This is a genomic window from Thioalkalivibrio sp. ALE20, from assembly GCF_000381405.1.
Lineage (GTDB): Bacteria > Pseudomonadota > Gammaproteobacteria > Ectothiorhodospirales > Ectothiorhodospiraceae > Thioalkalivibrio.
Window position 1 is genome coordinate 55,636 of record NZ_KB906472.1, and the last position, 55,890, is coordinate 111,525.

The following is a 55,890-nucleotide window of genomic DNA, read 5'->3' on the forward strand; positions in this document are numbered from 1 at the left end:
GCGGGTGACCAGATCGTCGATCAGCACCCCGATGTAGGCCTCGGAACGCTGCGGGACCCACGGGTCGTGCCCGGCGACGTGACGGGCGGCGTTGAGACCGGCCACCAGCCCCTGGGCAGCCGCTTCCTCGTAGCCGGTCGTACCGTTGATCTGGCCGGCGAGGAACAGGTTGTCGACTTCGCGGGTCGCCAGCGCCGGGGTCAGACCGCGCGGGTCGAAGAAATCGTATTCGATCGCATACCCCGGACGGGTGATGTGTGCGTGCGCGAAACCGGGGATGCTGCGCACCACGTCGACCTGTACCTCCCAGGGGAGGCTGGTGGAGATGCCGTTGGGATACAGCTCGTGGGTATCCAGGCCTTCGGGTTCCACAAAGATCTGGTGACTGTCCTTGTCCGCGAAGCGCACGACCTTGTCCTCGATCGACGGACAGTAGCGCGGGCCGGTGCTGTCGATGGCCCCGGAATACATCGGCGAGCGCTCGAGGTTGTCGCGGATGATCGCGTGGGTATGCTCGGTGGTCCGGGCGATGTGACAGGCACGCTGCGGCGGATGCTCGTCGCGCGAACCGATGAACGAGAAGACCGGTCGCGGATCGTCGCCGGGCTGACGTTCCAGCACGGAAAAGTCGACGCTGCGGCCGTCGATGCGTGGCGGGGTACCGGTCTTCAGCCGGCCGACATCGAACGCCATCTCGCGCAGGCGCGCCGCCAGGCGTTCGCTCGGCGGGTCGCCGGCGCGGCCACCGGCCTGGTTCTGCTCGCCGGTATGCATCCGGCCGTTGAGGAAGGTGCCCACGGTCAGCACCACCGAGCGGGCCTCGAAGCGGATCCCGCCGTCGGTCACGACCGCCGCAGCGCGGTCACCGTCGAGCACGACATCGGCCACGCCCTGCTGAAAGACCCGCAGGTTGGGGCACTGGTCGACGGCGCGGCGCACGGCCAGGCGATAGAGCTGGCGATCCGACTGCGCGCGGGTCGCGCGCACCGCCGGCCCCTTGCGCCGGTTCAGCACGCGGAAATGGATACCCGCGGCATCCGCGGCCCGCGCCATGACCCCGCCCAGCGCGTCGATCTCCCGGACCAGATGCCCCTTGCCAATGCCGCCGATCGCCGGGTTGCAGCTCATCTGCCCGACGGTCTCGAGGTTGTGGGTCAACAGCAGGGTTTGCGCACCGGTACGCGCGGCCGCCAGGGCTGCCTCGGTACCGGCATGCCCGCCGCCCACTACGATGACATCGAAGGATTCCGCCATGCTCCAGAACTTCCCGGCCCGGGGGTCGGGCCACTGCGTTGCAAGCGATCAGTGTAGCAGGAGCGCGCGCATCGATCAGGTCGGCACGGGGGCGCTGCGCACACAGTCGCGGCCGGCGGTCTTGGCGGCGTACAGTGCGTCATCGGCACGCTGCACCAGCGCGTCCAGCGATTCGCCGCCGTGGCGACACGCCACGCCTACCGAGGCGGTGACGGTCAGCGAATCCGCCGGAAACAGATCGACCGGTTCCGCCCCCAGACGCTCACGGATCCGTTCCGCCAGCGCTCGCGCGTGCTCGAGGTCGCCATGCGGGAGGACCGCGAGGAATTCCTCACCGCCCCAGCGGCCGGGGGTGCCACCATCGCGCAACTCGTCCTGCAGCAGGGCAGCGAAATGTTCCAGCACCCGGTCACCGGCACGATGGCCATGGGTGTCGTTGATCCGCTTGAACCAGTCGAGATCGAACAGCAGCACACACAGGCCGGCATCCGCCCCGCCGCCGACTTCCAGCTGACGCCGGACCCGGCGCGCAAGGGCCCCGCGGTTGAACAGGCCGGTCAACGGATCACGAGTGGCCTGACGGTAGAGCCGCAGCAGCATGTGCAGCTGACTGAGAGCGGCCCATACGGCTACCCCGGCCACCAGCACCAGCAGCCAGAGATTACCCAGGGTGTCCCAGCGACCCAGATTCCCCATGGCCGCCTCGATGGCCATGTAGACGGCGAGGATGGCGACCGAACCGAACGCACCTTCGCGCAGGGTCAGCGGGAAGATGGCCAGGGCCGCGACCGTGAGTGCGGGAAAGAAAGCGTAACCCGAGGCGAGCGCCGACCCGAGGTCGGAATTGATGATGAACCGCGCCATGGCATAGAGCGTCATCGGAATCGCCAGCAGCAGGGCGAGGCGCCACAGCGTCCCTCGGTAGCCGGTATCCTGGCGGCAACTCCACCACAGCACCAGTCCGGCGCCGGCACCGGTGAGCCGCAGGATCATCGTGAGCAGGGCGTCCGGGGTATCCAGCAGGAAGAATTCAAGCGGCAGCCACAGGGGCAGACCGATGGCCAGCAACAGCGCGAGCGGCCGGATCCGTCGGCGGATGTAGTCCGCCCGGGTTTCGCGGAAGTCGGGCGCGTGACCGCCGCCGTGGACCAGATCGGGAAGATTCATCCGGATCAGGCGTTCACGCAGGGAGGCAGGGGAGGATTCCTCGGTCGGGACTTCCGGTTCGGTCGCCATGCCGCATTCCTTCGCTCGGGATTCGGCAAGCCTGCGGCGGGATCACGGCGAATGCAAAAGTCGCAGGACGGCACTCGGATTATTTGCCGATACAGAATCCGGCGAAGATCTCGCCCAGCAGGGCCTCGTGGTCCTGGCGCCCGAGCAGGGCGTCCAGGGCCTGTTCGGCGCTGCGCAGTTCTTCCGCGGCGAGATCGCCGGGCAGTGCCGGGTCGATGCGTTCCAAGGCGCCGGCCGCCGCCGCCAGGCCGTCCAGGTGACGCGCACGCACGCTGAATCCGCCATCCGTCTCGGGGGCCAGGCCCAGGCGCGCGGCAATCGCGTCGCGCAGCGCATCCAGTCCCTCGCCGGTGCGCGCGGAGATCGCGAGTGCGTCGGCGGAAACACAACCCTCCCGATCATCGGCAAGATCGGTCTTGTTCCACACGACCAGGCGGGGCAGATCGGCCGGCAGCTCCTGCGGTATCCGGGCGTCGGGATCGGTCAGGTCACGCAGCTCGAGGACCAGATCCGCCGTCCGTCCGGCCTCGCGGGCCCGTTCCATGCCGATCTGCTCCACCGGATCCTCGCTCCCGTGCAGGCCGGCGGTATCCACCACCTCGACCGGAATGCCGTGGATCGCGACCGGTGCCCGCAGCACGTCGCGCGTGGTCCCGGGCCGATCGGTGACAATCGCGACCTCATCCTCTGCAAGGCGGTTCATCAGACTGGACTTGCCGGCGTTGGGCGGCCCGAGCAGCGCCAGTCGCAGACCGCGGTCCAGGTAGCGGCCGGGCCGCAGGCGTTCGATCAGCTCGCGGATCTGCGCGGCGAGTTCGGCCGCCGCCGGCGCCAGCATCCCGGCCACATCCGACTCGAGATCGGTCTCGCCAAAGTCCAGTTCCGCCTCCATGTGGACCCGCAGGTCGCGGATGCGGCGCGAGACCGGCTGCAGCTCGGCGGCCAGGGCGCCGTCCAGACTGGAACGTGCGCGCCGCGCCGCGCGCTCGGTCTGGGCGTGGATGAGATCGGCGACGGCCTCCGCCTGGGCCAGATCCATGCGGCCATTGAGGAATGCGCGTTCGGTGTATTCGCCGGGGCGCGCACGACGCGCGCCCAGGGCCACGCAGGCCGCGACCAGCCGCTCCAGGAGTACGGGGCTCCCGTGGCCCTGGAATTCGACCACGTCCTCGCCGGTGTAGGAACGCGGGCCCGGGAAGAACAGCACCAGACCGTCGTCGATCAGCGCGCCATCGGCGGGGTCCTGCAGCCGCACGTAATGGGCGTGCCGCGGCCGTGGATCAAGCCCGGCGATCCGCCGCGCCATTACCGCGGACTCGGGACCGGAAAGGCGCACCACCCCGATGCCGCCGGACCCCGGAGGGGTCGCGACCGCGACGATGGTGTCACCGTCCACGTAGGGTCACTCCTTCTGCTTGTCGGGGTCCGCGCCGGTCTCGATCTTGCGCGTGATGTACCACTGCTGCGCGATGGAGAACAGGTTGTTGGTGAACCAGTACAGCACCAGGCCCGCCGGGAAGAAGGCGAAGAACACGGTGAACACGAACGGCAGCGCCATGAAGACCTTCTGCTGTACCGGATCCATCGGCGGCGGGTTCAGCTTGTACTGCACGAACATGGACACGCCCATCAGGATCGGCAGGATGAAGAACGGATCGCGCGACGACAGATCCTGGATCCACAGCCACCACGGGGCCTGGCGCAGTTCGACACTCTCCAGCAGCACCCAGTACAGGGCGATGAACACCGGGATCTGGACGAGTATCGGCAAACAGCCGCCCAGCGGGTTGATCTTCTCCTTCTTGTACAGGTCCATCAGCGCCTGGTTCATGCGCTGCTTGTCGTCCTTGTAGCGTTCCTTCAGCTCCTGCAGCTTGGGCGCGACCTTGCGCATGCGCGCCATGGAGCGGTAGCTGGTCGCCGAGAGCTTGAAGAACGCCAGCTTGATCAGGATCGTCAGGATCACGATCGACCAGCCCCAGTTGCCCACCACTGCGTGGATCTTGTCCAGCAGCCAGAACAGCGGACTGGAGAGGAAGGTGAACACCCCGTAATCGACCGTCAGTTGCAGGCCGTCCGCGATCTCGGCCAGTTCGGCCTGGGTCTTGGGCCCCACCCACAGCCGGGTGTGGAAATCCCCGGTCTCACCGGGACCAACGCGCAGTGGCTCGGCCGAATGCAGGCCGATCAGGTATTCCTCGCCCACCTCGCCGGGCACGGAGCGGGCGTACAGGGCGTTGAGTTCCTCGGCGCCCGGGATCCACGCCGACACGAAATAGTGCTCGATCATCGAGACCCAGCCACCCTCGATACGATCCTCGACCGGATCGTCTGCCAGCGACTCGAAACGCTCGCGCTCGTAGCTGCCGTCGTACCAGGCCGCCCCGGTGAAGGTGTACAGCCACCAGGATTCACGGTCGGGGGTCTCGCCATGACGCAGCTGGCGATACTGGCGCCCGATCCAGGGATCGGCACTGTGATTGTGAACCTCGTATTCCACCTCGATCAGGTGGGTGCCGCGGTTGAAGACGTAGGTCTTCACGACTTCGATCTCGCCGTCTTCCGAGGTCCAGCGCAGCGGCACGCGCAGCTGATCCTGGCCTTCGCCCAGCTCGAAACGATCCTGATCGACCTCGAAGTCGGCGTGATGCGAGGGCGCGCGTCCTTCGGGGGCGACACCCTCGACGCGGTCGTGGGTCAGGCCGCTCTGTGCGACATAACCGCGAATGCGGTGATCCATCAGGCGCACCGGCACCAGGGGGTCGTCGCGCAGATCCTGCGGGAACTGCAGCAGATCGGCCCGCAGGATCGTGCCACCGCGGGTATCGATCAGCAGGTCATGCTTGTCGGTCACCACCTGGATCTGACGCCGCTCCGGGGCCGCGATGGGTTCCGGGGCATCCGTGGCCGGGTCGGCCTCGGGCTCGGCCGCCGCCTCCGGGGTATCCGGAACATCCTCCGGCCGCGCATCCGGATCTTCTTCCAGCTCGCGTTCGGCCGCGGTCTCGGTGGCCGGTCGAGTGCCGTAGTCATCGTTCCAGGCCATCCACATCAGGAACAGGATGAAGGCCAGGGTCAGCCACAGCAGGGGACGGATGTTATCCATGGGCGCGATTACTTCCGGGAAGGAGATTGGGAGTCGGGATCCCGCGGCGGGACCGGATCATAGCCGCCCGGTGACCAGGGATGACAGCGCAGGATGCGGCGCAGGCCCAGCCAGAATCCGCGCAGCACGCCGTGGGTCTCCACGGCTTCCACCGTGTAGGCGGAACACGTCGGGAAATGGCGGCAATGCGGCCCCATGAACGGCGAGATGCCGTACTGGTAGGCCCGCACGGGCAACAGGGCGATCTTGCGCAGCAGACGGCTCATCGGATGCGGTCCAGCAAATGGTCGATCTCGCGCCGCAGGGCTTCGGCTTCCACGTCACCCGCCCCGCCGCGCGCAAGGATGATGATATCCACCGGCGGCAGGTCGGTACGTCGCTGGCGAAAGGCCTCGCGGGCGATTCGCTTGATCCGGTTGCGCCGTACCGCGCGTCGGACATGGCGCTTGCCGATCGCCAGGCCCAGCCGCGCGGGGCCGTCCTCGCTCCGCGGGCGGTAAAGCAGGGTCAGGTGGCGCCCGCGCACCCGCCGTGCGTCCTGAAAGACGTAGCGGTAGTCACCGCCGGTCAGCAGGCGCGCGGCGCGCGGAAAGCCGGCCGGCGAGGACTGCGCGGGCACTCGGGCCGAGGCCGGGCGTTACGGCGTCAGGCGCTTGCGGCCCTTGGCCCGGCGGGCATTGATGACCTTGCGACCGCCACGGGTGGCCATGCGGGCACGGAATCCGTGGGTTCGCGCGCGGACGAGACGGCTGGGCTGGAAGGTGCGCTTCATGATGATTCCGGAATGACTGGATGAAAGGCCGGTGAACCTACCCCGTGTAGCGCCACAAGTCAATCGTCCCCGGGGGATGCGGCTGGCGTGACCGGGCGCGGCGGGCGTAGACTGCACGCCTGTTTCGTATCCCTCATCGGAGAATATCGCGTGGCTTCCGACAGCCTTTGGAGGGCCTGCCTGGACCGCCTGCAGGACAAGGTCTCCGAACAGCAGCTCAATACCTGGCTGCGCCCCCTGCATGCGGATGAAAGTGGCGACACCCTGCGCCTTCTGGCCCCGAACCAGTTCGTGTTCGAGCATGTGCGCGACCATCTCCTCGGGACGATCGAAGAGGCGGTGGTGGAGATCGCCCCCGCCGGTTCCGGGGGTGACACGCCGGCCGTCCGTCTCGGGATCGGCGGCGAGGAACCGACGCCGGCAGCGGCAGGCGACGGGGCGGGCGCCAGCGGGACGCGGCCGGCCGAAGGGACCGGCACGCCGCCTCGCGCATCCGGACCGGTCAGCAACCTGAATCCGGCGTTCACCTTCGAGACCTTCGTCGAGGGGAAGTCCAACCAGCTGGCCAAGGCCGCCAGTCTGCAGGTCGCGGAAAATCCCGGGGTCGGCTACAACCCGCTGTTCATTTACGGGGGTGTCGGCCTGGGCAAGACCCATCTGATGCATGCGATCGGCAACAGCATCCTGGCGCGCCAGCCGGAGGGACGGATCATCTATCTGCATTCCGAGCGCTTCGTTGCAGACATGATCAAGGCGCTGCAGCACAACGCGATCGATGACTTCAAGCAGCACTACCGCAGTGCCGATGCGCTGCTGATCGACGATATCCAGTTCTTTGCCGGCAAGGAACGCTCGCAGGAGGAGTTCTTCCATACCTTCAACGCGCTCCTGGAAGGCCAGCAGCAGATCATCCTGACCTCCGACCGTTACCCCAAGGAAGTCGAGGGGCTGGAGGAGCGCCTGAAGTCCCGGTTCGGCTGGGGACTGACCATCGCGATCGAACCGCCGGAACTGGAAACCCGTGTCGCCATCCTGCAGCGCAAGGCGGAACAGGCAGGGATCGAACTGCCCAGCGAGGTGGCCTTCTTCATGGGCAAGCGGATCCGTTCGAACATCCGCGAACTGGAAGGTTCGCTGCGCCGGGTCCTGGCGAACGCCCACTTTACCGGCAAGCCGATTACGGTGGACTTCGCCAAGGAGGCACTGCGCGACCTGCTGGCGGTGCAGAACAAGCTGATTACGCTGGAAAACATCCAGAAGACCGTAGCCGATTACTACCGCATCAAGGTCGCGGATCTGCTGTCGACGCGGCGCAGCCGCTCCATCGCGCGGCCGCGTCAGGTCGCGATGGCTCTGGCCAAGGAACTGACCCAGCACAGCCTGCCGGAGATCGGTCAGGCCTTTGGCGGGCGCGATCACACCACGGTCATGCACGCCTGCCGCAAGATCGCGGAACTGCGCGAATCGGACGCGAGCCTGGACGAGGACTATTCCAATCTTCTGCGGACACTGAGCAGCTGACAGCCGGGTCGATGAACGAGCGCCGCGGGCTGTGGACAAGACGGTGGACAAGCTGTCCGGGTGACGGTGCATAAACCGTGGGCGAATGCGCAGGCGGAATCTGTCCACAGGTCGCGCACAGTTACCCCCAAGGGCTCACGGGACGGATAATTAGTAATAAGTAATTGTTTTACAAAGGGAAATATTCTTTTTCCCACAGGCTGACGCGTCAGTTATTACTACAAGTATTCATTTAGAAAGCTCTTACAACAGGACACGCCATGGAACTCTCATTCAACCGGGAAGCGATGACCGAGGCCCTGCAGCGGATCGTGGGTGCGGCCGAGAAACGGCTGACCATGCCGATCCTCGGGAATGTCCGCGTGCGGCCGGACGAGTCCGGGGGCATGCGGCTGGAGACCACGGACCTGGAACTGGCCTGGAGTGCCCATGCATCCGGGAACATCCCGGCGGAATGCGACACCACGGTCTCGGTGCGCAAGCTGCTGGATGTGGTGAAGGCCGCACCCGGCGAGAGCGAGATCCGGGCGAGCCTGGATGCCGAACGCATGAGTGTCGGTTTTGGCGGTTCTCGGTTTTCGCTCGCCACCCTGCCCGGGGCGGATTTCCCCGACTGGGAAGCCGGCGGAATCCTGGCCGCGGTGGATGTACCACAGAACCGCCTGCGGCGGTTGCTGGAGGCGACCATGTTCTCCATGGCGCAGCAGGATGTGCGTTACTACCTCCAGGGGCTGCTGCTCGTGGCCACCGGACACACCCTGCGGGCGGTTGCCACCGATGGCCATCGCCTCGCCCTGGCGGAGATCGAACTCGACCAGCCGGTGGAGAATCGCATCGAGCGGATCGTGCCGCGCAAGGCGGTGGCCGAGCTGAAGCGCAACCTCAACGACGAAGACCAGGCGGTGCGCATCGGGTTCGCCGAGGACCAGATCGTGTTCGAGCTGGGAACGGCGGTGTTGCGTTCCAAGGTGATCGAGGGGCGCTTCCCGGACTACGAACGGGTCATCCCTGCGGATCTCCCGGCGACCCTGGTGGTTGAACGGGAAGTGCTCAAAAGGGCGCTGGCGCGGGTCTCCATCGTCGCGAGTGACAAGTACCGGGGGGTGCGGATGGTCCTGGGACCGGCGGGCTGCCAGGTGATGACCCATAACGCCGATCGCGAGGAAGCACAGGAGTCGGTGGAAGCATCCTACGACGGGCCGGAAATGGAGATCGGCTTCAACCTCGGGTACCTGCAGGACGTGCTCAACGTGATCGAAACGGATTCAGTGCGGATCGGCCTTCGGGACGGGAACTCCTCGATCCTGATCCAGGCGGAACCGCCCGGCGGCGCGCGCTACGTGGTCATGCCCATGCGTCTGTAGCTGCGGACCCGGAGTGCTGGAAGAACTGCGTATCCAGGGCGTACGCAACCTGGAGGCAACCCGGCTGCAGCTGAGTGGCGGATTCAACGTGTTCACCGGGGCCAACGGAGCCGGCAAGACATCGGTGCTGGAGGCCTGTCACCTGTTGTCGGTCGGTCGTTCGTTTCGTACGCAGCAACTGCGCCGGGTGGTCCGCGAGGGGGAACACTACCTCGGCGTGGGAGGCACGGTGCGGGATCCGGTGAGCGGGACGCGCCACCGGCTCGGTGTGGAATGGCAGGGAAGCCGACGCTCGCGTCTGGACGGGGAGTGGCTGCGGGGGCATGCGCGCGTGGCGGAATGGCTGCCCTCGCGGGTGCTGCACGCGGGCAGCTTCGACCTGGTGCGCGAAGGACCGGAAGAACGGCGACGCCTGCTGGACTGGGGGTGTTTTCACGGAATTGCCGGGTATCGCGAGGCATGGCAGCGCTGGCGGCGGGCCCACGAGCAACGCAACGCGGCGTTGCGTCAGGGACAGGGTCGCGCGGCGCGCGAATTCGAGGGGCCGCTGGTGGCGGCGGGTGAACGCGTGACCCGGGCGCGCGAAGATTATGTCGGGGAGTGGCGGGCACGGACGCTGGAAGCCGCGGGGAAGCTGGGATTCGAGGGGGACCTGGAAGGACTGGATCTGCGGCTGCGGCCGGGATGGGAACAGCGACGTTCGCTGGCGGAAGCGGTCGACCGCAGTCGGAGCACGGATGCGGAACGGGGGTTTGCACAGGTCGGGCCGCAGAGGGCCGACCTGGTGCTCAAACTGGCCGGAAGGGACGCGACGGAGGGATCGCGCGGGGAACAGAAACGGCTGGTGACGGCACTGGTGGTGGGCCAGGGTCTGATGCTGGAGGCGCGTACGGGGCGCTCGCCGCTGCTGTTGCTGGACGACGTTCTGTCGGAACTGGATCGAGGGGTGACGGCCGGGCTGCTCGGCGGGCTGGATATGCTGGGCTGGCAGGTCCTGCTGACCGCAGTGGATCACGGCGCGGTCGGGGACCGGGTTCGGGAGCCCCGGATGTTTCACGTGGAACACGGGCGGGTGGCTGCTCCGCCCGAGTGATGTTCCACGTGGAACATTCCTCCTCCTCCTCCTTTTCAGCCGCCGACGCGCCGACCGCCAGAATCGGCCGGCTTTGCGGTACAATGACGGGATTGTCACCTGCCGGAAGCGCATCCATGGCCGACCACGAAATCCCCGCCGATCCCGCCGCCTATGATTCCAGCCAGATCCGTGTCCTCAAGGGCCTGGACGCGGTGCGCAAGCGTCCAGGGATGTACATCGGCGATACCGATGACGGCACCGGTCTGCACCACATGGTGTTCGAGGTGGTGGACAACTCCATCGACGAGGCCCTGGCCGGACACTGTGACAGCATCGAGGTCGTGATCCACGAGGACAACGCCGTCAGCGTTGCCGACAACGGCCGCGGCATCCCCACGGATGTCCACGAGGAAGAAGGCAAGTCGGCGGCCGAAGTCATCCTTACCGTCCTCCACGCCGGCGGCAAGTTCGACAACAATTCCTACAAGGTCTCGGGTGGCCTCCACGGGGTCGGCGTGTCGGTGGTCAACGCCCTGTCGGAAGAACTTCGCCTGGAGATCCATCGCGACGGCCAGCGGCACGAACAGATCTACCACCTCGGCGTACCGGAGACCGATCTGACCGTGGCGGGGGCGACCGAACGGCACGGCACCCGCATCTGGTTCCGACCCAGCAGCGAGATCTTCTCCGACATCGAGTTCCATTACGAGATCCTCGCCAAACGCCTGCGCGAGCTTTCGTTCCTCAACTCGGGGGTGCGCATCACGCTCCGAGACCTGCGTGACAACCGCGAAGAGACCTTCGTGTTCGAAGGCGGTATCCGTGCCTTCGTCGAACACCTGAACCAGAAAAAGACCGCCCTGCATCCCACGGTCATCTACGCCGACCAGATGCGGGATGATTACGCAGTAGAGATCGCCCTGCAGTGGAATGATTCGTATCAGGAGAATATCTTCTGCTACACCAACAACATTCCGCAGCGCGACGGTGGCAGCCACATGGCCGGTTTTCGCGCCGCGCTCACCCGCACGATCAACCAGTATCTCGAGCGTGAGGGTCTGACCAAAAAGGCGAAGGTCGCCACGGCCGGCGATGACATGCGGGAGGGTCTGACCGCGGTCCTGTCGGTGAAGGTTCCCGACCCCAAATTCTCGTCGCAGACCAAGGACAAGCTGGTCTCCTCCGAGGTGAAGCCGATCGTCGATTCGGTGCTCTCCGATGCGCTGGGCGCCTTCCTGCTGGAAAATCCGCCCGAGGCCAAGGCGATCACCGACAAGGTGCTGGATGCCGCCCGCGCCCGCGAGGCCGCGCGCAAGGCACGTGAAGTCACCCGTCGCAAGGGTGCCCTGGACGTTGCCGGCCTGCCCGGCAAGCTCGCCGACTGCCAGGAAAAGGACCCGTCCCGCTCGGAACTCTACCTGGTGGAGGGGGACTCGGCCGGCGGATCGGCCAAGCAGGGCCGCGACCGCCATTTCCAGGCGATCCTTCCGCTCAAGGGCAAGATCCTCAACGTGGAGCGCGCGCGTTTCGACCGCATGCTCGGTTCCGCCGAGGTGGGTACGCTGATCACCGCCCTGGGCTGCGGCATCGGCAAGGACGAATACGACCCCGACAAGCTGCGCTATCACCGCATCATCATCATGACCGACGCGGATGTCGACGGCTCACATATCCGCACCCTGCTGCTGACCTTCTTCTTCCGTCAGATGCCGGAGCTGATCGAGCGCGGCCACGTCTACATCGCCCAGCCGCCGCTGTACAAGATCAAGCGCGGCAAGCGCGAGCAGTACATCCGCGACGAACAGGAGATGCAGCAGATCATCCACTCCCTGGCCCTGGACGGGGCAGCGCTGCATCCCGCCGCCGAGGCCCCCGCGATCACCGGCGAGGCGTTCGAGGACCTGATCCGCGCCTACCAGGCGGCCGCCGCGGCGGTCGGGCGTCTGGGACGTCTGTATGATCCTCGCGTCCTGTGGGGCATGCTCGAAGCGCCACCCATGCCGCGCCCGCGTTCGGTGACCGAACCTGCGGTTCAGCAGTGGTTCCAGGCGATTCTCGACGGACTGTCGAGTGACAAGGCGGGTGCCACGCGCTACGAACTGGAGGCCGATCGCGACCCCGACGGTCATGACCGGCTCGCACTCCATCGTCTCGAGCACGGCGCGCGGCTGTCGCAGCACCTCACCGACGACACCCTGGCCTCGCGCGATTTCCAGGCCATCCTCGATCTCTCCGAACGCCTGCAGAGCCTGCTGGACGAAGGGGCCTACATCCAGCGCGGCGAGCGACGCCACGAAATCGTCCGTTTCTCCGAAGCCATGGAATGGCTGCTGGCCGAAGGCCGGCGTGGGCTGTCCGTCCAGCGGTACAAGGGCCTCGGGGAAATGAACGCCGAGCAGCTGTGGGAGACGACCATGGACCCCGAATCCCGGCGCCTCCTGCAGGTCCGCGTGGAGGATGCGATTCGCGCGGACGAGATCTTCACCACCCTGATGGGCGACCAGGTCGAGCCGCGCCGCGACTTCATCGAGACCCGCGCGCTGAGCGCCGAAAACGTCGACATCTGAGCCGCGCGCGTCGCCCGTGCTCGCCCTGCTGCTGACCCTTGTCGGTACGATCGGCCTCGTCTGGCTGGGGCGGACGGCGGCCCGTCTCGCCCACTGTCACCGTCAGGTAACCCGCGCCTGGGAGCAGTTCGATGTCCTGGTGTGCCAGCGTAATGCGCTTTTACCGCAGGCTCTGACCGAACTCGCGGTCCCGCCGGCCCGGCGCGCCGGCCTGGACACCGTCCTGGCGGCACAGGAATCCGCCCGCCGCCACGGCGATCCTCCGCAACTTGCGACGGCCGAGCGAGACCTGCGGAAGAACTGGGACCTGCTCGTCGAGGAATTCGGCGAATCCAACCGCGATCACTCCGGCGTCCGGCGTATCGAGGCCCTGGATGCAGCGATCACGGATGCCATTCGCCGCTACAATGCGGCCCTTGGCGCCTATCGCTCGCTGTGCCGAACCCCTCCGGGCGTACTGGTCGCGCGCCTGACCGCCCGTGGTTCCTACGCCCCCCTGGAGCCCTCCCACCAGCGCGAGCGTGCACATTGATCAGTGTTTCCCTGACAGTGGCATAATCCCGTTCCCAAACATCGACCCCGGGAGCCGTCGTGTCCAATCCGTTGCTGAACGTGGATTCCCTGCCCGCGTTCCGGTCCATCGAGCCGGATCATGTGATCCCGGCCATTGATCAGTTGCTCGCCGACAATCGCCGCGAGATCGATGAACTCGTCGCCCGCGCCGGTGATCGCCCCACCTGGGACAACCTGGTCGCTCCTCTCCAGGACCTGGAAAACCGCCTGGAGACCGCGTGGTCACCGGTCAGCCATCTGAATTCGGTGATGAATTCGCCGGCCCTGCGCGAGGCCTACAATGCCTGCCTGCCCAGGTTGTCGGATTACGGTTCCTGGCTGTCGCAGCACCAGGGCCTGTACCAGGCCTTCCGCGCGCTGGCCGATGGAGATGAATACCCGCGCCTTTCGCCGCAGCGGCGCAAGGTCATCGACGATGCCCTGCGTGACTTTCATCTGAGCGGTGTCGATCTGCCCGCGGAGGCGCGCGACCGTCTGCGAGCAATCGACGGGCGGCTCTCCGAGCTGACCGCCAGCTTCGAAGAGAATGTGCTGGACGCCACTCAGGCCTGGGCCCATCCGCTACACGAGGAGGGCGAACTCGCCGGCCTGTCCGATTCCGACCGCGCCCTGCTGGCCCGGAACGCCCGTGACCACGAACTGGACGCACCCTGGGCCGCCACCCTCGACTTCCCCAGCGTGCACGCCGTCCTCACTCACGCCGACGATCGCGCGCTGCGCGAACGCGTGTATCACGCCTTCGTCACCCGAGCCTCGGAGACCGGCCCGCACGACGTTGCCTACGACAACTCCGCCAACATGGTCGAAATCCTGCAGCTGCGCCAGGAAAAGGCCGAACTCACCGGTTTTCCCCGTTACGCCCATCGTTCGCTGGCGACCAAGATGGCCGAGACCCCGGAGCAGGTGGAGCAGTTTCTCGCCGATCTCGCCCGCCGCGCCCGTCCGCAGGCCGAACGCGACCGTGCCGAGCTGGAGCGCTTTGCCCGCGAGGAACTCGGCCTCGAGCAACTCGAGTCCTGGGATGTGGCCTGGGCCGCGGAGAAGATGCGCGAGCGCCGGCTCGGACTGTCGCAGGAGATGCTGAAACCGTATTTCCCCGCCACCCGGGCCGTGGACGGTCTGTTCCGTCTGGTCGAACGCCTGTTCGGGGTCCGCTTCGAGGCCGATCCGGAGATCGAGACCTGGCACGACGACGTGACCTTCTACCGCATCTTCGGCCCCGAGGGCGATGAGCGGGCCGGCTTCTACCTGGACCTCTACGCTCGCCGCAACAAGCGCGGAGGCGCCTGGTTGGATGTCTGCCGCCAGCGCTATGCGCGGGCCGACGGGTTGCAACTGCCCGTGGCCTACATGACCTGCAATTCCACGCCGCCGGTGGATGACCAGCCCGCGCTGTTCACCCACGACGAGGTGATCACGCTTTTCCACGAATTCGGCCACGGTCTGCACCACATGCTGACCCGGGTCGACGAGCCCGAGATCGCCGGCATCAACGGGGTGGAATGGGATGCGGTCGAGCTGCCCAGCCAGTTCATGGAAAACTGGTGCTGGGAGCGAGAACCGCTGGACCTCTTCGCCCGGCATCACGAGACCGGCGAGCCGATGCCCGAGGACCTGTACGAACGCCTGCAGGGGACGCGTCATTTTCATGCTGCCCTGCAGCTGTTGCGCCAGGTGGAGTTCTCCCTGTTCGACATGCGCCTGCACGACCGTCCGGCCCCGACGGACCCCGCCGAGATCCAGGATCTGCTGGATGCGGTGCGCCAGGAGGTCGCGGTCTTCACTCCGCCGTCCTATAACCGTTTTCAGCACGGTTTCGCGCATATCTTCGCGGGGGGCTACGCCGCGGGTTACTACTCCTACAAGTGGGCCGAGGTGCTCTCGGCGGACGCCTTCGCCCGGTTCGAGGAGGAGGGCCTGTTCTCGCGCGAAGCCGGCGCCGATTACCTGCACGAGATCCTCGAGGCCGGGGCCTCCCGTCCTGCCGCGGATTCCTTCCGCGCGTTCCGCGGCCGCGACCCGCAGATCGATGCGCTGCTGCGCCACAGTGGACTGGAGGAGAAGGCCGCGTGAAGATCGCCAGCTGGAACGTCAATTCCCTGAAGGTGCGTCTGCCCCAGGTCCTGTCATGGCTGGGGACGTCGCACACCGACATCCTCGCCCTGCAGGAGACCAAACTGACCGACGAAGCCTTCCCCGTGGCCGCCATCCACGAGGCCGGCTATCAGGTGGTCCATTCCGGCCAGAAGACCTATAACGGCGTCGCCATCCTGTCGCGCACCGAGGCCACCGACGTGGTGACCGATCCGCCCGGGCTCGAGGACGCCCAGCGCCGCATCCTCGCCGCGACCATCGCCGGCGTGCGCGTGGTGAACCTGTACGTGGTCAATGGCGAGGCCGTGGATTCGGAAAAATACGCCTACAAGCTCGACTGGCTGTCGCGGGTCCGCAGCTGGCTGGAAGAAGAGGCCCGGCACCACGACCGGCTCGTGGTGCTCGGCGATTTCAATATCGCGCCGGACGACCGCGACGTCCACGACCCGGAGGTCTGGGAGGGCAAGGTCCTGTGTTCGGCACCCGAACGCGAAGCGTTGCAGTCCCTGCAGGCCCTGGGGCTGGAGGATACGTTCCGCGCGTTTGATCAGCCCGAAGGTGAATTCTCCTGGTTCGACTACCGTGCCGCGTCCTACCGCCGCAATCGCGGGTTGCGGATCGATCTGATCCTCGCGTCGGCGGAGCTCGGCAGGCGGCTGGCGGGGGCCGGTATCGATCGTGAGCCCCGCGCCTGGGAACGCCCCTCCGACCACGCGCCGGTGTGGGCGGAATTTAACGACGACTGACCCGCCGCCCGCGGTACCACCACCCATCACGGGGAGGACCCATGCAGTACAAGGATCTGCGCGATTTCATCGACGGCCTGGAACAGCGGGGAGAGCTCCGCCGCATCCAGCGCGAGGTCAGCCCCGACCTGGAGATGACCGAGATCAGCGACCGCGTGCTGCGTGCCGGCGGCCCCGCCCTGCTGTTCGAGAACCCGACCGGTTCCGACATCCCGGTGCTGGCCAATCTGTTCGGCACGCCGGAACGCGTGGCCCTGGGCATGGGCGAGGATTCGGTGGAGGCATTGCGCGAGGTCGGCCGCCTGCTCGCCTTTCTCAAGCAGCCCGATCCGCCCAAGGGTCTGAAGGCGGCCTGGGAGCAGCTCCCGGTGTTCCGCAAGGTCCTCGACATGGCGCCGAAGAAGGTGCGCAGTCCGGACTGCCAGCGACACGTGCTCGAGGGTGATGACGTCGACCTGAACCGACTGCCGGTGCAGACCTGCTGGCCGGGCGATGCCGGGCCCCTGATCACCTGGGGCCTGGTCGTGACCCGCGGCCCGGAGAAGACCCGACAGAACCTGGGCATCTATCGCCAGCAGGTGATCGGACGCAATCGCGTGATCATGCGCTGGCTGTCACACCGGGGTGGCGCTCTGGATTACCAGGAATGGTGCCGGGCTCACCCGGGCGAGCCGTTCCCGGTGGCCGTGACCCTGGGTGCGGATCCGGCGACGATCCTGGGGGCGGTCACCCCGGTACCGGATACCCTGTCGGAGTATGCCTTCGCCGGCCTGCTGCGCGGGCGCCGGACCGAACTGGCCACCTGCATCGGTTCCGACCTGCAGGTCCCGGCTTCCGCAGAATTCGTCCTCGAGGGCCATATCCATCCGGGCGATACCGCGCCGGAAGGCCCCTTCGGCGATCACACCGGATACTACAACGAGGTCGACGAATTCCCGGTCTTCACCATCGACCGGATTACCCACCGCGAACGGCCGATCTATCACTCGACCTACACCGGCCGCCCGCCCGACGAGCCGGCCATCCTCGGGGTCGCGCTCAACGAGGTCTTTGTCCCGATCCTGCAGAAGCAGTTTCCGGAGATCGTGGACTTCTACCTTCCCCCCGAAGGCTGTTCCTACCGCCTCGCGGTGGTCTCCATGCGCAAGCAGTACCCCGGCCACGCCAAGCGCGTGATGATGGGGGTCTGGAGTTTCCTGCGGCAGTTCATGTACACCAAGTTCGTCATCGTGGTCGACGAAGACGTGAACACCCGCGACTGGAAGGACGTGATCTGGGCGATCACCACCCGCATGGATCCGGTGCGCGATACCACGCTGGTCGAGAATACACCTATCGATTATCTGGATTTTGCCTCGCCGGTATCCGGTCTGGGATCCAAGATGGGGATGGATGCGACATCCAAATGGCCCGGCGAGACCGACCGCGAATGGGGCCGACCCATCAGCATGGATCCGGCCGTGAAGGAACGGGTGGACGCCATCTGGGACGAACTGGGGCTCTGAACCCGCGACCCGGTTACCGGACTGCAGGAGGGGGCGAGCCCGGGGACATCCGGGCCCGCTCCGTGGGTCCGGGGCTCAGTTACCCAGATGCGCGCCGTCTTCCGGCACCCGCGACCATGCGGCGATATCCGAGCCCATCGCGCGGATCGTGCGTCCCATCACCGAACAGGTACCCTTGAATCCGCCGAAGGCGCCGCCACCGGAGATGCGACGAGAAGTGAAGTCCGCGACCGCTTCACCGTCCTCGTACAGGGTCCCTTCGGCTTCGCTGAAGGCACGGTGTCCGGACCAGGCATTCCCGTCGTTGCGCGCCTGGGTGATCTCCACCATCAGGACCTGGCCGCCGTCCGCCGGGCTCGCGTCACCGCGCGCCTCGAAGCGAATGTCATGCCGTGCACCGAACTCCTGCACGAACTCCGGAAAGCGTTCTTCCAGCTCGCATTCATTGCGGATGGCCTGCGTCACCACCGCATCATCGCTGTAGGTGAAGCGCTCGGGCATCACGATGGTGACGGCCGGATCACTGACCGCCTGCGCCGCCTGCGCCTCCCCGCCCGAATCCCGGGTCTCGTTCGCGGCACAGCCACTCAGTGCCAGCAGGCCCGTTGCGGCCAGCACGCTCAGGTATTGCTTCTTTTGCATGGCTTTCTCCCCTTTGCCCATTGTGGTCTCGCAAAGTCTGCCCCAGAACCCACCCGTCATGCACCCTCCAAAACGGGGGGTCCGGGAGGTCCTTGCGGATTCCTTGCGGTTGCTTGCGTTCCCCGGTTCTCTGCCCACAATGAACGCCTTTTCCGCATGGAGAACGCCCCATGGCCTTTGACGTCACCATCCAGCCCAGCGGCCACCAGTTCGAAGTCGAGGACGATGAAACCGTCCTCGAGGCCGGTCTGCGCCAGGGATTCGCGTTCCCCTACGGTTGCCGCAACGGCGCCTGCGGCTCCTGCAAGGGTCGGGTGCTCTCGGGCGAGGTGGATCACGGACCGAAACTGCCACCGGGCATTACCGAGGCCGAGCTGGCCGACGGCCTGGCGTTGTTCTGCCAGGCGGTCCCGGTGGACGATCTGGAGATCGAGGTGCGCGAGATCGGCGCGGCCCGTGACATCGAGGTCAAGACACTGCCGTGCCGCGTGGCAGCCCTCAACCGGCTGGCCGATGACGTGATGGAACTCCGGATCCAGCTGCCCGCACGGGAACGCCTTCAGTTCCTGGCCGGGCAGTACCTCGACGTCCTGCTGAAAGGGGGCGAACGCCGCAGCTATTCCCTGGCCAACGCTCCGCATGACGACGAACAGCTGATCCTGCACGTGAAATACGTCGAGGGCGGGCGCTTCTCGGCCCATGTATTCGAAGAGATGCAGCCCAAGGCCCTGCTGCGTATCGAGGGCCCGCTGGGGCAGTTCTTCGTGGACGAGGAATCCCCGCGCCCGCGCCTGTTCGTGGGCGGGGGGACCGGCTTCGGTCCGCTGAAGGGGATGCTGGACCACCTGGCGAACGAGGGGCTGGACCGGCGGCACCACCTGTTCTGGGGCGCGCGGGAGGCGGTGGGTATCTATGCGCCCGAGTGGCTGCAGGCGATGGCGGCGGCGGAACCGGATCACTTCCGTTTTACCCCGGTGCTGTCCGATCATCCGCAGGACGAGGCGGCGGGCTTCGCCGCGCGGGCGGGACTGCCCCACGAGGCGGTGCTGGCCGAATACCCGGATCTGTCCGGCTTCGATGTCTACATGGCGGGGCCGCCACCCATGGTCCATGCGGCCCGCGAGGCCTTCCGTGCAGCGGGCCTGCCCCCGGAGCAGCTGTACTACGACAGCTTCGAGCCCGCGGGTGGCTCCTGACCGGGGCACGTGACCCTGTTCGCCTGCCAACCGGCGCCTGCCGGTTTCGTGGGCGCGGGCCAGACCCTTTCTCAGCCGTCGCCGCCGTCCAGGCGCGCCGCGAGACGGCGTGCGGCCGCCAGCATGGATGCGTCGGTGGGATCCTCGGCCGTCTCCACCGCGGCCTTGAAGCCAAGCTCCTGCGCGATTTCGGCGATGCGCTCGCTGCCGACTACCAGGGGGGTCTTGCGCAGCCACATGCGCCCCAGCTTGCCAACCATCTCGTAGAGATTGCGCAGGCCCTCGCCCGAGGTGATGGTGATGATGTCGATCTGCCCGCGCGAGAACGCATACATAAGATCCCCGGTGTCCCCCTCCGGGCGCCCGCGCCGGTAGGCCTCGGCGAAGGTCACCGTGGCGCCGCGTTCGCGCAGGGTATCTCCCAGCAGCTCGCGCCCGCCGTCCCCGCGGAAGATCACCACCCGCTTGCCGCCCACCTCCTGCATGGCCGGTTCCGCCAGCAGCGCCTCGCTGTCAAAGCGGCGGGGCGGGGCGATGTCGGGCGCGTGGCCGAAACTGCGCAACTCCTGGGCCGTCCGGTTGCCGATCGCGGCGATGGCGGTCCCGGCGGGCCACTCACGATCCGCCAGCGCCAGGTTCATCACGCGCTGAACGGCGTTGGGGCTGATGAACACCGCAATATCGAACTGATCCAGCTCGTCCAGCACTGCGCGCAGATTGGTGGGATCGCTGGGTGCGAGGATCTCCAGCACGGGGAAGCGGATCACCCGGGCCCCTTCACCCTCCAGCGCCTCACAGAACGGTTCCGCCTGAGCGGCGGGCCGGGTCACCAGAATGCCCCGGTCGGCGAGGCTCGGGGCCCGGCTCCGGGCGGCGGTTTCGGCATCGGCCATGATGCGGTCCTCAGTGATCGTTCATTGCGGCGCGCAGGAGTTCCCCGGCGCCCAGTTCCAGCAGCTCGTCCGCCAGGCGGATGCCCAGTGCCTCGGCCTCGGCACGTGGCCCGCGTACCTCGCGCTGCAGCAGCTGGCTGCCGTCGACCGCGCCGACCAGCCCGCGCAGCCACAGGCCACCGTCGGCCTCGAGGATCGCATGGGCGGCCAGCGGTACCTGACAACCCCCCTCGAGCCGGCGGTTGAACGCGCGTTCCGCGCGTACCCGATCGCTGGTATCCGGATCATTCAGGCTGGCGATCCGTCCTTCCACCTCGTCATCCCCGTCGCGGCATTCGATCGCGATGGCCCCCTGACCGACGGCGGGCAGGCTGACCTCGGGTTCCAGGCAGTTGCGAATGCGCGCATCGAAGCCGAGGCGCTTGAGTCCCGCCGCGGCCAGCAGGATCGCGTCGTATTCGCCGGCATCCAGCTTGCCCAGCCGCGTGTTCACGTTGCCGCGCAGGTCATGGACCTCCAGATCGGGCCGGCGGGCACGCAGCTGGCACTGGCGTCGCAGGCTGGAGGAGCCGACCCGCGCGCCCTCCGGAAGCTCGTCCACGTGCCCGTAGTGATTCGACACGAACGCATCCAGCGGGTCCTCGCGATCGAGGATGACCGGCAGGGCCAGGCCGTCCGGAAGCTCCATCGGGACATCCTTGACCGAATGCACCGCGATATCCGCGCGATCTTCCAGCAGCGCGTTCTCCAGCTCCTTCACGAACAGACCCTTGCCGCCGATTTTCGCCAGCGGCGAGTCGAGTACGCGGTCGCCCTGAGTGGTCATGCCCACCAGTTCGACCGGCCGGTCCGGGTGTGCCGCGCGCAGACGCTCGGCGACGTGTTCGGCCTGCCACATGGCCAGCGGACTCTTGCGGGTGGCGATGCGTAGCGGTTTCATGCAGTGTCCCGTTCGGGGAACCCGGTGGTTTGTCCCGGGTCCATAAAAACGACGTAGTATAACGGCTCGCAACCCGCAGCCGAAAAACCGATGGACAAGTTCATGATGACACGCAACCGGATTCTCGCGGCCTTCGGCCTGGCCGCGGCCATGCTGTTCGCCGGTCCGGCTCAGGCGGAGCTGGAACGGGTGACCGACCTGCAGGCGCTCAAGGACAACGGCGAGCGCAAGCCAACCGTGGTGATGTTCACCGCCGAGAATTGCCCCTACTGCGAGCTCGCGAAGGAGGCCCATCTGGGCCCGATGAGCCGTGACGAGGCCCATTCCGACGTCAATATCCTCATGGTGGAGATGAACGGCGAAGAAGTCCGTGATTTCGATGGCGATACCATGCGTGGCTCCGAGCTGGGGAATCGGTACGGGGCCCGCGTGACCCCCACCCTGGTGGCGTTCGACGCCGAGGGCAATCCGGTCGGGCGCCCGCTGGTGGGCATTCCCAACGAGGAGCTCTACCGCAGTCAGGTGCGCATGCGCATCAACGCCGCACGCGAGGGCAGCTGACCCGCGCCACGTCCCGCCGGACCGGACCCGCGCGGATCAGGCCCGGCCGGATCACACCCGGGTGTGCCGCCGCAGAAACTCGCGCACTCGGGCCAGCTGCCGCCGGCTCACCGGTACCGGATCGCGCCCGTCACGAAACCGCAGACGATGGTCGCCGGCGTTGCGGGTCTCCAGGCCCGCCACGTTCCGGGCCACCGCCAGGGCCCCGCGGTGCACGCGCAGCACCTCGTCCCCCAGGGCCTGCTCCAGATCCTGCAGCCGAGCCTCGACGAAGCCCTCGAGGTCCCGCCCGCGTGCGACTACGCAGCCATCCTCGGTGACGAAACAGTCGATCGCATCCAGCTGCACCGACTCTTCGCGTCGGCCGATGCGCAGGCGTATGGCCGGCGGCTCGTCCGGCTGCGCGGATCCGTCCGTTGCATGCCGGGCCCGTTCCAGAGCCTGCTCCAGTCGCTCCCGGCGTACGGGCTTGAGCACGTAGTCGCGCACCCCCGCTTCGAAGGCCTGCAGGCCGAAAGCCTCGTGTGCGGTGACCAGGATCACGACCAATTCGGGATGGCTCCGCGCGAGTTCGCCCGCCAGCTCGATCCCGCGCTCGCCGGGCATCTCGATGTCCAGCAGCAGCGCTCCCGGCCGGTGGGTCTGCAGAGCCGTGCGTACCTGGCCGGCGTCCGCGGCTTCCGCCACCACCCGGTGGCCCAGTTCGGTCACAAGGTCGCGCAGCCGCTCGCGCGCGACCGGTTCGTCATCCGCAATCAGCAATTCCATGGATCAGCGTCTCCCTCGTCGATCCTGCGGCGTGCGGGGTATCTGCAGCCGGACCCGGAATTCGTCTTCGTCGCGTTGCGCCTGAAGCGATGCGCGATCGCCGAAGGCGTGGCGCAGGCGTAGCCGGACCGCGTCGCTGGCGGTTCCGGTACCGGCCGGAGCAGCTACCTCCGGCAGGCTGTTGCGGATCTCGACGGTCAGCGTATCCCGTTCCGGGTGGATCCGGATTCCCAGATGGCCCTGTCCGCGGGCCGGAGCGATCCCGTGCTGGATCGCGTTCTCCACCAGCGGCAGCAGCACCAGGGACGGGATCTGCTGTTCCAGCGCCGGGTCCTGCTCGGGCCACTCCCGGTCGATCCGGAACTGCCCGCCCAGGCGTGTCTGCTCCACCCGCAGATAGCCCTCGACCACGGCCAGCTCCTCGCGGAGCGAATGGCGGTCGGCGCCATTGAACGCGGCACGAAACAGATCCGCGAGGTCCAGGGTGACCTGCTCCGCGCGCGAGGGATCCGTCCGGCACAGCCCGGCGATCGTGTTCATGCTGTTGTAGAGGAAATGCGGCCGCAGGCGTGCCCGCATGGCCTGTTCCCGCGCCTGCGCCACGGCCCGGGTCTCGCGCTGCCAGGCCGCCTGCAGATACAGGTAGTGCATCGCGACCAGGCTCAGGATCACCGCGATGCCCAGCACCGGCAGACGCAGCTCGGGATCTGCCAGCTGCACCGACTCGGCGGCGCGCTGCACCAGCGCGGTATTGACGATGGGGACCAGCGGCGGCAGCACGATCTGCAGGGTCAGCGGGCCACGCCGCAGCAGACGCTGCAGCAGACACAGGATCAGCAGACTGGTAAGCGCGACCCAGAAGATGAACAGGGCATACAGCGCCAGGGTGCCCGCCCAGTCGCCGGTCCCCGGTCGCAGCAGGGTGATCGCCAGCGCCAGCAGCACCGCCAGCATGAGCACCCGCAGCAGGGTCTCCGCGCCACAGAAATCCGGCAGTGGCGAGACGCGTTCCGCGCGGGCCTCGAGCGCCGGCGTGTTCCCGCTGGACGAACCCGGTTCCGGGCGCATGGCAGTCGCTCTCCCTGTATACTTCCCTGTCGTTCAAAACCCCGTTCAGAGTGCACCATGACGCAGGATTCCCCGCAGGACAAGCCGGCCGCCGAAGCCAAGCTCTGGGGTGGCCGCTTCTCCGAGCCCACCGATGCCTTCGTGGAGCGATTCACCGCCTCGGTGGACTTCGACCGCCGCCTCTACCGCGAGGACATTCGGGGCTCGCAGGCCCACACACACATGCTGGCCAGGGTGGGGGTCCTGAGCGAGGACGAGGCGCGCCGGATCGTCGACGGGCTGGACGCCATCCGCGAGGAGATCGCCGCCGGCGAGTTCGACTGGCAGGTGGGCCGCGAGGATGTCCACATGAACATCGAGGCGCGCCTGATCGAGCGCATCGGCGATGTCGGCAAGAAGCTGCACACCGGCCGCTCGCGCAACGACCAGATCGCCACCGACATCCGCCTGTGGCTGCGCGCCGCGATCGACGAGATCCTCGAACTGATTCGTTCCTACCAGAGCGGTCTGGTGGATCTGGCCGAGCGCGAGGCCGACACCATCATGCCCGGGTTCACCCATCTGCAGACGGCCCAGCCGGTGACCTTCGGCCACCACATGCTGGCGTGGTACGAGATGCTCGAGCGCGATGCCGAACGGCTGCGCGACTGCCGGCGCCGGGTGAACGTCCTGCCGCTGGGCGCCGCTGCCCTGGCGGGTACGCCGTACCCCCTGGACCGTGAATACGTGGCGGAACAGCTCGGATTCGACGGGGTCACGCGCAACTCGCTGGATGCGGTGTCGGATCGCGATTTCGCGATCGAATTCAGCGCAGCGGCCTCGACCCTGATGATGCATCTGTCGCGTCAGGCCGAGGAGCTGGTGCTGTGGACCAGCGCCCAGTTCGACTTCATCGAGCTGCCGGATCGTTACTGCACCGGATCCTCCATCATGCCGCAGAAGAAGAACCCGGACGTGCCGGAGCTGGTGCGCGGCAAGACCGGCCGGGTGTATGGCCATCTGACCAGTCTCCTGACCCTGATGAAGAGCCAGCCGCTGGCCTACAACAAGGACAACCAGGAGGACAAGGAGCCGCTGTTCGACACCGTGGACACCCTGCTGGGCTCCCTGCGGGCGTTCGCCGACATGGTCCCCGACCTCGCCGTGCGTCGTGCGAACACCCTGGCGGCCACTACCCGCGGTTTCGCCACCGCCACCGATCTCGCCGACTACCTGGTGGAGCGGGGCGTGGCCTTCCGCGACGCCCACGAGGTGGTGGGCCGTGCGGTGCGCCTGGCGCAGGAGCGGGGTGTGGACCTGGCACAGTTGTCACTGGAGGAACTGCAGCAGCTGAGTGCCGCGGTGGGCGAGGATGTCCACGATGTGCTGACCGCCGAGGGTTCGGTGGCCGCCCGCCGGGTGACCGGCGGGACGGCGCCGGAACAGGTCCGGCGCCAGGTCGCGGCCGCGCGCGCGCGTCTGGCCGCGGCCGGGGATCAGTCCTCGACGTAGCCGTCGACCACCTCCCACATCACGTTGCCGTGCACCACCTCGTATTCCAGTAGCAGCTGGCCGAAGCGGTCGCCGCTCTCGAAATGGGCGAGCACCCAGCGCGCGTTGAGTACGTAGATCCCGTCTTCGCGGAACTCGGCGGTGTCACCGTCGCGCAGGACCTCGGGAACCAGTTGCGGATTCTCGACCAGATCCTCGGACAGCCGGCGCTCCGGGTTGGTCATCCCCAGGCGCTGCAGCTGCTGGATGTCGGCGTTGCGCAGACCGATCTCCACCGGGCGCGGCACCTCCTCGCGGGTGTATTCGGCCAGCTGCATCTGGGCCTCCAGCAGCTCGCGGTTGGCCTCGGTGACGTCGTGCTCCAGGCCTTCGGCGCGCGCGATATAGATCGCCAGGATGACGACGAAGAACGCCATCAGGCCCAGCCACATCAGGCGTTCACGGGTACGCAGGCGACCCGGATCCTCGTTGTCGGTCTCGGGGTTGCGGTTTTCATCATCCTGGGACACGGCGGTTCTCCTCGGTTGCGGGGGGCGGTAGTCCCGGGCCGAGTGGGCCCATGGGACGTACCCTCGACATGTGGCGCATGATAACCCGCAATGTCCCCGCTGCCGAGGTGCCGCCTCATGTCCGCCGCCGAGCCGAACCGCGAACGTCCTCCGGAGACCCCGCCGTCGGGCGCCGGGCTGGAATGGATCAACCGTTTCGCCGCGCTGCCGGATGCCTTCCATCACCGCCCGGAGCCGGCCCCGTTCCCCGGGGCCCGGCTGCTCGCCAGCAGCCCGGCGATGCGCGAGCATCTGGGTCTGACGCCCGAGGATCTCGCCGCCGAGCCGTGGCTCGGCATGATCACCCGCGGCGAGCCGGTGGCGGGCACGCCGCAGGTCGCCAGCGTGTATGCGGGTCACCAGTTCGGGGTCTACGTGCCGCAGCTGGGCGATGGCCGGGCCAAGTTGCTGGGCGAGGTGCGGACGCCCGCCGGCGAGCACTGGGAACTGCAGAGCAAGGGCTCCGGGCCGACGGCTTTCTCGCGTCATGCCGACGGGCGCGCGGTGCTGCGCTCGTCGATCCGCGAATACCTGGTTTCCGAGCACATGGCGGCGCTGGGCATCCCCACCACGCGGGCGGTGGCCCTCTACGGGTCCTCGCTGCGGGTGTTCCGCGAGCGCATCGAGAGTGGCGCGGTGGTGTTGCGCGCGGCCCCCAGTTTCCTGCGTTTCGGGCATTTCGAATACTTCCATTATGCCGGCTATCCGGAGCGGCTGCGCCAGCTGATCGACTACGCGCTGGACCATGACTTCCCCGAGCACCGCGAGGCCGAGGACCCGGTGCGCGCGATGCTGGAGACCGTGACCGCCCGCACCGCCGAGCTGATGGCCGACTGGCAGGCAGTGGGCTTCAGCCACGGGGTGATGAACACCGACAACATGAGCCTGACCGGGCTCACCATCGACTACGGCCCGTTTGCGTTCATGGACGCCTACGACCCCGATTACATCTGCAACCACACCGACCAGGGGGGGCGTTATGCCTTCGGCCGCCAGCCGGGCGTGGCTCAGTGGAACCTGATCCGTCTCGCGGAGACCCTGGTGGGGCAGTTCCGCGCCCCCGACATCGACACCGCGGTGGAGCAGGCGAAGCCCGTCCTCGAGGCGTACCAGGAGCAGTTCCGCGCGGCCTGGTTGCGGCGCATGCGCGCCAAGCTGGGCCTGCAGCTCGAACGTGACGAGGACGAGGCCCTGATCCAGGATCTGCTCGCCCGGATGGCGGGCGAAGGCGTCGACTACACCCGGTTCTTCCGTCAGTTGCCGGAACTGGAAGACGGAGAGACGCGTCAGGGATTCATCGAAGAACTGGAAGACCCGCGTGCCTGGGAGGCCTGGGAGGATCGCTGGCGTGCCCGTCTGGGCCACGAGACGCGCCCGACCACGGAACGCCATGCGGCGATGCGGGCGGTCAACCCGAAGTACATCCTGCGCAACCATCTGGCCCAGGCGGCGATCGAGCGGGCCGAGGCCGGCGACTTTTCGGAGCTGGAGCGGTTGCAGCGCGTGCTGAGCCGGCCGTTCGACGAACAGCCGGAGGACGAGGACCTCGCCGGGCTGCCGCCGGCCTGGGCCAGCGGGATCCAGCTCAGCTGTTCGTCCTGAGGGGAGGCGCTGCCTGCTTCAGGCGGAGTCGGGGACCTCTTCCAGCAGCAGGCTGCGTCCGCCCATCGCGCTCGGCTTGGGCACGCCCATCAGTTCCAGCACCGTGGGGGCGACGTCGGCGAGTCCGCCGCCTGTACGCAGACGCCAGCGCTGGCTGTCGAGGATCATGCACATCACCGGGTAGATGGTGTGCTGGGTGTGCGGTGCCCCGGTGACCGGGTCGACGTATTCGTCGCAGTTGCCGTGGTCGGCGGTGACGATCACCGAATACTCCTGGGCCTCGGCCGCATCCAGCACCCGCCCGACCTCGCGGTCGAGGGTGTGGACCGCCTCGATCAGTGCCTCGCGGCGGGCGGTGTGGCCCACCATGTCACCATTGGCGAAATTCACCAGGATGAAGCCGTAACGCCCGCTTTCCATCGCCTTGATGGTCTCGTCGGCGACCTCGCGCGCGCTCATCTCCGGCTGCTCGTCATAGGTGTCCACCGCGGGCGAGGGCACCATCACCCGCTTCTCGCCCGCGTAGGATTCTTCCTTGCCGCCGTTGAAGAAGAACGTGACGTGGGCGTATTTCTCGGTCTCCGCGCAGTGGAACTGCGGGATCCCGGCGGAGGCGATGGTGGAACCCAGGGTGGTGGACGGGCGTTCCGGGGGAAACGCGATCGGCGACAGAAAGCGCGGGTCGTATTCGGTCAGGCAGGTCTCGGAGACCGGGTGGAAATCCCCGCGATCGAACCCGTCGAAATCATCCATGCCCAGGGCAGCGGTGAGCTGGCGCGGGCGGTCGTTGCGGAAGTTGAACAGCACGCATTCCGCCTCGGTGCCCATCGGTGCCCCGCCATTGATGATGCGGGGCTTGATGAATTCGTCATCCTCGCCCGCGGCCCACGCACCCTCGATCGCCTCGCGCGCGCTGCCCACCGGTTCGCCTTCGGCGTAGGCCATCGCGCGGAAGGCCTTCTCCGTACGGTTCCAGCGCTTGTCACGGTCCATGGCGTAGTAGCGTCCGCAGACCGTGGCGATGAACCCGCCGGCCTGTTCCAGTTCCGGCTCCAGGGTCTCGAGATAGTTCAGCGCCGAGCGCGGCGCGGTATCCCGGCCGTCGGTGATCATGTGCACGATCGGCCGGGCGCCTTCCTGGCGGCAGATGCCGATCAGGGCCACCAGGTGCCGGATATGCGAATGCACGCCGCCGTCGGACACCAGGCCGATCAGGTGCAGCGGCTGATCCTTGGAGGCCGCCGCCCGCGCCGCACTGACCAGGGCATCGTTCTCGAAGAAGCTGCCTTCGGAGATGGCGTCGTCGATGCGCACCAGGTCCTGATTGACGACCGTGCCCGCGCCCAGCGTCAGGTGGCCGACCTCGGAGTTGCCCATCTGCCCGTCCGGCAGGCCGACCGCCCGGCCGCAGGCATCCAGGGTGGTGTGCGTGCGGGTCGACAGATAGCGGTCGAGGTTGGGGGTGTCCGCCTCGGCGTAGGCGTTGTTGATCTTGCTGGGGTTCACGCCCACCCCGTCCATGACGATGAGGAGGACGGGGCGGCGAGGGGTGGTGCGCGGATCAGCCATCGCGGTATCGGTACCTGGGTGCGTGGGTGGGACGAATATTCAGTGAGTGCCGAATTTTACCAGCTCCGCACGCGGTTGGGAGGTCCGGGCCGCTCGCGAATCAGCGGGGATCACGCTCGGGGCGATCCCCCGATTCGTCCGGCGTGTCGTCCGCCGCATCGTCCGGCCCATCCGTGCGGTTGCCCGCGGATGCGTTGCCGCGTCGCGCGTCTTCGGCCTCGATGCGATCGAGTTCGGCATCCATCTCCGCCTCGGACAGCGGGGTGTAGCCGGTACGGGCCGCGGGGGACGGACGCGTCTCGCCGGAGGTGTCGCTCCGGGCCCTGCCCGCGGGTTCGGGCCGGGTGGTGCCGGTGCCGGAGCGCGGTGCGGGGCCGGACTCCGGTCCGCTCTGCGGGCCCGCGCCCGGGCCGCCGCCCGGTCCGCCCTCGGGGTCATCGGGCCCGTCCGGGTCGTCATCGGGGGCGGCCTTCTGTTCGGCCTTGCGCCGCTCCATGATGCGCGCAAGGATCAGGCCGACCTCGAACAGCAACCACATCGGCAGGGCCAGCAGGGTCTGCGAAATGATGTCCGGCGGGGTCAGGACCATGCCCACCAGGAACACCCCGACGATCACGTACGGGCGCTTGGCGGCCAGCTTCTCGGTGGTGGTGGCCCCCATGGTCACCAGGAGGATGGTGGCCACAGGCATCTCGAAGGCGATACCGAAGGCGATGAACAGCAGGATGACGAAATCCAGGTAGCGCGAGATGTCCGTCATTACGTCCACGCCTTCCGGCGCGGCCGCGGTGAAGAACGCGAAGATCAGCGGAAAGACCACGAAATAGGCGAACGCCATCCCGAGGTAGAACAGGATGGTGGATGACGCGACCAGCGGCCCGGCCAGGCTCTTCTCGTGCTGATAAAGCCCCGGCGCGATGAACGCCCAGAGCTGATAGAGCAGGTACGGGATACTGATCGCCACCGCGAGCAGCAGGGTCAGCTTGAACGGGATCAGAAACGGCGCGGCCACCTCGATCGCGATCATGCTGGTGCCTTCCGGCAGATGCGCCATCAGCGGATCGGCCAGGAAGGTATAGAGCTGGTTGGCGAACGGGAACAGGATCAGGAACACCACCAGCACGGCGATGAACATCCGCAGGACCCGGTCACGCAGCTCGATCAGGTGGGAGAGCAGGGTCTCGGTGGCCTCTTCCGTGGGTTCGACCCCCGGGCTGGTCTTGCTCATGGGCGTTCGTCAGGCGTGCGGGGTGAGTGGTCGGTGTCGGTTTCCTGCGGCCCGTCGCCGCCCTGTGCTTCCGGGGATTCCGGCGCCTGCCCGGCGGGGCGCTGCGGCCGGCGCCCGGCGGTGCGCCGCCGGGGCCTTTCTTCCCGCGTGCTGCGCTGTTCGCGTTCGGCCGCCAGTGCGGGATCTTCGGTGGCCAGGTCCGGGCCCATGTTGTGGCTGACGGGTACCCGCTCGAGGTCACCGCCGTCAGCGTCCCAGGCCGGTTCCTCAGGCGCGGATCCCGCCTCGCTGTCCTGCGTGCCGGCATCCTCTACCGAATCGGCGCGGGAGGTGTCGGTTTCGCGACCGGCCGGTTCCGGAGGGGTGCGACGTTCGCGAACCGCGGGACGTGCCGGCTTCGCCGGTTGCGTGTCCCCGTCGGCCGACTCGCCGGCATCCGAATCCGCATCCGCCGGGGTGTCGTCGGTGTCGCGCAGCTCGCGGTTGATCTCGCGTTCGGTCTGCTCCAGATCCTCACGCAGGCTGGTCTCGGTGTCCTCGACCATGTGCTTGAGCTCGCGGATCTCGCGGTCCTGGCTCTTGACCATCTCGCGCAGTTCCTCGGTCTGGAACTCGCGCTCCACGTCCGAGCGCACGCTCTGGACAAAGCGCCGGGTCTTGCCGACGAACCGGCCAATCTCGCGCGCAAGGCCGGGCAGGCGCTCCGGTCCCACGACCAGGAGCGCCACCACGACGATGATCAGGATTTCCCAGAAGCCGATGTCGAACATGGACTAGCGCCGCTGCCGGCCGGTCGTTGCGGACCGGAACCGGATCAGGCGTTCTTGTCCGACGAGTCGTTGTCGCCGGACTTCTCGCTGCGCTTTTTCACCTCGGCGTCGACCACGCGACCTTCGTCGTCTTCGCTCTGGTTCTCGACGCCCGGCTTTTCGCCTTCCGCGCCTTCCTCGCCTTCTTCCTTCTTCTGGTTCTCGCCGTCGGGGTCCTTGACCGCCTGCCGGAAGTTCTTCAGCGCGGAGCCGACGTCACCGCCCATGTTGCGCAGTTTCTTCGTGCCGAACAGCAGGACCACGATCAGAAGGATGATCAGGAGCTGCCAGATGCTGATACCACCAATACCCATGGAGTGTCTCCGAAATAAGTTCCTTGCCGGACAGCCTGACCGGGGAGGGTTCCCGAATCAACCAGGCTGCCTATTTGTCCGAACGCTGTCCTGCGACTTCGCGGCCGGCCTTTTCGTCCACGCCGGACAGGCCGAAACGCCGGGCCAGTTCGTCGAGGACGTCGTCGGGGTGCCGGTCGCGCGCCCGCAGGACGATGAGGGTATGAAACCACAGGTCGGCCATTTCCGACACCAGCGCATCGGCGTCGTCGTCCTTGGCCGCCAGCACCGCTTCGGTGGCTTCTTCACCCAACTTCTTGAGCATGGCATCCAGGCCGCGCGCCTGCAGCTTCGCGACGTAGGAGCGTTCGGGGTCCGCGGAGCGTCGCTCGTCGATGACTTCGGCCAGCGCGGCCAGCAGGTGCTCGCGCGGGTTTGCGGAGGGGTCGTTCAAGCCGTCACCTCCTGCAGGGGACGCACGGGCACCCCCGCGGCTTCCATCGCGGCCTTGGCCTCGCCGACCGTGTGCTCGCCGAAGTGGAAGATGCTGGCCGCCAGCACGGCATCCGCGTGCCCGGTGGTCACGCCCTCGACCAGATGTTCCAGGCTGCCCACGCCGCCCGAGGCGATCACCGGGATGTTCACTGCGTCGCTCACCGCCCGGGTCAGTTCCAGGTCGAAGCCGCTGCGGGTGCCGTCGCGGTCCATGCTGGTCAGCAGGATCTCGCCGGCGCCCAGCTCGGCCATGTGGCGCGCCCATTCGATGGCATCCAGGCCGGTCTCGCGGCGCCCGCCGTGGGTGAAGATCTCCCAGCGTGCGGGCTCGCCTTCGGCGCTGGTGCGGCGCGCGTCGATGGCCACCACGATGCACTGCGAGCCGACCCAGTCGGCGGCTTCGCGCACCAGTTCGGGTCGGTGAACCGCCGCAGTGTTGATGGACACCTTGTCCGCCCCGGCGTTCAGCAGACGGCGGATGTCGTCCACCGCGCGCACGCCGCCGCCCACCGTCAGCGGGATGAAGACCTGCGAGGCGACTTCTTCGACCACGTGCAGGATGGTGCTGCGGTCGTCGGAGGAGGCGGTGATGTCGAGGAACGTCAGCTCGTCGGCACCCTGGGCGTCGTAGCGCCGGGCGATCTCCACCGGGTCACCGGCGTCGCGGATGCCGACGAAGTTCACGCCCTTCACCACGCGGCCGGCGTCCACGTCCAGGCAGGGGATGATGCGGCGTGCCAGCATCTCAGGTGTCCTCGCCCCGGGCGGCCGCGCGCGCCTGCTCCAGGGTGAAGGCGTCCTCGTACAGGGCGCGGCCGACGATCACGCCGTCGATACCGGCGTCGGCCCCGCGGGCGAGGCTGCGGATGTCGTCCAGCGAGCTGACGCCGCCGGAGGCGATCACCGGTACGCGCACGTTCTCCGCGAGCTTCGCGGTGGCCTCCACGTTGGGGCCTTCCATCATCCCGTCGCGCGCGATGTCGGTGTAGATGATCGCGGCGACGCCGTCGGACTCGAAGTGCTGGGCGAGGTCGATCACGTCGTGACGCGAGAGCTTGGACCAGCCGTCCACCGCGATCTTGCCGTCGCGGGCGTCCAGGCCGACGATGATGTGACCCGGGAATTCCAGGCACAGGTCGTTGACGAAATGCGGCGCGCTGACCGCCCGTGTGCCGATGATCACGTACTGCACGCCGGCATCGAGGTAGGCCTGCACGGTGTCATCGTCGCGGATGCCGCCACCGATCTGGATGGTCAGGTCGGGAAAGGTCTCGACGATTGCATGGATCGCCTCGGCATTGCGCGGCCGCCCCGCGAATGCCCCGTCGAGGTCCACGATGTGCAGGCGTTCGGCCCCGGCCTCGACCCAGCGTCGGGCCATTTCCACCGGCTCTTCGCCGAATACCGTCGAGTCCTCCATGCGCCCCTGGCGCAGGCGCACGCACTTGCCTTCCTTCAGGTCGATCGCGGGAATGACCAGCATCTCTCTCCGCCTCCTGTTGCGGCGTTCACGGGGCGTCCGGGGCGTCGCCGTCCCAGCGCAGAAAGTTGTTCAGCAGGCGCAGGCCGCAGGCCGCGCTCTTTTCCGGGTGACACTGCATAGTGAACAGCGAGCCGCGGGCGAGGGCCGAGGCGAAGGTTTCGCCATAATCCGTGTGCGCAGCCACGCTGGCCGCGTCGCGCGGCTGCACCCGGAAGCTGTGCACGAAATAGAACCACGGCGTCTCCGGCAGGCCGTGCCACAGCGGGTGCTCGCCGGTGGGCTGCACGCGGTTCCAGCCCATGTGCGGCACCTTCAGGCGACGCCCCTGCGCATCGCTGCGTTCCGGAAAGCGGGCAACCCCGCCGGGGATCACCCCCAGCAGGTCGACGCCGCCGCTTTCGTCCGAGTGCTCCATCAGGATCTGCTGCCCCAGGCAGAGTCCGAGGAACGGGCGCGAACCGGCCAGTTCCGGCAGCAGGCGGTTGAGACCGCGCCGGGCGAGGGCCTGCATCGCGTCGCCGGCCGCCCCCTGGCCGGGAAACACCAGCCGGTCGGCCTCGCGCAGGATCTCCGGGTCGTCGGTACGCAGGATGCGCTGGCCGGGTGCGGCCTCGTGCGTCAGGGCACGCCCCACCGAGTGGAGGTTGCCCATGCCGTAGTCGATGACGGCGACGGTTTCCATGTGGCTTCCCTGTTACGGCGGGCCTTACAGGCTGCCCTTGGTGGAGGGCGTAATGCCGGCGCCGCGGGGGTCTTCCTCCGCGGCCTCGCGCAGCGCGCGGCCGAAGGCCTTGAAGATGGTCTCCGCCACGTGATGGGCATTGTCCCCGCGCAGGCAGTCCACGTGCAGGGTGATCCACGCATGGTTGACCAGGCCCTGGAAGAATTCGTGGAACAGGTCGACATCGAACTGGCCGATGTGCGAACGGCGGAAATCGGCGTGCATCTCCAGGCCCGGGCGGCCGGAGAAGTCGATCACCACCCGTGACAGGGCCTCGTCCAGCGGAACATAGGCATGGCCATAGCGGCGGATGCCCTTCTTGTCGCCGATCGCCTGCGCCAGTGCCTGGCCCAGGGTGATGCCGATGTCTTCCACCGTGTGGTGGTCGTCGATGTGCAGGTCGCCTTCGGCGCGCACGTCCAGATCGACCATCCCGTGACGCGCGATCTGGTCGAGCATGTGGTCGAGGAACGGGATGCCGGTCTCGGTGTGGCACTGGCCGGTGCCGTCGAGGTTCAGTTCGACGGAGATCCGGGTCTCGAGGGTGTCGCGGCGGACGGAGGCGGTACGCTGGTTCATCTTGGCTGGCTTCGACGCATAAAGCTCCAGTGTAGCAAGGCTGGCGCCCGGCCGGTATGCCGTACTCGCGGCCCGGGACATGCAGCGCGACGTCTTTCCACCCATCGGCGCGCCGGATACGGGTACCCATAAAAAAGGCCGGGGCGAACCCCGGCCTTTCCGCATCCATCAAGGGAGATGGATTTACCGGACGGAAACCGACTCGGAAGCGGTTTCGCCCTGGTTGTCTTCCCAGCTGATCTCGACGGTGTCGCCGGACGAACCTTCGAATTCCAGCTCGAGGAAGGGGTTCTGCGAGATGGTCACGTTCCAGTGTGCGGTGACCATGGTTTCGCCGTTGCGCTTGGCTTCGACGGTCTGAATGAAATGCTCGGGGATGATCTCGCCGGCATCATCGGTCTGATCCCCGGTGTGCATCGGGTGGCTCAGCAGGGCGCGGACGTTGATCATTCCGTCCTGTTCCTGGGCGCGAATACGGATGGACATAGTTCTTTACCTCCAGACTGTTGATCGGATCGGTGAGGGTGCCGGCTTAGCCGCCGCAGCCACCCACCGTCACTTCGACGTTGCGCGACGTCATGTACCAGTTGCCGTCGGCCTTGACGGCGGCGATCACGTCCGAGGTGTCACCCAGGCGGATGCGCATGGACGCCTTCGGCTTCGCGCCGGAGGCGAAGACATAACGGCCGGTGAGGGAACGGTCGTTGGCTTCGGCGAAGATCGCGATCTCCTCGACGTTGTCCATATGGGCCTCGACCGAGACCGGGACCACGGCGCCGTTCTCGGCGATTTCCGGGGCGCTCAGGTCGATGTCGTCGGACTGCTGCATGTCGGTGGTGCCGGCGACGGCGTTCATCGCCTCGGACATGCCCTCCGTCTCGAACATGTCGGCGGACCAGGCGGCGAGCAGCTTGCTCGGGGCCAGCAGACCGGCGCCCACGGCGGCGCCCACGGTACCGGCGGCGAGAGTGCCTTTCAGGAAGACACGACGCTTGGTGCTAATCATGGAGATCTCCTCTCATCTTTTTGGATCAAATCCGGACATTCCCGGGGCGCGAGCGATCCATGTGGATGCAGGCGCCTGTGCGTTGTGACGGGGTACCGTTCGGTTCTATTCCCCGTCCCCGGATCAGCCCCCTTTGGTGTCGGGCCCTTTGCTGATCCTGCAACTCCAGAGTCCCAGAATGTGGCTGAACGCTTCATGAACGGATCCGTTATCGAGCGGCTCCGGGCCGCATCGCCCCTGATCCGAGTGAAGCCAGCCCCGTATCAATGGCACACTATGCCCTCCCGATGCAATCATTTCCGGATACCGCACCCATGCCCTTCTGCAAGGCCCACCTGTTGCTGCTGATCGTGGTTGTCGTCCTCGGAGGCGCGCAGATGCTGGCCAGCTGCGGGCAGAAGGGCGATCTCTACCTCCCCGAGGACGAGCAGGAGGAATCCCGCTAGATGGACTATTTCGATTACCGCGGGGGCACGCTGCATTGCGAGAGCGTGGACCTCGACGCCCTGGCCCGCCGGGTGGGGACCCCCGCCTACGTCTACTCCCGCGCCACCCTGGAGCGCCATTACCGTGCGTTCGCCGAGGCCCTGATCGGGATGCCGCATCAGGTCTGCTTCGCGGTCAAGGCCAACTCCAGTCTGGCGGTTCTGAACGTGCTGGCGCGCATGGGCTCGGGGTTCGACATCGTCTCCGGCGGCGAACTGGAGCGGGTGCTGCGTGCCGGCGGCGACCCCGCGCGGGTGGTGTTCTCCGGGGTCGGCAAGACCGCGGCGGAGATGCAGCGCGCGCTGGACGTGGGCATCCACTGTTTCAACCTCGAATCGGAGGGCGAGCTGGAACGCCTGGAAGCGGTCGCCGCCGAGCGCGGGGAGGTCGCCCCGGTGTCGTTGCGGGTGAACCCGGACGTCGACGCCGAGACCCATCCCTACATTGCCACCGGCCTGCGCGACAACAAGTTCGGCGTGGCGATCGAGGACGCGCCGGCGCTGTATCGCCGCATCCAGGCTTCCGGGCACCTGGACGCGATCGGCGTGGATTTCCACATCGGCTCCCAGCTGACCAGCACCGAGCCGTTCGTCGACGCGCTGGAACGGGTGCTGGCGCTGGTGGACCGGCTGGCGGAAGACGGCATCGAGCTGTCGCACATCGATGTCGGCGGCGGGCTGGGCGTGCGCTACCGCGACGAGACCCCGCCGGAGCCGGACGTCTGGGCGGCCGCCCTGCGCGAGACCCTGGGCGAGCGGCCGCTGAAGGTGCTGCTGGAGCCGGGCCGGGCGATCGCCGCCAACGCCGGGGTGTTCCTGACCCGGGTGGAATACCTCAAGCACTCGGAACACCGCGATTTCGCGATCGTTGACGGCGCGATGAACGACCTGTTGCGCCCGGCGCTGTACGGCGCGTGGCAGGCGATCGATCTGATCGTGCCGCGCGACGACACCGAGACCCGCAGTTACGACGTGGTCGGACCCGTATGCGAGACCGGGGATTTCCTCGGGCGCGAACGCGATCTCGCGCTGGCCCCCGACGACGTGCTGGCGGTGCGCTCCGCCGGGGCCTACGGCTATGTGATGGCGGGCAACTACAACAGCCGCCCGCGCCCGCCCGAGGTCATGGTGGACGGTGACCACTATCAGATCGTCAACCGCCGCGAGCAGGCCGATCATCTGATGATGCGCGAGAGCATGCTGCCGCGCGATCCCGACGAGGAAGATCCGCCCGGGAGGGTCGATCCGTGATCCCGCGACGGCCCGAGCCCGAGCTGATGCTGGAATCCGGCCAGGCCCGGGCCTATGCCGAGGCGGATTTCGCGCAGCCCCACGAGGGCTTTGTCGATGCCTTCGCCGAGGTGTTCCCGGAGCCGGTGCGCGGCCCGGTGCTGGATCCGGGCTGTGGCCCGGGGGATGTCAGCCTGCGCTTCGCTGCGCGCCATCCCGAGTGCGAGGTCGACGGGCTGGACGGGGCTCCCGCGATGCTGGCGGCCGGGGCTGCGCTGTGTGCGGGGCATCCGGCCGCCGATCGCGTGCATCTGGCCGAGGGTTGCCTGCCCGATGCGCGGGGCCCGCGCGCGCCCTACGCCACCATCATCTGCAACTCGCTGCTGCATCACCTGCATGATCCGGGAGTGCTGTGGCAGGTGATCCGTCGTGACGGCGCCCCCGGGGCGCGGGTGTTCGTGATGGATCTGCGTCGTCCCGATTCGGAGGCCGAAGTGAAACGCCTGGTGGCGGAGCACGCGGCCGACGCCCCGGAAGTCCTGCGGCGCGACTTCGAGCACTCGCTGCATGCGGCGTTTACCCCCGAGGAGGTCCAGGACCAGCTGGCCGCGGCCGGCCTCGACGGCTTCCGCGTGCGGGTCACCAGCGACCGCCACATGGTCATCCACGGGCGGTTGCCGGAGCGCCGGGGATGAGTGCGCTCGCCTTTACCAAGATGCACGGCCTGGGCAACGACTTCGTGGTGTTCGACGGCGTGCGCCAGGCGGTCGCGCTGAGCACCGAGCAGCTGCGCCTGCTGGCCGATCGCCATTTCGGCGTGGGCTGCGACCAGATCCTGCTGGTGGAGCCGCCCGCCGATCCCGCGAGCGCGCTGTTTCGCTACCGCATCTTCAACGCCGACGGCGGCGAGGTGGAGCAGTGCGGCAATGGCGCGCGCTGCTTCGCCCGCTTCGTACGCGAACAGGGCCTGACCGACGCCCGCGAGATCCCGGTGGAGACCCTGGGTGGTCCGCTGGTGCTGCGGGTGGAGGCGGACGAACAGGTCACCGTCGACATGGGCTGCCCGGTGCTGGAACCGGCGCGCATCCCGTTCGAGGCCGACTTCCAGGCACCGGAGTACCCCCTCGAGGTCGGCGACACCTTCCTGAAGATCGGCGCGGTGTCCATGGGCAACCCGCATGCCGTGACCTTTGTCGACGACGTGGGGCAGGCACCGGTGGCGACCCTGGGGCCCGCGATCGAGGCGCATCCCCGCTTCCCGCGCCGCGTGAACGCCGGTTTCGCCGCGGTACGTGATCGCGGGCACCTGGACCTGCGGGTATACGAACGCGGCGCCGGCGAGACCCTGGCCTGCGGCTCCGGCGCCGCCGCGGCGATGGTGGTGGCCCGTCTGCAGGGCCGGGTCGATGACTGCGTGCGGGTCTCGCTGCCGGGCGGGACCCTTGTGCTAAGCTGGGACGGCAGCCCGGAGTCGCCGGTGCGGCTGACCGGCCCCGCAACCACGGTATTCAACGGCAGGATCGATCTATGAGTACAGACCCCTCCAGTGCCTCCCCGGCGGGGGATGGCGCCGAACTCTCGGCGGCCGAGGTCGAGGCCTGGCTGCGCGAGCACCCGGATTTCTTCCTCGACCACCAGGCCCTGCTGGACGTGCTGCGCATCCCGCATCCGGCCGGTGGAGCCGAGTCCCTGGTCGAACGCCAGCTCAAGCGCCTGCGCGAGCAGAACCGCCAGCTGGAGCAGCGCATGCACGAGCTGGTGGAGCGTGCCCGCGACAATGAACGGGTCGGCCGCCAGCTGCACGATCTGGCCCGAACCCTGATGCGTGCGGAGAACCTGGATGCGGTGCTGGCGCTGACGCAGGACGCCCTGCGCGATGAACTGGGCGCCGAGCGGGTGAGCATCCGTCTGGCGGAGCGCGAGGTGCAGGACCTGCACGCCCTGGATACCGCCCAGCTGGCCGTGCTGGAACCACTGTTCGCCCGCGGCCGGGCACAGTGCGGCCGCGTGCCCCCGGACATGCTGAAGGTGCTGTTCGACGATGCGGACGACACGGTGGGTTCGGCGATCCTGATGCCGCTGCTGGCGGACGACGAACGTGTGGGCGTGCTGGGTCTGGCCAGCGCCTCGCCGGATCGTTTCCAGCCGGACATGGGGACCTACTTCGTCACCCATATCGGCGAGCTGCTGGCCGAGTCCATCCGCTGTCATGCCGACCGCAAACAGGCCGCCTGAGTCCGAGCCGCAACCCGACCCCGCCATCGAGGCCTATCTCGCGCATCTGCGTGATGTGCGCGGGCTTTCGTCGCACACCGTAGCTGCGTACCGTCGCGACCTGCGCGAACTGCGCCGGGCCTGGGACGCGCCCTGGACGGAGCTGGATGCCGCCGCGCTGCGCCGCATCGTGGCCGGGCTGGCCCGGGGCGGGCGCCATCCGCGCTCGGTCCGCCGGTTCCTCGCCGCAGTGCGCGGTTTCCTCGATTTTCAGGTGGAGCGTGGCGAGCGCGCCGCCAACCCCGCCGCCGGGCTGCGCGGTCCGAAGACCGACCGTCCGCTGCCCCGCGGGCTGGACGTCGATCAGGCGCAGCAGGCGCTGGATGCCCCGCCCGCCGCCTCCGCTCTGGACGCGGACGATCCCGATTCGCCCCTGGCGCGCCGCGACCGCGCGATGCTGGAGCTGCTGTACGGCTCCGGACTGCGGCTGGCGGAACTGACCGGGCTGGATCTGCCGGACGTGGACCGGGAGGCCGGCATGGTGCGTGTACTCGGCAAGGGCCGGCGCGAGCGCCGGGTGCCCGCCGGACGCATGGCGCTGGCCGCCCTGCGCGACTGGCTGGCGGTGCGCGGCCAGTGGGCGGATGTCGACGAGCCCGCGCTGTTCGTGACCCGACGCGGGCAGCGCATCAGCAACCGCTCGGTCCAGCGGCAGGTCGCCGAGGCCGGGCGCCGGGGCGGGCTCGACGTGCATCTGCACCCGCATCGCCTGCGCCACGCCTTCGCCAGCCACCTGCTGGAATCCAGCGGCGACCTGCGCGCGGTGCAGGAACTGCTGGGGCATGCCGATCTGTCGACTACCCAGATCTACACCCATCTGGACTATCAGCACCTGGCCGAGGTCTACGATGCCGCCCATCCCCGCGCGCGGCGTCACGATCCGGCCGACGAGACGGGTTCGTAGGCGGGCGCAACCGCGTACAATCCCGGTCCGGATCCGACCACCGATTGCAGGAGACCACCGTGGAGCAGTTTCGTGGCACCACCATCGTCTGTGTGCGCCGCAATGGCGCCGTGACCCTGGGCGGCGACGGCCAGGTATCGCTGGGCAACACCGTGATGAAGGGCAACGCGCGCAAGGTGCGCCGCGTCTATCACGACCGCATCCTCGCCGGTTTCGCCGGCGGCACGGCCGACGCCTTCACCCTGTTCGAGCGCTTCGAGGGCATGCTGGAGAAGCACTCCGGCAACATCACCCGGGCCGCGGTCGAGCTGGCCAAGGACTGGCGCACCGACCGCGCGCTGCGCAAGCTGGAGGCGCTGCTGGCGGTGTCCGATCGCGAGAACTCGTTCGTGATCTCGGGCAATGGCGACGTGATCGAGCCCGAGAACGCGCTGATCGCGATCGGCTCCGGCGGCCCCTACGCCCAGGCCTCGGCCCAGGCCCTGCTGCAGAACACCGACCTGCCGGCGCGCGACGTGGTGGAGAAGAGCCTCCATACCGCCGCCGACATCTGCGTCTACACCAATCACAACATCACGCTGGAGAGCCTCGACGCCGAGTGACGCCCCGGCGTCGCCCGCAAGGCTCCCCGGCCGCGACCCTTCAGGACCGCAAGCCATGAGCGACATGACCCCCCGCGAAATCGTCCAGGAACTGGATCGCTACATCATTGGCCAGGACGGGGCCAAGCGTTCCGTGGCCGTCGCCCTGCGCAACCGCTGGCGCCGGCGACAGCTGCCCGAGGCCCTGCAGCCCGAGGTCACGCCCAAGAACATCCTGATGATCGGCCCCACCGGCGTCGGCAAGACCGAGATCGCCCGCCGCCTGGCGAAGCTGGCCAAGGCCCCGTTCATCAAGGTCGAGGCGACCAAGTTCACCGAAGTCGGCTATGTCGGGCGCGATGTGGAGTCGATCATCCGGGACCTGGCCGAAAACGCGATCAAGCAGCTGCGCGAGGAAGAGATGCAGCAGCACCGCGGCCAGGCCGAGGACGCCGCCGAGGAGCGCATCCTCGATGCCCTGCTGCCGCGGCCGCGCAACGCTGGTTTCACCGAGTCCGGCGACGACGCAGCCAACAACGAGACCCGGCAGAAGCTGCGCAAGCGCCTGCGCGAGGGCAGCCTGGACGAGCGCGAGATCGACATCGAGCTCCAGCAGCAGGGGCAGAACGTCGAACTGATGACACCGCCCGGCATGGAAGAGATGGCCAGCCAGCTGCAGTCGATGTTCCAGAACATGGGTGGCCAGAAGAGCCAGCAGCGGCGCCTGAAGATCGCCGATGCCCGGCGTCTGCTGGTGGACGAGGAGGCCGCGCGCCTGGTCAACGAGGAGGAACTCAAGGTCAAGGCGATCGAGCGGGTCGAGCAGAGCGGCATCGTGTTCCTCGACGAGATCGACAAGGTCGCCAAGGGCAGCGAGAAGAGCGGCTCGGATGTCTCCCGCGAGGGCGTGCAGCGCGACCTGCTGCCGCTGATCGAGGGCACCACCGTGTCCACCAAGCTGGGCATGGTGCGCACCGACCACATCCTGTTCATCGCCTCCGGCGCGTTCCACCTGAGCAAGCCGTCGGACATGGTCCCCGAGCTCCAGGGCCGGCTGCCGATCCGGGTGGAACTGGAACCGCTGTCGGTGGAGGCCTTCGTGCGCATCCTGACCGAGCCCACCGCGTCGCTGACCGAGCAGTACGTGGAGCTGATGAAGACCGAGGGTGTCAGCGTGGAATTCCGCGACGAGGGCGTGCAGCGCCTCGCCGAGATCGCCCACGACGTCAATGCGCGCACCGAGAACATCGGCGCGCGGCGGCTGCACACCGTGCTCGAACGCCTGCTGCAGGACGTCGCCTTCCGCGCCCCCGACATCCCGGAACCGGTCGTGATCGACCGCGCGTTCGTCGACGAACGCCTGAGCGATCTGGCCGAGGACGAGGACCTGTCGCGCTACATCCTGTAGCGCCCCAACCCCGGAGCCCGTGCCGGGGTATGCCCGTCGGGGTGCGCGGGCTGGTATCCTCGCCGGCGGCAGTGATTCCGGAACCGCCCTGGCGGTTCCGGGCGTTCCCATCGTCCCGGGCAATCCGGGCGCCGCACGTCGGAGGCCGCATGAGCAGTACGCAACGACCCACGGACATCCAGCTGCACCAGAAGTCGCGCATCCTCGAACTGCGCTACGCCGACGGCTCGCATTTCGAGCTGCCCTGCGAGTTCCTGCGGGTGTATTCGCCGTCGGCCGAGGTGCGCGGGCACGGCCCCGGACAGGAGGTGCTGCAGGTCGGCAAGGAGGACGTGAACATCACCGCGATCGAGCCGGTCGGCAACTACGCGGTCAAGCTGGTGTTCTCCGACGGCCACGATACGGGCATCTACGACTGGGATTACCTCTACAAGCTGGGTACGGAACAGGAGCGTCTGTGGCAGGATTACCTGGAACGGCTGCATCAGGCCGGTCACGAACGCCGCACCCACTGACGCAAGAAGACTCATGAACGACGACGACCCCGGCAAGACCCACTTCGGCTACCAGACCGTTTCCGAATCCGAGAAGACCGAGCGGGTCGGACAGGTGTTCCACTCCGTGGCTTCCCGCTACGACGTGATGAACGACCTGATGTCCATGGGCATCCACCGCGTGTGGAAGCGCTACACCGTGGAACGCGCCGGGGTACGGCCCGGCATGCGCATCCTCGACCTCGCTGGCGGGACCGGCGATCTGGCCAGTGCGTTCGCGCCGCGGGTCGGGCCGAAGGGACAGGTCGTGGTCTGCGATATCAATGCCTCCATGCTGGAGGCCGGGCGCGACCGGCTGATCGACGAGGGCCGGGTCGGCAACATCGAATACGTGCAGGCGGATGCCGAAGTCCTGCCGTATCCCGACGAGTCATTCGACCGCATCACCATGGCCTTCGGCCTGCGCAACGTGACCCGCAAGGAAAACGCGCTGGCGGAGATGCGCCGGGTGCTCAAGCCCGGCGGTCGGGTGCTGATCCTGGAGTTTTCGCAGCCGGTGGCGCCGCTGCGGCCGGCCTACGATGTCTATTCCTTCAAGCTCCTGCCGCTGATGGGCCGTCTGGTCGCCAATGATGCCGACTCCTATCGCTATCTGGCCGAATCCATCCGCATGCACCCGGATCAGGAGACCCTCGCCGGGCTGATGCGCGATGCCGGCCTGGAACGCGTCGAATACGACAACCTGACGGGCGGCATCGTCGCCCTGCACCGCGCTACCCGCCTGTAACAGCCGGAGAAGAATCGCGATGGCCGAGCCTGCAGCCCTGCCGAGCCCCGTCACCGCTCTGGTCGAGACCCTGCTGAACGAGATCCTGGCGGCCGCGCCGGAACCGGCACGCGAGCGCCTGGCCGGCCGCGCGGTGGCCATCGTGGTGGAGCCGCCGGGGGTCGCGTTCAGTCTGGTGGGTGCCGCCGACCGCCTGCAGGTGATCGGGGGCGTGGAAGAACCCGTGGATGCCCGCGTGGCCGGCTCGCCATTGTCGCTGGGGGCGGCCATGGCCCGCGACGACCGCAGCGGCCTGCAGATCGAGGGGGATGCCACCGCGCTGTCCGATCTGCAGCGCGCGCTGGGCGAGGCCGAGCATGACTGGGCGGCCCTGTTCGAACGGGTCGCCGGCGCCGGGTCCGCGGGTCCGCTGCAGGACCTGTTCCGGCGTGCGACCGGCGGCCTGCGTCATGCGGCCACGCGCTCCGCCGAGGACCTGGCCGATTATGCCCGCGACGAGGCGGGCTGGCTGCCGCCGTCCGGGGCCTTCGAGGCCTTCAGCGAGGACGTGGCCCGCCTGCGTGACGATACCGCCCGGCTGGAGGCGCGCCTGCGCCGTCTCGAATCCGGAGACGCCTGACCCCCATGCGACGCAGCTTCTACCAGGGTCTGCGGCTGTGGACCATCGCCCGGGTCCTGGTGCGCTACCGGCTGGACGTCATCCTGTTCACCCTCAAGCCGCTGCGCCCGCTGAGCTTCCTGCTCTATCTCGCGCCATGGAACTGGTTCCGCCGCACCCGGGGCACGCGGGGCGAACGCATCCGCCGCGCGCTGGAGGACCTGGGCCCGATCTTCATCAAGTTCGGGCAGATGCTGTCGACCCGCCGCGACCTCCTCCCGGACGACATCGCGGTGGAGCTGGCGCGCCTGCAGGATCGTGTCCCGCCGTTCCCCGCGAATCAGGCGCGCGCGGTGATCGAGGCCGAGCTGGAACGCCCGGTGGACATCGCCTTTGCCGAGTTTTCCGATACCCCGCTGGCCTCGGCCTCCATCGCCCAGGTGCACGAGGCGCGGCTGCAGGACGGCCGCGAGGTGGTGGTGAAGGTCGTGCGGCCCGGCATCCTGAAGACCATCCGCGCGGACCTCGAGGTGATGCATACCATCGCCGCGCTGGCGGATCGCTACTGGAGCGAGGCCCGCCGGCTGCGCCCGCGCGAGGTGGTGGACGAGTACGAAAAGACCGTCACCGACGAGCTGGACCTGATCCGCGAGGGCGCCAACGCGGCGGCCATCCATCGCAATTTCGCCGACAGCCACCTGCTCTACATCCCGGAGATCATCTGGGACTACACCCGCCAGAGCGTGCTGGTGATGGAACGCATCGAGGGCATTCCGGTGGCGGACGTGGCCGCCCTGCGTGAACGCGGGGTGGACCTGCGGCTGCTGGCGGAGCGCGGCGTGGAGATCTTCTTCACCCAGGTGTTCAAGCACAACTTCTTCCACGCCGACATGCATCCGGGCAATATCTTCGTGGATGCCACCCATCCCGACGACCCGACGTACCGCGCGGTCGATTTCGGCATCGTCGGCTCGCTGCTGGACTCCGACCAGCGTTACCTCGCGGAGAACTTCTACGCCTTCTTCAACCGTGACTACCGGCGCGTGGCCGAGTTGCACGTGGAGTCCGGCTGGGTGCCGAAGGACACCCGGGTCGACGAGTTCGAGGCGGCGATCCGGTCGGTGTGCGAGCCGATCTTTCAGAAGCCGCTGGACGAGATCTCCTTCGGCCAGGTGCTGATGCGGCTGTTCCAGACCGCGCGGCGCTTCGACATGGAGGTCCAGCCGCAGCTGGTGCTGCTGCAGAAGACCCTGCTGAACATCGAGGGCCTGGGGCGCCAGCTGTACCCGCAGCTGGACCTGTGGACGACGGCCAAGCCGTTCATCGAGCAGTGGATGCACGAGCGCATGGGGACGCGAGCCTTCTTCCGCAGCGCGCGCGAACACCTGCCGCGGCTGCTGGCCCATCTGCCGGAGCTGCCGCTGCATGTGGAGAAGGCGTTGACGGTGGAGGAGCAGCGGGCCGAACGCGATGCCGCGCTGCGCCAGCAGATCCGCGAGCTGGAGGACGGTCTCGGCCGGCAGGACCGGCGCCGGCGCGAGGGCCTGGCCGCGCTGGGGCTGCTGGTGGTGGCGGGCCTGACTTTCCAGCTCGACGTGCCGCAATGGCTGGGGATCGCCTGGCCGGCGTGGCCCGCCGGGGTCCTGGGCCTGGGTCTGCTGCTGTTCAGCCTGCGGCCGCTGCCGCCGCGGCCGCAGAACTGACCCGGCCGGCTCCGTTCCTGGCCCGGCCCGGGCCTCAGCCGAGCAGGCCGCGCAGCACGTAGAAGAACAGGATCGCCAGGATCGCCCCGGCCGGCAGGGTCACGATCCACGACATGAAGATCATGCGTACCAGGCGCAGATCGATCGCCGCGATCCCGCGGGCCAGGCCCACGCCGAGGATCGCGCCCACCAGGGTGTGGGTGGTGGAGATCGGCAGGCCGGTGCCCGAGGCCAGCACCACGGTGGCGGCCGCGGCCGCCGTCGCGGCATAACCGCGGCTGGGGGTCAGCTGGGTGATCCCGGTGCCCACCGTGGCGATCACCTTGTGGCCGTAGGTGAACAGGCCGAACACGATCCCGAAGCCGCCCAGCAGCAGCACCCACATCGGCACCAGCGTCTCCGGATCCACCTCGCCGGTCTGGATCACGTCGACCACCGCGGCCAGCGGCCCCACCGCATTGGCGACGTCATTGGAGCCCAGGGCAAAGGCCATGGCGCAGCCGGTGACCACCATCAGCACGCCGAAGACCTTCTCGACGTCACTGAAGTGCGAGCCGTTTTCGTCCGCCGGGATCTCCTCGAACCGCAGCCGGCGGATGGCCAGCATGCCGAACGCCACCACGATCAGGCTGATCAGGATCGCAAGGCCGTAACTCTGTACGGTGGTCAGATTCAGGCCGACATGGGTCAGCCCCTTGAACATGGTGACCAGCGCGGTCACGAAGGCGGTGAGGAAGATGTACAGCGGGGCCCAGCGCTTTGCGTTTTTCAGCGGGTCGACCGTGTCCAGGATCAGGAGCTGCACGCTGCGGAACAGGGCGAACGCGATCGCGCCGCCGATCATCGGCGAAAGAACCCAGGATGCCGCGATGGTGCCGACCCGCTCCCAGCGCACCACCTCGAACCCGAGCCCGACCACCGCGAAGCCGATGATGGCGCCGATGATGGAATGCGTGGTGGAGACCGGCCAGCCGAAATAGGACGCGACCATCAGCCAGGTCCCGGCCGCCGCCAGGGCCGCCAGCATCCCGAACACCAGCAGGTCCGGGCTGTCCGCCAGCAGATCGGAATCGACCATCCCGCTGCGGATGGTCTGGGTTACCTCGCCCCCGGCCAGCCATGCACCGGCGAACACGAAGACCCCGGCCACCACCACCGCCTGGCGGATGGTCAGGGCACGTGATCCCACCGAGGTGCCCATGGCATTGGCCACGTCGTTGGCGCCGATGCCCCAGGCCATGAACAGACCGAAGATGACCGCGAGGGCGAGCAGCACAATGCCGTATTCCATGCCGTCTCCCGAGCCTCGTCTTGTGTCGGGTGGTTACTTGGCCAGCATCAGCTGCAGGCGGCTGCCCACGCGCTGTGCCAGGTCGGCGAGATCGCCAATGGAGTCGATCACGCGATACATGAACATCACGTTCACCGGCGGCAGCTCCGTCTCCCGGGCAAACAGCATTTCGCGGACCTCGCGCTGGGCGTCATCGGCCTCGTGCTCGAGGCTGTCGAGCTTCTGCAGGATGCGGTTGACGACCTCGACCTCGTGGCCGCGGAAACCCGCTTCCACCAGTTCGTCCAGCTCGTTGACCGCACGCCCCGCCTGGTCGACGGTGTCCACGCTGCGCTGCAGGAAACGCTGTACCGGTTCCTGCATGTCGTCGGGGAAACGCATCTGCCGGCCCAGCATCAGCCCGGCGATGTCCTTGGCCTTGTTGGCGATCTGGTCCTGGATGAGGAGGGTGTCGAGGACGTCGCGGCGCGACATGGCGAGCATCAGCCCCTTGGGAAGGTGCAGACGCAGATCCTTCTTCAGGCGGTCGGCATCGTGTTCGAGCTCGACGATGCGCTCCTGATGGGTGCGGGCCGCATCCCAGTCTTCGCGATCCACCGCCTGAATGAACAGCGGCAGTTCCGCGATACAGGAACGGACCTTGTCCATGTGCGCCTGCAGCGGGCGCACCGGGGACCGGCCGAACAGCTCGAAGACAAAGTTCTTGGGGCTCATGGCGGCGCGAAGAGTGTCACAGACCTTTAATCTAGCGCAAACGACCCCGCCGTGCTTACCGGGCGGCTCTGCGTTACACTCGGCTATGAGCTGGGGGTGCCCCGTTGTCGCGAGCGACGAGGGGGCTGAGAGAGTCCCCTTGAACCTGAACCGGTTAACTCCGGCGGAGGGAAGCTCGGTCAACGGTCCGCTGCACCCGGGGTTCCTGCCCCCGCGATCGCCCTGCCCGCGCTCCCTTCGCCCCGTGCGACAGCAGCAGAGGTCCGATCATGAGCGCCATCCCCGAGTCGTTTGCCCGCAAGACCGCCGAGGTCTCCGCCGAAGTCACCCGCCCGTTCCCGAACTCCGGGAAGCGTTACGTCCAGGGTTCGCGTGTGGACATCCGCGTGCCGTATCGCGAGGTCGCGCAGACGCCGACGATGACCTCCGGCACCCCCGAGGAGAACCCGCCGATCCCGGTCTACGACACCTCCGGCCCCTACACCGACCCCGAGGCGACCATCGACCTGCACCGGGGCCTGGCGGATCTGCGTGGTGGCTGGATCGACGAACGCGCGGACACCGAGTGGCTGGACGGCCCGAGCTCGGAGTACGGCCGTGCTCGCGCCGCCGACCCGGAACTGGCCAGCCTGCGCTTCGAGCACATCCGCCCGCCGCGCCGCGCGCAGGCCGGGGCGAACGTCTCGCAGATGCACTACGCCCGCCAGGGCCTCATCACCCCGGAGATGGAGTTCGTCGCCATCCGCGAGAACAACCGCCTGCAGGAGCTGCGCGCCGACCCGCGCTACCAGAAGTTGCTGCGAAGCCACGCCGGCGAGTCGTTCGGGGCCTCGATCCCTGACGAGATCACGCCCGAGTTCGTGCGCGACGAGATCGCCCGCGGCCGCGCGATCATCCCCGCGAACATCAACCACCCGGAGCTCGAGCCGATGATCATCGGCCGCAACTTCCGGGTGAAGGTCAACACCAACATCGGCAACTCGGCGGTCTCCTCGTCGATCGAGGAAGAGGTCGAGAAGCTGGTGTGGTCCGCGCGCTGGGGCGGCGACACCCTGATGGACCTGTCTACCGGCAAGAACATCCACGAGACCCGCGAGTGGATCCTGCGCAACTCGCCGGTGCCGATCGGCACCGTGCCGATCTACCAGGCGCTGGAGAAGGTCGACGGCAAGCCGGAGGACCTGACCTGGGAGCTGTTCCGCGACACCCTGATCGAGCAGGCGGAACAGGGCGTGGACTACTTCACCATCCACGCCGGCGTGCGCTTGCAGTACGTGCCGCTGACCGCCGACCGCGTGACCGGCATCGTCTCGCGCGGCGGCTCGATCATGGCCAAGTGGTGCCTGGCGCATCACGAGGAGAACTTCCTCTACACCCGCTTCGACGAGATCTGCGAGATCATGAAGGCCTTCGATGTCTCGTTCTCGCTGGGTGACGGCCTGCGCCCCGGCTGCCTGGCGGACGCCAACGACGCCGCGCAGTTCGGCGAGCTGGAGACCCTGGGCGAGCTGACGCAGAAGGCCTGGGCGCACGACGTGCAGGTGATGATCGAGGGCCCCGGCCACGTGCCGCTGCAGAAGGTGAAGGAGAACGTCGACAAGGAGCTGGAGGACTGTTTCGAGGCGCCGTTCTACACCCTCGGCCCGCTGGTGACCGACATCGCCCCGGCCTACGACCACATCACCTCCGGCATCGGCGCGGCCAACATCGGCTGGTACGGCACCGCGATGCTTTGCTACGTGACACCGAAGGAACACCTGGGCCTGCCCAACAAGCAGGACGTACGCGACGGCATCATCACCTACAAGATCGCCGCCCACGCCGCCGATCTGGCCAAGGGCTTCCCCGGGGCGCAGCTGCAGGATAACGCCCTGTCCAAGGCACGCTTCGAGTTCCGCTGGGAAGACCAGTTCAACCTGGCACTGGACCCGGAGCGCGCGCGCGAATTCCACGACGAGACCCTGCCCAAGGATGCGCACAAGGTCGCCCACTTCTGTTCCATGTGCGGCCCGAACTTCTGCTCGATGAAGATCACTCAGGACGTGCGCGACTACGCCGCGGCCCAGGGGCTTTCGGAACAGGAGGCACTGGAAAAGGGCATGCAGGAGAAGGCGGTGGAGTTCGTCGAGAAGGGCGCGCAGATCTACCGCGAGGTGTGAGCCGCCGCGTCAGCGTGCGTCGATGCGGTCGCGCCCGTTCTTCTTCGCCGCGTACAGGGCCCGGTCGGCGCGGTCGAAGGTGTCGACCCGGCTTTCGCCGGGGCGGTATTCGGTCACCCCGAAGCTGGCGGTGCGCGGCCCCACGGTGTCGAAGTCGAAGGCATTGATGCGGGCCTGCAGGTCGCGGGCGGCGGCCACGGCCTGGTCGGCCCGGGTCTGCGGCAGCAGCACGAAGAACTCCTCGCCGCCGATCCGCCCCGCGGCGTCCGCCTTGCGCAGGTGTTGGCGCAACAGTTCGGCAAACTGACGCAGCACCGCGTCGCCGACGCTGTGGCCCCAGGTGTCGTTCACCGCCTTGAAGTGGTCGATGTCCATCAGGATCACCGAGAACGGGTGGCCGTAGCGCTCGGCGCGGGCGCGCTCCTCCTCGAACCGCTGTTCGATGTGCGCGCGGTTCCACAGCGAGGTCAGCGAATCGATCTGCGCGGAATGAGTCAGCTCGCACTGCTGCAGGAATGTGGCCTTGAGCGCGCGTTCGAGGATGAAGGCGGCCAGCACCCCGAACGAGAAGGCCGCCAGTACCCAGAACAGATGCAGCTGCACCAGCCCGGTTGGCATCGGCAGCTGAACCGTGGCGGCAATCACCAGGGCGACGATCGCTCCGGCCGAAATCGAGGCCTGACGCAGCGTCAGTCCCGATACCGTGAAGGTCCAGATGATGCTCAGGTAGATCTCGGGGGCGAACACCAGGAACTGCGGCGAGCCCGCGTTCAGGTGCAGATTGGCGGCGTTCGCGACCACCGGCGCGATCATCAGCAATGCCCACATCCAGCGCTGCAGGGAGGCCCGCAGGCTCATCGCCGCCACCGCCAGCAGCATCCCCGGGACCAGCAGGGCATGGGCGAAGACGCGCAGGCCGGCCGCATCGGCGTCCACCGTCTGTTCGATGCCGGCGTACAGCAGATACATCGCGGCGGTCAGAAGCGCGATGTAGCGAACCTGCGGGATGCGCGTGGCCCGCAGCCAGGCCGAGAACGCGTGGCGGGTCGCCTCGTCTTCGCCGTGCAGCGGATCCAGTCGGGCCCGCAGTGGTCGTTCCGTCTCCAAATTGACCCCCCGTTGCGAGACCGGCCTCCGCCGCCGGTGTGCCACCGGGGCACCATGGGCCCGCCACCATCATGATGCGGGTATTCACCGGAAAATGTCAGCCCGGCAGGAGCGATGGCCTCGCCTGGCGGGTTGACGCTGTGGGCCCGCTTCGGTAGGAAGAATGTCCATTGTCCGTCGGGTTTTCCGTCGCGGGCAATCACTCACGGTCGAGGTCCTTCCATGTTGCGAATCCGAACCCTCCCGGTGCTGTTTCTCGTGCTGGCCGTCGCCGGTCCCGGCTCCGTGGCGCTGGCCTTCGAGCGCGGCGATCCCGGGGACGTGGCCGTGCGTTCGGCCGAGCTGCGCGAGGCGCCCGGTCATCTGAGCGCGATCCGTGGTCATCTCGATTACGGCACCCGAGTCGAGGTCAGGGACCATAGCCAGGGATTTCTGCGGGTGCGCAGCGAGGCCGGCGAGGAGGGCTGGCTGCACCCGTCCGCGCTGAGCCGGGATCCGGTGATCCTGACGGAGGACGGAGACGACGTTGAACGGGACGCGGACCGCGACGAGATCGCGCTGGCCGGGCGCGGCTTCAACGAGGAGGTGGAAGAGCGCTATCGCCGTGAGCGCGGCCTGTCCTTTGCCCCGGTCGACCGGATGGAAGCCGGGGGAGCGGATCCCGAGGATCTGAGGGCATTCATCGAGCAGGGCGAGCTGCATCTGCCGGGGGGTGAGTGATGCGGGTCTGCAACGGATCATCCCTGCTGCCGTTGGTGTTCCTGGTACTGTCGCTGGCGCTGCTGGCGGGTTGCCGCACGGTCGCTTCGGTGGGTGCCGAGCTGGGGACCCGGACCGGCGTGCTGGATGCGCGGCAGGCCGAAAGCCTGCGCCAGACCGGTGAGCTGGCGGAGCGCAGCATGGAGGACTTCACCCCGGAGCAGGAATATTTCATCGGCCGCGCCGTGGCGGCCCGGGTGCTGGAGGACTACGCGGTCCTCGATGATCCGGCCGCACAGGCGTACCTCAACAACCTGGGCGGGGTCCTGGCCCTGCACTCGGAGCGCCCGAGCCTCTATCAGGGGTATTCCTTCCGCCTGCTGGATTCCGACGAGCTCAATGCCTTTGCCACCCCGGGCGGGCATATCTTCATCACCCGCGGCATGGCCCGGCTGGCGGAAACCGAGGACGAACTGGCGGCCATCCTCGCGCACGAGATCGCGCACGTGCAGGAGCGTCATGGCCTGCAGGCGATCCGCAGCTCGCGCGTGACCGCGGCGCTTACCAGTGCGGCGCTGACCGGGGCGCAGCTGGCGGGGGACGATGATCTGCGCGAGCTGACGGACATCTTCGAGGACTCCATCGACGACATCACCCGGACCCTGTTCGTGAATGGCTATTCGCGCGAGTTCGAGCGCGAGGCCGATGCCGGCGCGGTGGCCATCCTCGAGCGCGCGGGCTATCGCCCCGAGGCGCTGACTCGCGTGCTGGAGCGCATGGATGACGAATGGGACCCGCAGGGCCCGGGATTCGCCCGCACCCATCCATCGCCCTCCAGGCGCATCGCGGAGCTGGGGCTGGAGCCGGCGGACTCGCGCAGCGAGGCCCGGGCCGAGCGTTTCTCGCGGTTCCGCGCGGCCCTCTGACGGCGACTCCGGATGTCCGCCAGCTCCCGCTCCGGAGGCCGTTTCCGGCGGGCCCTGATGACCGGGCTGCTGGCGGTCCTGCTGGCCCTGGTGGCGGAGCAGTCGGGCTGGGTCGACGGTCCGGAGCGGGCGGCCTACGACCTGCAGGCGCGCCTGCTGGCCGGGCTGATGCCTCCGGACCAGGACGACGAGGTCGTGCTGATCCTGGTCGACGAGCAGAGCCTCGAGTGGGCGCTGGATACCCAGGGCCAGGGCTGGCCATGGCCGCGCGAGTACCCGGCGGTGATCGCCGATTTCGCCCGTCGTGCGGGGGCCGCCTCGCTGACCTTTGATGTGCTCTACACCGACGATTCCCGTTTCGGCGTGCATGATGATCGGCGGTTCGCGCGGGCCGCCGCGGATTTCGGTCCGACCGTTTTCGCCGCGCTGTACGGCGAGGAGGCCGCCCGCCACGACCGGTTGCCGCAGGACGCGCCCGTCTCGTCCGCGACGGTGGAGGTCGAAGGGGCCGGCAGCGCCACCTTCCCCGCGTTTTCCCGCGCGACCTTCCCGGTGACCGAGCTTGCGCAGTCGGCGGCGCGCATGGGCAACGTGCACATCACCCCGGATCCCGACGGGGTCTACCGCCGGGCCCCGCCGATGACCCGCTTCGACGGGGAGCTGGTGCCGGGTCTGGGGCTGGCGGCCTTTCTCGCGGGATCGGAGGAGTCGCCCGGTCTGCGGCTGGAGGACGACGGGCGGGCGCTGCGGGTGGGTGACCGGCGTCTGCCGCTGGACCCGGAGGGTCGCCTGATCCTGCGCTTCGAGCGGCCGGGTGCGGAACGTACCCGGCTGCGGGCGGCCGCGGTCATCCAGAGCGAACTGCGGCTGGCGGCCGACGCCGGGGCTGATACGCCGATTGACCCCGCAGAACTCGAAGGCCGGCACGTAATGGTGGGGCTGTCGGCGGCCGGACTGTTCGACCTGCGACCGCTGCCGCTGGATCCGCGTGCGCCCGGCGTGGAGTTCCACGCGACCATGCTGGAGAACCTGACCGCGGGGCGTTTCATGCGCGAGGTCGACGCCACCCGGGCGCAGGTGCTGGTGGGCCTGCTGGCCTTTCTGCCGGCCTTCCTCGCCGGGCTGGGGCGCAGCAGCGCGAGCACGGCCCTGGCGATTGCGTTCGCCCTGGTGGCGCCGGTGTTGCTGTCCGGCTTTGCGCATGCCGGCGGGGTCTGGCTGCCCCTGGTCGTGCCGCTGGTGGCCGGGCTGACGGGGACCGTGGGGGCCGCGGTCTACAACTATGCCCGCGAAGGCCGTGAACGGCGCTTCATCAAGGCGGCCTTCGCGCAGTATCTCAGCCCGCAGGTGATCGAGCGCCTGCTGGAGGAGCCCGATCGCCTGAAGCTGGGGGGCGAGCGCCGCGAACTCACCATCTTCTTCAGTGATCTGGAGGGCTTCACCAGCCTCAGCGAGCGGCTGTCACCGGATGATCTCACGCGGCTGCTCAACGAGTACCTGACGGAGATGACCGACATCCTCACGGCCTGTGGAGCCACCATCGACAAGTACGAGGGGGACGCGATCATCGCCTTCTGGAACGCGCCGGTGGATGTCCCCGACCATCCGCGGCGGGCGGTGGAGGCGGCGCTCGAATGTCAGCGGCGTCTGGCGGCCATGGCACCGCGCCTGCGCGGGCGGGCCGGACGCGATCTCGCGATGCGCATCGGTGTGAACACCGGCGAGGCGGTGGTCGGCAACATGGGGTCGCGTACCCGTTTCGACTACACCATGCTCGGTGACGCGGTGAATCTGGCCGCGCGGCTGGAGGGGGCCAACAAGGTCTTCGGTACCTACACCCTGATCGCGGAGAGCACCGTACGGAAGCTCCCCGAAACGCTGTATTGCCGCGAGCTGGGCGAGATCCGCGTGGTCGGACGGGCGCGCCCGGTGCGGGTCTACGAACCGGTCGCGCGGCTGGCTCTGGATGCGGCTCCCGAACGCTACGAGGTCTTCGCCCGGGCGCTGCAGACGCTGCGCCAGGGTCGGGTGGAGGAGGCGCGAGCGCTGTTCGCGAGCATTGCCGACCGGGACCCGCCCGCGGCACGCTACGTCGAACGTTGCACGCGATTGCTGGAACGGGGCGAGGCCGGCGACGGCGTCTGGGAGCTCGACGCGAAGTAGCCGCGCCGCGTTCAGAGCCCCTGGCGCAGGGTGCCCAGCAGCTGGTTCAGGCTCGCGTCGATGTCCATCTCGACGATCGTGGTGATGGATACAAAGTTCTGCATGGCATTGATGTTGGCGTCGCGCCGCGATGCCAGGCGTATCCGCTCCATCAGGGCACGGTTGACCGTGTTCAGCTCCCGGTGCAGTTCCTGCAGCCCCTCCATGTCCCAGTCCGGCGGTGCTTCGCCCTCCCGGCGGTCGAGGTACTGACGGACCAGATAGGTCCCCGCCATGCGGTACAGGGTTTCCTCGAGGGTGGCGAACGGCAGGTGGAATTCCGCCAGCGGGCGCAGCCGCGACAGGATCGGGCAGGCGCCCGAGGCCATGATCAGCCCGAACAGCGAGCGCAGGAATTCCTGGACGTCGCATTCCTTAAGATAGCTGCGTACGGGGGTGTCCACGCGGCCCCGGATGCGTTCCACCGACGGGCTGTCGACGAAATGCCGGGCGATATCGGCGAACTCGATGGCCGCCGGGCAGTATTCCACGGTCCGCGCGTCCAGCGGACAGTTTTCGCACAGTCGGCATTCCAGACGGGTCCAGTCCGGATGGGCCTCGTCATTGTGGCGCGCCGGGTCCCGCGAGCGGTGGATATCCACCTGGTAGCACCACTCGCTGCC

At 67.9% G+C, this 55,890-nt stretch carries 56 protein-coding genes and 1 riboswitch (2 of these 57 cut by a window edge); of the genes, 28 read left to right on the top strand and 28 right to left on the bottom strand.

Features of this window, described 5'->3' with window-relative positions:
* From mnmG to rpmH, 7 genes are all read right to left on the bottom strand, one after another.
* On the bottom strand, window positions 1–1,254 hold the 5' portion of the coding sequence (gene mnmG / locus F790_RS0103625; RefSeq protein ID WP_019590859.1) for a tRNA uridine-5-carboxymethylaminomethyl(34) synthesis enzyme MnmG. Its footprint begins 621 nt before the window's first position; only the first 1,254 of its 1,875 coding nucleotides appear in the window; the start codon lies at window positions 1,252–1,254; the stop codon falls past the left edge of the window.
* 75 nt (window positions 1,255–1,329) lie between these two features.
* Window positions 1,330–2,490 (bottom strand): diguanylate cyclase, encoded by a 1,161-nt coding sequence (locus F790_RS0103630; protein ID WP_018868895.1) that lies wholly within the window; start codon window positions 2,488–2,490, stop codon window positions 1,330–1,332.
* Between the two features lie 79 nt (window positions 2,491–2,569).
* Window positions 2,570–3,886 carry a tRNA uridine-5-carboxymethylaminomethyl(34) synthesis GTPase MnmE gene (gene mnmE / locus F790_RS0103635; RefSeq protein ID WP_019590860.1) on the bottom strand — a complete coding sequence of 439 codons (1,317 nt, stop codon included), beginning with the start codon at window positions 3,884–3,886 and terminating at the stop codon, window positions 2,570–2,572.
* A 6-nt stretch (window positions 3,887–3,892) separates the two neighbouring features.
* Window positions 3,893–5,596 (bottom strand): membrane protein insertase YidC, encoded by a 1,704-nt coding sequence (gene yidC / locus F790_RS0103640; protein ID WP_019590861.1) that lies wholly within the window; start codon window positions 5,594–5,596, stop codon window positions 3,893–3,895.
* 8 nt (window positions 5,597–5,604) lie between these two features.
* Complete coding sequence (gene yidD, locus F790_RS0103645; RefSeq protein ID WP_019590862.1) at window positions 5,605–5,862, bottom strand: membrane protein insertion efficiency factor YidD; 258 nt, start codon at window positions 5,860–5,862, stop codon at window positions 5,605–5,607.
* The gene (rnpA, locus tag F790_RS0103650) at window positions 5,859–6,215 is read right to left on the bottom strand and encodes a ribonuclease P protein component (protein ID WP_018868891.1); all 357 of its coding nucleotides are present in this window, start codon (window positions 6,213–6,215) and stop codon (window positions 5,859–5,861) included. Before rnpA ends, yidD begins: the two co-directional genes overlap by 4 nt.
* 18 nt (window positions 6,216–6,233) lie before the next feature.
* A complete protein-coding gene (rpmH, locus tag F790_RS0103655; RefSeq protein ID WP_018868890.1) occupies window positions 6,234–6,368 on the bottom strand; it encodes a 50S ribosomal protein L34 in 135 nt (44 codons plus the stop codon).
* Between the two features lie 150 nt (window positions 6,369–6,518).
* Here rpmH and dnaA point away from each other — a divergent pair, with 150 nt between their 5' ends.
* From dnaA to ubiD, 8 genes are all read left to right on the top strand, one after another.
* Window positions 6,519–7,889 carry a chromosomal replication initiator protein DnaA gene (dnaA, locus tag F790_RS0103660; RefSeq protein WP_018868889.1) on the top strand — a complete coding sequence of 457 codons (1,371 nt, stop codon included), beginning with the start codon at window positions 6,519–6,521 and terminating at the stop codon, window positions 7,887–7,889.
* A 260-nt stretch (window positions 7,890–8,149) separates the two neighbouring features.
* Complete coding sequence (dnaN, locus tag F790_RS0103665; protein ID WP_019569333.1) at window positions 8,150–9,253, top strand: DNA polymerase III subunit beta; 1,104 nt, start codon at window positions 8,150–8,152, stop codon at window positions 9,251–9,253.
* Window positions 9,254–9,266: 13 nt separating this feature from the next.
* A complete protein-coding gene (locus F790_RS0103670; protein ID WP_019590863.1) occupies window positions 9,267–10,346 on the top strand; it encodes a DNA replication/repair protein RecF in 1,080 nt (359 codons plus the stop codon).
* Window positions 10,347–10,462: 116 nt separating this feature from the next.
* Window positions 10,463–12,895, top strand: a complete 2,433-nt coding sequence (gyrB, locus tag F790_RS0103675; RefSeq protein ID WP_019569335.1) for a DNA topoisomerase (ATP-hydrolyzing) subunit B — start codon at window positions 10,463–10,465, stop codon at window positions 12,893–12,895.
* Between the two features lie 16 nt (window positions 12,896–12,911).
* Complete coding sequence (locus F790_RS0103680; protein WP_018868885.1) at window positions 12,912–13,427, top strand: hypothetical protein; 516 nt, start codon at window positions 12,912–12,914, stop codon at window positions 13,425–13,427.
* A 59-nt stretch (window positions 13,428–13,486) separates the two neighbouring features.
* Window positions 13,487–15,541, top strand: a complete 2,055-nt coding sequence (locus F790_RS0103685; protein ID WP_019590864.1) for a M3 family metallopeptidase — start codon at window positions 13,487–13,489, stop codon at window positions 15,539–15,541.
* Window positions 15,538–16,308 carry an exodeoxyribonuclease III gene (gene xth / locus F790_RS0103690; RefSeq protein WP_019590865.1) on the top strand — a complete coding sequence of 257 codons (771 nt, stop codon included), beginning with the start codon at window positions 15,538–15,540 and terminating at the stop codon, window positions 16,306–16,308. Before F790_RS0103685 ends, xth begins: the two co-directional genes overlap by 4 nt.
* 41 nt (window positions 16,309–16,349) lie before the next feature.
* The gene (gene ubiD / locus F790_RS0103695; RefSeq protein WP_019588919.1) at window positions 16,350–17,813 is read left to right on the top strand and encodes a 4-hydroxy-3-polyprenylbenzoate decarboxylase; all 1,464 of its coding nucleotides are present in this window, start codon (window positions 16,350–16,352) and stop codon (window positions 17,811–17,813) included.
* A gap of 75 nt (window positions 17,814–17,888) precedes the next feature.
* On the opposite strand, the gene F790_RS0103700 is transcribed toward ubiD, so the two are convergent.
* Window positions 17,889–18,455 (bottom strand): hypothetical protein, encoded by a 567-nt coding sequence (locus F790_RS0103700; protein ID WP_019590866.1) that lies wholly within the window; start codon window positions 18,453–18,455, stop codon window positions 17,889–17,891.
* Between the two features lie 170 nt (window positions 18,456–18,625).
* Here F790_RS0103700 and F790_RS0103705 point away from each other — a divergent pair, with 170 nt between their 5' ends.
* Window positions 18,626–19,651: a CDP-6-deoxy-delta-3,4-glucoseen reductase gene (locus F790_RS0103705; protein WP_019022557.1), complete on the top strand. Its 1,026-nt coding sequence runs from the start codon at window positions 18,626–18,628 to the stop codon at window positions 19,649–19,651.
* A gap of 71 nt (window positions 19,652–19,722) precedes the next feature.
* Here F790_RS0103705 and F790_RS0103710 read toward each other — a convergent pair whose 3' ends face one another.
* Both F790_RS0103710 and hemC read right to left on the bottom strand, forming a co-directional pair.
* A complete protein-coding gene (locus F790_RS0103710) occupies window positions 19,723–20,544 on the bottom strand; it encodes a uroporphyrinogen-III synthase (protein ID WP_019590867.1) in 822 nt (273 codons plus the stop codon).
* 10 nt (window positions 20,545–20,554) lie between these two features.
* Window positions 20,555–21,484, bottom strand: coding sequence for a hydroxymethylbilane synthase (gene hemC, locus F790_RS0103715; protein WP_019590868.1), 930 nt, complete (start codon window positions 21,482–21,484; stop codon window positions 20,555–20,557).
* A 90-nt stretch (window positions 21,485–21,574) separates the two neighbouring features.
* On the opposite strand from hemC, the gene F790_RS0103720 reads away from it, so the two are divergent.
* Entirely contained in the window at window positions 21,575–22,045 is a 471-nt protein-coding gene (locus F790_RS0103720) for a thioredoxin fold domain-containing protein (RefSeq protein ID WP_018868877.1), read from the top strand.
* Between the two features lie 51 nt (window positions 22,046–22,096).
* Here the strand turns inward: F790_RS0103720 and F790_RS0103725 are convergent, their stop codons facing one another.
* Both F790_RS0103725 and F790_RS0103730 read right to left on the bottom strand, forming a co-directional pair.
* Window positions 22,097–22,813: a LytTR family DNA-binding domain-containing protein gene (locus F790_RS0103725; protein ID WP_019590869.1), complete on the bottom strand. Its 717-nt coding sequence runs from the start codon at window positions 22,811–22,813 to the stop codon at window positions 22,097–22,099.
* Window positions 22,814–22,816: 3 nt separating this feature from the next.
* Window positions 22,817–23,881 (bottom strand): sensor histidine kinase, encoded by a 1,065-nt coding sequence (locus tag F790_RS0103730; protein ID WP_019569346.1) that lies wholly within the window; start codon window positions 23,879–23,881, stop codon window positions 22,817–22,819.
* 57 nt (window positions 23,882–23,938) lie between these two features.
* On the opposite strand from F790_RS0103730, the gene argH reads away from it, so the two are divergent.
* A complete protein-coding gene (argH, locus tag F790_RS0103735) occupies window positions 23,939–25,372 on the top strand; it encodes an argininosuccinate lyase (protein WP_019590870.1) in 1,434 nt (477 codons plus the stop codon).
* On the opposite strand, the gene F790_RS0103740 is transcribed toward argH, so the two are convergent.
* Complete coding sequence (locus F790_RS0103740) at window positions 25,357–25,881, bottom strand: hypothetical protein (RefSeq protein WP_018868873.1); 525 nt, start codon at window positions 25,879–25,881, stop codon at window positions 25,357–25,359. The genes argH and F790_RS0103740 overlap by 16 nt on opposite strands.
* A 117-nt stretch (window positions 25,882–25,998) precedes the next feature.
* Here F790_RS0103740 and F790_RS0103745 point away from each other — a divergent pair, with 117 nt between their 5' ends.
* Window positions 25,999–27,522, top strand: a complete 1,524-nt coding sequence (locus tag F790_RS0103745) for a YdiU family protein (RefSeq protein WP_019590871.1) — start codon at window positions 25,999–26,001, stop codon at window positions 27,520–27,522.
* 18 nt (window positions 27,523–27,540) lie between these two features.
* On the opposite strand, the gene gpmI is transcribed toward F790_RS0103745, so the two are convergent.
* The 11 genes from gpmI to soxY all read right to left on the bottom strand — a co-directional run bounded on the left by gpmI (window position 27,541) and on the right by soxY (window position 35,705).
* Window positions 27,541–29,091 (bottom strand): 2,3-bisphosphoglycerate-independent phosphoglycerate mutase, encoded by a 1,551-nt coding sequence (gene gpmI, locus F790_RS0103750; protein WP_018868871.1) that lies wholly within the window; start codon window positions 29,089–29,091, stop codon window positions 27,541–27,543.
* A 100-nt stretch (window positions 29,092–29,191) separates the two neighbouring features.
* On the bottom strand, window positions 29,192–30,319 hold the full coding sequence (tatC, locus tag F790_RS0103755; RefSeq protein ID WP_018868870.1) for a twin-arginine translocase subunit TatC: 1,128 nt from the start codon (window positions 30,317–30,319) through the stop codon (window positions 29,192–29,194).
* Entirely contained in the window at window positions 30,316–31,089 is a 774-nt protein-coding gene (gene tatB, locus F790_RS0103760) for a Sec-independent protein translocase protein TatB (RefSeq protein ID WP_019590872.1), read from the bottom strand. Before tatB ends, tatC begins: the two co-directional genes overlap by 4 nt.
* Window positions 31,090–31,133: 44 nt before the next feature.
* The gene (gene tatA / locus F790_RS0103765) at window positions 31,134–31,442 is read right to left on the bottom strand and encodes a twin-arginine translocase TatA/TatE family subunit (RefSeq protein WP_018947275.1); all 309 of its coding nucleotides are present in this window, start codon (window positions 31,440–31,442) and stop codon (window positions 31,134–31,136) included.
* A gap of 70 nt (window positions 31,443–31,512) precedes the next feature.
* On the bottom strand, window positions 31,513–31,875 hold the full coding sequence (locus F790_RS0103770; RefSeq protein ID WP_019590873.1) for a phosphoribosyl-ATP diphosphatase: 363 nt from the start codon (window positions 31,873–31,875) through the stop codon (window positions 31,513–31,515).
* Window positions 31,872–32,660, bottom strand: a complete 789-nt coding sequence (hisF, locus tag F790_RS0103775; protein WP_018868866.1) for an imidazole glycerol phosphate synthase subunit HisF — start codon at window positions 32,658–32,660, stop codon at window positions 31,872–31,874. The genes F790_RS0103770 and hisF overlap by 4 nt, the downstream gene beginning before the upstream one ends.
* A gap of 1 nt (window position 32,661) precedes the next feature.
* Entirely contained in the window at window positions 32,662–33,399 is a 738-nt protein-coding gene (gene hisA / locus F790_RS0103780) for a 1-(5-phosphoribosyl)-5-[(5-phosphoribosylamino)methylideneamino]imidazole-4-carboxamide isomerase (protein WP_018936454.1), read from the bottom strand.
* Window positions 33,400–33,424: 25 nt separating this feature from the next.
* A complete protein-coding gene (gene hisH, locus F790_RS0103785; protein ID WP_019022569.1) occupies window positions 33,425–34,081 on the bottom strand; it encodes an imidazole glycerol phosphate synthase subunit HisH in 657 nt (218 codons plus the stop codon).
* A 24-nt stretch (window positions 34,082–34,105) separates the two neighbouring features.
* Window positions 34,106–34,699, bottom strand: coding sequence for an imidazoleglycerol-phosphate dehydratase HisB (gene hisB, locus F790_RS0103790; RefSeq protein ID WP_019022570.1), 594 nt, complete (start codon window positions 34,697–34,699; stop codon window positions 34,106–34,108).
* A 183-nt stretch (window positions 34,700–34,882) separates the two neighbouring features.
* Window positions 34,883–35,185 carry a thiosulfate oxidation carrier complex protein SoxZ gene (gene soxZ / locus F790_RS0103795; protein ID WP_019569356.1) on the bottom strand — a complete coding sequence of 101 codons (303 nt, stop codon included), beginning with the start codon at window positions 35,183–35,185 and terminating at the stop codon, window positions 34,883–34,885.
* Window positions 35,186–35,231: 46 nt separating this feature from the next.
* A complete protein-coding gene (soxY, locus tag F790_RS0103800; protein WP_019590874.1) occupies window positions 35,232–35,705 on the bottom strand; it encodes a thiosulfate oxidation carrier protein SoxY in 474 nt (157 codons plus the stop codon).
* A 314-nt stretch (window positions 35,706–36,019) separates the two neighbouring features.
* Between soxY and F790_RS14125 the strand changes: the two genes are divergently transcribed.
* From F790_RS14125 to ubiB, 12 genes are all read left to right on the top strand, one after another.
* A complete protein-coding gene (locus tag F790_RS14125; protein ID WP_019022573.1) occupies window positions 36,020–36,151 on the top strand; it encodes a lipoprotein in 132 nt (43 codons plus the stop codon).
* Window positions 36,152–37,441, top strand: a complete 1,290-nt coding sequence (gene lysA / locus F790_RS0103810) for a diaminopimelate decarboxylase (protein WP_019590875.1) — start codon at window positions 36,152–36,154, stop codon at window positions 37,439–37,441.
* Window positions 37,438–38,115, top strand: a complete 678-nt coding sequence (locus F790_RS0103815) for a trans-aconitate 2-methyltransferase (protein ID WP_019588936.1) — start codon at window positions 37,438–37,440, stop codon at window positions 38,113–38,115. The genes lysA and F790_RS0103815 overlap by 4 nt, the downstream gene beginning before the upstream one ends.
* Window positions 38,112–38,951, top strand: coding sequence for a diaminopimelate epimerase (dapF, locus tag F790_RS0103820; RefSeq protein WP_019590876.1), 840 nt, complete (start codon window positions 38,112–38,114; stop codon window positions 38,949–38,951). Before F790_RS0103815 ends, dapF begins: the two co-directional genes overlap by 4 nt.
* Window positions 38,948–39,655 (top strand): DUF484 family protein, encoded by a 708-nt coding sequence (locus tag F790_RS0103825; RefSeq protein ID WP_018868856.1) that lies wholly within the window; start codon window positions 38,948–38,950, stop codon window positions 39,653–39,655. The genes dapF and F790_RS0103825 overlap by 4 nt, the downstream gene beginning before the upstream one ends.
* Window positions 39,630–40,598, top strand: a complete 969-nt coding sequence (locus tag F790_RS0103830; RefSeq protein ID WP_019569361.1) for a tyrosine recombinase XerC — start codon at window positions 39,630–39,632, stop codon at window positions 40,596–40,598. The genes F790_RS0103825 and F790_RS0103830 overlap by 26 nt, the downstream gene beginning before the upstream one ends.
* A 59-nt stretch (window positions 40,599–40,657) precedes the next feature.
* The gene (gene hslV / locus F790_RS0103835; protein WP_019641486.1) at window positions 40,658–41,200 is read left to right on the top strand and encodes an ATP-dependent protease subunit HslV; all 543 of its coding nucleotides are present in this window, start codon (window positions 40,658–40,660) and stop codon (window positions 41,198–41,200) included.
* A gap of 55 nt (window positions 41,201–41,255) precedes the next feature.
* The gene (hslU, locus tag F790_RS0103840; RefSeq protein ID WP_019022578.1) at window positions 41,256–42,587 is read left to right on the top strand and encodes an ATP-dependent protease ATPase subunit HslU; all 1,332 of its coding nucleotides are present in this window, start codon (window positions 41,256–41,258) and stop codon (window positions 42,585–42,587) included.
* A 149-nt stretch (window positions 42,588–42,736) separates the two neighbouring features.
* The gene (locus F790_RS0103845) at window positions 42,737–43,102 is read left to right on the top strand and encodes a gamma-butyrobetaine hydroxylase-like domain-containing protein (RefSeq protein WP_018868852.1); all 366 of its coding nucleotides are present in this window, start codon (window positions 42,737–42,739) and stop codon (window positions 43,100–43,102) included.
* Between the two features lie 13 nt (window positions 43,103–43,115).
* Window positions 43,116–43,868 (top strand): bifunctional demethylmenaquinone methyltransferase/2-methoxy-6-polyprenyl-1,4-benzoquinol methylase UbiE, encoded by a 753-nt coding sequence (ubiE, locus tag F790_RS0103850; RefSeq protein ID WP_018868851.1) that lies wholly within the window; start codon window positions 43,116–43,118, stop codon window positions 43,866–43,868.
* A 19-nt stretch (window positions 43,869–43,887) separates the two neighbouring features.
* Window positions 43,888–44,487, top strand: a complete 600-nt coding sequence (locus F790_RS0103855) for an SCP2 domain-containing protein (protein WP_019590877.1) — start codon at window positions 43,888–43,890, stop codon at window positions 44,485–44,487.
* A gap of 5 nt (window positions 44,488–44,492) precedes the next feature.
* Window positions 44,493–46,169: a ubiquinone biosynthesis regulatory protein kinase UbiB gene (gene ubiB / locus F790_RS0103860; RefSeq protein ID WP_019590878.1), complete on the top strand. Its 1,677-nt coding sequence runs from the start codon at window positions 44,493–44,495 to the stop codon at window positions 46,167–46,169.
* 34 nt (window positions 46,170–46,203) lie between these two features.
* Here ubiB and F790_RS0103865 read toward each other — a convergent pair whose 3' ends face one another.
* Window positions 46,204–47,460 carry an inorganic phosphate transporter gene (locus tag F790_RS0103865; protein ID WP_019022582.1) on the bottom strand — a complete coding sequence of 419 codons (1,257 nt, stop codon included), beginning with the start codon at window positions 47,458–47,460 and terminating at the stop codon, window positions 46,204–46,206.
* Between the two features lie 33 nt (window positions 47,461–47,493).
* Entirely contained in the window at window positions 47,494–48,174 is a 681-nt protein-coding gene (locus tag F790_RS0103870; RefSeq protein ID WP_019022583.1) for a TIGR00153 family protein, read from the bottom strand.
* 82 nt (window positions 48,175–48,256) lie between these two features.
* Window positions 48,257–48,363: riboswitch (TPP riboswitch) on the top strand.
* 80 nt (window positions 48,364–48,443) lie between these two features.
* Here F790_RS0103870 and thiC point away from each other — a divergent pair.
* A complete protein-coding gene (gene thiC, locus F790_RS0103875) occupies window positions 48,444–50,333 on the top strand; it encodes a phosphomethylpyrimidine synthase ThiC (RefSeq protein WP_019590879.1) in 1,890 nt (629 codons plus the stop codon).
* 9 nt (window positions 50,334–50,342) lie between these two features.
* Here the strand turns inward: thiC and F790_RS0103880 are convergent, their stop codons facing one another.
* Window positions 50,343–51,440 (bottom strand): diguanylate cyclase, encoded by a 1,098-nt coding sequence (locus tag F790_RS0103880; protein ID WP_019590880.1) that lies wholly within the window; start codon window positions 51,438–51,440, stop codon window positions 50,343–50,345.
* A gap of 222 nt (window positions 51,441–51,662) precedes the next feature.
* On the opposite strand from F790_RS0103880, the gene F790_RS0103885 reads away from it, so the two are divergent.
* The 3 genes from F790_RS0103885 to F790_RS0103895 are packed head-to-tail and all read left to right on the top strand — an operon-like array spanning window position 51,663 to window position 55,228.
* Window positions 51,663–52,160 carry an SH3 domain-containing protein gene (locus F790_RS0103885; RefSeq protein WP_231364934.1) on the top strand — a complete coding sequence of 166 codons (498 nt, stop codon included), beginning with the start codon at window positions 51,663–51,665 and terminating at the stop codon, window positions 52,158–52,160.
* Window positions 52,160–53,065 (top strand): M48 family metalloprotease, encoded by a 906-nt coding sequence (locus tag F790_RS0103890; RefSeq protein ID WP_019022586.1) that lies wholly within the window; start codon window positions 52,160–52,162, stop codon window positions 53,063–53,065. Before F790_RS0103885 ends, F790_RS0103890 begins: the two co-directional genes overlap by 1 nt.
* A gap of 57 nt (window positions 53,066–53,122) precedes the next feature.
* The gene (locus F790_RS0103895; RefSeq protein WP_019590881.1) at window positions 53,123–55,228 is read left to right on the top strand and encodes a CHASE2 domain-containing protein; all 2,106 of its coding nucleotides are present in this window, start codon (window positions 53,123–53,125) and stop codon (window positions 55,226–55,228) included.
* Window positions 55,229–55,239: 11 nt separating this feature from the next.
* Here F790_RS0103895 and F790_RS0103900 read toward each other — a convergent pair whose 3' ends face one another.
* Window positions 55,240–55,890 carry the 3' portion of a hypothetical protein gene (locus F790_RS0103900; protein WP_019590882.1) on the bottom strand. 36 nt of this gene lie beyond the right edge of the window, so the window shows 651 of its 687 coding nt (coding positions 37–687); its start codon lies off the right edge, out of view; it ends in the stop codon at window positions 55,240–55,242.

What these genes read in the sequence shown, in the direction of transcription:
- F790_RS0103890 (WP_019022586.1), top strand. Translation starts at nt 52,160, where the DNA reads ATGCGGGTCTGCAACGGATCATCCCTGCTGCCGTTGGTGTTCCTGGTA.
- F790_RS0103730 (WP_019569346.1), bottom strand. Translation starts at nt 23,881, where the DNA reads ATGCGCCCGGAACCGGGTTCGTCCAGCGGGAACACGCCGGCGCTCGAG.
- thiC (WP_019590879.1), top strand. Translation starts at nt 48,444, where the DNA reads ATGAGCGCCATCCCCGAGTCGTTTGCCCGCAAGACCGCCGAGGTCTCC.
- yidD (WP_019590862.1), bottom strand. Translation starts at nt 5,862, where the DNA reads ATGAGCCGTCTGCTGCGCAAGATCGCCCTGTTGCCCGTGCGGGCCTAC.
- F790_RS0103845 (WP_018868852.1), top strand. Translation starts at nt 42,737, where the DNA reads ATGAGCAGTACGCAACGACCCACGGACATCCAGCTGCACCAGAAGTCG.
- hisB (WP_019022570.1), bottom strand. Translation starts at nt 34,699, where the DNA reads ATGAACCAGCGTACCGCCTCCGTCCGCCGCGACACCCTCGAGACCCGG.
- soxZ (WP_019569356.1), bottom strand. Translation starts at nt 35,185, where the DNA reads ATGTCCATCCGTATTCGCGCCCAGGAACAGGACGGAATGATCAACGTC.
- F790_RS0103870 (WP_019022583.1), bottom strand. Translation starts at nt 48,174, where the DNA reads ATGAGCCCCAAGAACTTTGTCTTCGAGCTGTTCGGCCGGTCCCCGGTG.
- tatA (WP_018947275.1), bottom strand. Translation starts at nt 31,442, where the DNA reads ATGGGTATTGGTGGTATCAGCATCTGGCAGCTCCTGATCATCCTTCTG.
- F790_RS0103630 (WP_018868895.1), bottom strand. Translation starts at nt 2,490, where the DNA reads ATGGCGACCGAACCGGAAGTCCCGACCGAGGAATCCTCCCCTGCCTCC.
- dnaN (WP_019569333.1), top strand. Translation starts at nt 8,150, where the DNA reads ATGGAACTCTCATTCAACCGGGAAGCGATGACCGAGGCCCTGCAGCGG.
- ubiE (WP_018868851.1), top strand. Translation starts at nt 43,116, where the DNA reads ATGAACGACGACGACCCCGGCAAGACCCACTTCGGCTACCAGACCGTT.
- F790_RS0103710 (WP_019590867.1), bottom strand. Translation starts at nt 20,544, where the DNA reads ATGGCCGATGCCGAAACCGCCGCCCGGAGCCGGGCCCCGAGCCTCGCC.
- hisF (WP_018868866.1), bottom strand. Translation starts at nt 32,660, where the DNA reads ATGCTGGCACGCCGCATCATCCCCTGCCTGGACGTGGACGCCGGCCGC.
- dapF (WP_019590876.1), top strand. Translation starts at nt 38,112, where the DNA reads ATGAGTGCGCTCGCCTTTACCAAGATGCACGGCCTGGGCAACGACTTC.
- tatB (WP_019590872.1), bottom strand. Translation starts at nt 31,089, where the DNA reads ATGTTCGACATCGGCTTCTGGGAAATCCTGATCATCGTCGTGGTGGCG.
- ubiB (WP_019590878.1), top strand. Translation starts at nt 44,493, where the DNA reads ATGCGACGCAGCTTCTACCAGGGTCTGCGGCTGTGGACCATCGCCCGG.
- hisH (WP_019022569.1), bottom strand. Translation starts at nt 34,081, where the DNA reads ATGGAAACCGTCGCCGTCATCGACTACGGCATGGGCAACCTCCACTCG.
- soxY (WP_019590874.1), bottom strand. Translation starts at nt 35,705, where the DNA reads ATGATTAGCACCAAGCGTCGTGTCTTCCTGAAAGGCACTCTCGCCGCC.
- F790_RS0103700 (WP_019590866.1), bottom strand. Translation starts at nt 18,455, where the DNA reads ATGCAAAAGAAGCAATACCTGAGCGTGCTGGCCGCAACGGGCCTGCTG.
- hslU (WP_019022578.1), top strand. Translation starts at nt 41,256, where the DNA reads ATGAGCGACATGACCCCCCGCGAAATCGTCCAGGAACTGGATCGCTAC.
- F790_RS0103725 (WP_019590869.1), bottom strand. Translation starts at nt 22,813, where the DNA reads ATGGAATTGCTGATTGCGGATGACGAACCGGTCGCGCGCGAGCGGCTG.
- F790_RS0103705 (WP_019022557.1), top strand. Translation starts at nt 18,626, where the DNA reads ATGGCCTTTGACGTCACCATCCAGCCCAGCGGCCACCAGTTCGAAGTC.
- F790_RS0103865 (WP_019022582.1), bottom strand. Translation starts at nt 47,460, where the DNA reads ATGGAATACGGCATTGTGCTGCTCGCCCTCGCGGTCATCTTCGGTCTG.
- gyrB (WP_019569335.1), top strand. Translation starts at nt 10,463, where the DNA reads ATGGCCGACCACGAAATCCCCGCCGATCCCGCCGCCTATGATTCCAGC.
- F790_RS14125 (WP_019022573.1), top strand. Translation starts at nt 36,020, where the DNA reads ATGCCCTTCTGCAAGGCCCACCTGTTGCTGCTGATCGTGGTTGTCGTC.
- F790_RS0103855 (WP_019590877.1), top strand. Translation starts at nt 43,888, where the DNA reads ATGGCCGAGCCTGCAGCCCTGCCGAGCCCCGTCACCGCTCTGGTCGAG.
- F790_RS0103830 (WP_019569361.1), top strand. Translation starts at nt 39,630, where the DNA reads ATGCCGACCGCAAACAGGCCGCCTGAGTCCGAGCCGCAACCCGACCCC.
- F790_RS0103825 (WP_018868856.1), top strand. Translation starts at nt 38,948, where the DNA reads ATGAGTACAGACCCCTCCAGTGCCTCCCCGGCGGGGGATGGCGCCGAA.
- F790_RS0103885 (WP_231364934.1), top strand. Translation starts at nt 51,663, where the DNA reads ATGTTGCGAATCCGAACCCTCCCGGTGCTGTTTCTCGTGCTGGCCGTC.
- lysA (WP_019590875.1), top strand. Translation starts at nt 36,152, where the DNA reads ATGGACTATTTCGATTACCGCGGGGGCACGCTGCATTGCGAGAGCGTG.
- F790_RS0103895 (WP_019590881.1), top strand. Translation starts at nt 53,123, where the DNA reads ATGACCGGGCTGCTGGCGGTCCTGCTGGCCCTGGTGGCGGAGCAGTCG.
- rpmH (WP_018868890.1), bottom strand. Translation starts at nt 6,368, where the DNA reads ATGAAGCGCACCTTCCAGCCCAGCCGTCTCGTCCGCGCGCGAACCCAC.
- tatC (WP_018868870.1), bottom strand. Translation starts at nt 30,319, where the DNA reads ATGAGCAAGACCAGCCCGGGGGTCGAACCCACGGAAGAGGCCACCGAG.
- hemC (WP_019590868.1), bottom strand. Translation starts at nt 21,484, where the DNA reads ATGAAACCGCTACGCATCGCCACCCGCAAGAGTCCGCTGGCCATGTGG.
- F790_RS0103745 (WP_019590871.1), top strand. Translation starts at nt 25,999, where the DNA reads ATGTCCGCCGCCGAGCCGAACCGCGAACGTCCTCCGGAGACCCCGCCG.
- yidC (WP_019590861.1), bottom strand. Translation starts at nt 5,596, where the DNA reads ATGGATAACATCCGTCCCCTGCTGTGGCTGACCCTGGCCTTCATCCTG.
- gpmI (WP_018868871.1), bottom strand. Translation starts at nt 29,091, where the DNA reads ATGGCTGATCCGCGCACCACCCCTCGCCGCCCCGTCCTCCTCATCGTC.
- F790_RS0103720 (WP_018868877.1), top strand. Translation starts at nt 21,575, where the DNA reads ATGGACAAGTTCATGATGACACGCAACCGGATTCTCGCGGCCTTCGGC.
- argH (WP_019590870.1), top strand. Translation starts at nt 23,939, where the DNA reads ATGACGCAGGATTCCCCGCAGGACAAGCCGGCCGCCGAAGCCAAGCTC.
- ubiD (WP_019588919.1), top strand. Translation starts at nt 16,350, where the DNA reads ATGCAGTACAAGGATCTGCGCGATTTCATCGACGGCCTGGAACAGCGG.
- hisA (WP_018936454.1), bottom strand. Translation starts at nt 33,399, where the DNA reads ATGCTGGTCATTCCCGCGATCGACCTGAAGGAAGGCAAGTGCGTGCGC.